The sequence below is a fragment of the Burkholderia sp. SIMBA_062 genome, from assembly GCF_046534765.1.
Taxonomy (GTDB): Bacteria; Pseudomonadota; Gammaproteobacteria; order Burkholderiales; family Burkholderiaceae; genus Burkholderia; species Burkholderia ambifaria.
The window spans coordinates 57,672-113,980 of the sequence record NZ_JAWRYD010000022.1 but is presented as its reverse complement, the minus strand read 5'-3'; the positions used below and the strand labels follow the sequence as shown (position 1 = coordinate 113,980).

General features: G+C 67.7%; 51 protein-coding genes and 1 pseudogene (1 of these 52 only partly in view). 24 read left to right on the top strand and 28 right to left on the bottom strand.

Annotated elements, in window-relative coordinates:
• Positions 1 to 97 precede the first annotated feature (97 nt).
• From SB786_RS23475 to SB786_RS23465, 3 genes are all read right to left on the bottom strand, one after another.
• Positions 98 to 1,723 (bottom strand): rhodanese-related sulfurtransferase, encoded by a 1,626-nt coding sequence (locus tag SB786_RS23475; RefSeq protein WP_410729581.1) that lies wholly within the window; start codon positions 1,721 to 1,723, stop codon positions 98 to 100.
• Positions 1,724 to 1,793: 70 nt separating this feature from the next.
• Positions 1,794 to 2,846, bottom strand: coding sequence for an RNA-guided endonuclease InsQ/TnpB family protein (locus SB786_RS23470; protein WP_410729580.1), 1,053 nt, complete (start codon positions 2,844 to 2,846; stop codon positions 1,794 to 1,796).
• Between the two features lie 148 nt (positions 2,847 to 2,994).
• Complete coding sequence (locus tag SB786_RS23465; protein ID WP_410729579.1) at positions 2,995 to 3,561, bottom strand: cysteine dioxygenase; 567 nt, start codon at positions 3,559 to 3,561, stop codon at positions 2,995 to 2,997.
• 62 nt (positions 3,562 to 3,623) lie between these two features.
• On the opposite strand from SB786_RS23465, the gene SB786_RS23460 reads away from it, so the two are divergent.
• Complete coding sequence (locus SB786_RS23460) at positions 3,624 to 4,547, top strand: LysR family transcriptional regulator (RefSeq protein WP_410729578.1); 924 nt, start codon at positions 3,624 to 3,626, stop codon at positions 4,545 to 4,547.
• Positions 4,548 to 4,608: 61 nt separating this feature from the next.
• Here the strand turns inward: SB786_RS23460 and SB786_RS23455 are convergent, their stop codons facing one another.
• The gene (locus SB786_RS23455) at positions 4,609 to 5,961 is read right to left on the bottom strand and encodes an acyl-CoA dehydrogenase family protein (protein WP_410729577.1); all 1,353 of its coding nucleotides are present in this window, start codon (positions 5,959 to 5,961) and stop codon (positions 4,609 to 4,611) included.
• A 351-nt stretch (positions 5,962 to 6,312) separates the two neighbouring features.
• Between SB786_RS23455 and SB786_RS23450 the strand changes: the two genes are divergently transcribed.
• The 8 genes from SB786_RS23450 to SB786_RS23415 all read left to right on the top strand — a co-directional run bounded on the left by SB786_RS23450 (position 6,313) and on the right by SB786_RS23415 (position 14,417).
• Complete coding sequence (locus SB786_RS23450; protein ID WP_410729576.1) at positions 6,313 to 7,398, top strand: LLM class flavin-dependent oxidoreductase; 1,086 nt, start codon at positions 6,313 to 6,315, stop codon at positions 7,396 to 7,398.
• Between the two features lie 20 nt (positions 7,399 to 7,418).
• The gene (locus SB786_RS23445) at positions 7,419 to 8,264 is read left to right on the top strand and encodes a class II aldolase/adducin family protein (protein WP_410729575.1); all 846 of its coding nucleotides are present in this window, start codon (positions 7,419 to 7,421) and stop codon (positions 8,262 to 8,264) included.
• A 36-nt stretch (positions 8,265 to 8,300) separates the two neighbouring features.
• Entirely contained in the window at positions 8,301 to 9,335 is a 1,035-nt protein-coding gene (locus tag SB786_RS23440; RefSeq protein WP_410729574.1) for an ABC transporter substrate-binding protein, read from the top strand.
• Between the two features lie 4 nt (positions 9,336 to 9,339).
• Positions 9,340 to 10,431 (top strand): ABC transporter permease, encoded by a 1,092-nt coding sequence (locus SB786_RS23435; protein ID WP_410729573.1) that lies wholly within the window; start codon positions 9,340 to 9,342, stop codon positions 10,429 to 10,431.
• On the top strand, positions 10,425 to 11,225 hold the full coding sequence (locus SB786_RS23430; RefSeq protein ID WP_410729572.1) for an ABC transporter ATP-binding protein: 801 nt from the start codon (positions 10,425 to 10,427) through the stop codon (positions 11,223 to 11,225). The genes SB786_RS23435 and SB786_RS23430 overlap by 7 nt, the downstream gene beginning before the upstream one ends.
• A 50-nt stretch (positions 11,226 to 11,275) precedes the next feature.
• A complete protein-coding gene (locus SB786_RS23425) occupies positions 11,276 to 12,457 on the top strand; it encodes a c-type cytochrome (RefSeq protein ID WP_410729571.1) in 1,182 nt (393 codons plus the stop codon).
• Between the two features lie 37 nt (positions 12,458 to 12,494).
• A complete protein-coding gene (locus SB786_RS23420) occupies positions 12,495 to 13,451 on the top strand; it encodes an ABC transporter substrate-binding protein (RefSeq protein ID WP_410729570.1) in 957 nt (318 codons plus the stop codon).
• A gap of 99 nt (positions 13,452 to 13,550) precedes the next feature.
• A complete protein-coding gene (locus tag SB786_RS23415) occupies positions 13,551 to 14,417 on the top strand; it encodes an MOSC domain-containing protein (RefSeq protein WP_410729569.1) in 867 nt (288 codons plus the stop codon).
• 74 nt (positions 14,418 to 14,491) lie between these two features.
• Here the strand turns inward: SB786_RS23415 and SB786_RS23410 are convergent, their stop codons facing one another.
• Positions 14,492 to 15,886, bottom strand: a complete 1,395-nt coding sequence (locus tag SB786_RS23410) for a sensor histidine kinase N-terminal domain-containing protein (RefSeq protein WP_410729568.1) — start codon at positions 15,884 to 15,886, stop codon at positions 14,492 to 14,494.
• Positions 15,883 to 16,557: a response regulator gene (locus SB786_RS23405; RefSeq protein ID WP_410729567.1), complete on the bottom strand. Its 675-nt coding sequence runs from the start codon at positions 16,555 to 16,557 to the stop codon at positions 15,883 to 15,885. Before SB786_RS23405 ends, SB786_RS23410 begins: the two co-directional genes overlap by 4 nt.
• A gap of 125 nt (positions 16,558 to 16,682) precedes the next feature.
• Here SB786_RS23405 and SB786_RS23400 point away from each other — a divergent pair, with 125 nt between their 5' ends.
• The 4 genes from SB786_RS23400 to SB786_RS23385 all read left to right on the top strand — a co-directional run bounded on the left by SB786_RS23400 (position 16,683) and on the right by SB786_RS23385 (position 21,980).
• Entirely contained in the window at positions 16,683 to 17,783 is a 1,101-nt protein-coding gene (locus tag SB786_RS23400) for an ABC transporter substrate-binding protein (protein WP_410729566.1), read from the top strand.
• A 108-nt stretch (positions 17,784 to 17,891) separates the two neighbouring features.
• Positions 17,892 to 19,664: an ABC transporter permease gene (locus SB786_RS23395; RefSeq protein WP_410729565.1), complete on the top strand. Its 1,773-nt coding sequence runs from the start codon at positions 17,892 to 17,894 to the stop codon at positions 19,662 to 19,664.
• Complete coding sequence (locus tag SB786_RS23390; protein WP_410729564.1) at positions 19,657 to 20,724, top strand: ABC transporter ATP-binding protein; 1,068 nt, start codon at positions 19,657 to 19,659, stop codon at positions 20,722 to 20,724. The genes SB786_RS23395 and SB786_RS23390 overlap by 8 nt, the downstream gene beginning before the upstream one ends.
• A 164-nt stretch (positions 20,725 to 20,888) precedes the next feature.
• A complete protein-coding gene (locus SB786_RS23385; protein WP_410729563.1) occupies positions 20,889 to 21,980 on the top strand; it encodes a porin in 1,092 nt (363 codons plus the stop codon).
• A 137-nt stretch (positions 21,981 to 22,117) separates the two neighbouring features.
• On the opposite strand, the gene SB786_RS23380 is transcribed toward SB786_RS23385, so the two are convergent.
• The 6 genes and pseudogenes from SB786_RS23380 to SB786_RS23355 all read right to left on the bottom strand — a co-directional run bounded on the left by SB786_RS23380 (position 22,118) and on the right by SB786_RS23355 (position 25,705).
• Positions 22,118 to 22,618 (bottom strand): hypothetical protein, encoded by a 501-nt coding sequence (locus SB786_RS23380; RefSeq protein WP_410729562.1) that lies wholly within the window; start codon positions 22,616 to 22,618, stop codon positions 22,118 to 22,120.
• Entirely contained in the window at positions 22,615 to 23,091 is a 477-nt protein-coding gene (locus SB786_RS23375; protein ID WP_410729561.1) for a DUF6402 family protein, read from the bottom strand. The genes SB786_RS23380 and SB786_RS23375 overlap by 4 nt, the downstream gene beginning before the upstream one ends.
• Complete coding sequence (locus tag SB786_RS23370; protein WP_410729560.1) at positions 23,036 to 23,602, bottom strand: DUF6402 family protein; 567 nt, start codon at positions 23,600 to 23,602, stop codon at positions 23,036 to 23,038. The genes SB786_RS23375 and SB786_RS23370 overlap by 56 nt, the downstream gene beginning before the upstream one ends.
• A 461-nt stretch (positions 23,603 to 24,063) precedes the next feature.
• Positions 24,064 to 24,243: pseudogene (locus tag SB786_RS23365) on the bottom strand (excisionase family DNA-binding protein); the annotation flags it as partial.
• 217 nt (positions 24,244 to 24,460) lie between these two features.
• Positions 24,461 to 25,423 carry a quinone oxidoreductase family protein gene (locus SB786_RS23360; RefSeq protein WP_410729559.1) on the bottom strand — a complete coding sequence of 321 codons (963 nt, stop codon included), beginning with the start codon at positions 25,421 to 25,423 and terminating at the stop codon, positions 24,461 to 24,463.
• 30 nt (positions 25,424 to 25,453) lie between these two features.
• A complete protein-coding gene (locus SB786_RS23355; protein ID WP_410729558.1) occupies positions 25,454 to 25,705 on the bottom strand; it encodes a hypothetical protein in 252 nt (83 codons plus the stop codon).
• Between the two features lie 95 nt (positions 25,706 to 25,800).
• Here SB786_RS23355 and SB786_RS23350 point away from each other — a divergent pair, with 95 nt between their 5' ends.
• Positions 25,801 to 26,589 carry an AraC family transcriptional regulator gene (locus SB786_RS23350; protein ID WP_410729557.1) on the top strand — a complete coding sequence of 263 codons (789 nt, stop codon included), beginning with the start codon at positions 25,801 to 25,803 and terminating at the stop codon, positions 26,587 to 26,589.
• Between the two features lie 163 nt (positions 26,590 to 26,752).
• Here the strand turns inward: SB786_RS23350 and hpaI are convergent, their stop codons facing one another.
• The 7 genes from hpaI to SB786_RS23315 form a co-directional block, all read right to left on the bottom strand.
• A complete protein-coding gene (gene hpaI, locus SB786_RS23345) occupies positions 26,753 to 27,556 on the bottom strand; it encodes a 4-hydroxy-2-oxoheptanedioate aldolase (protein WP_410729556.1) in 804 nt (267 codons plus the stop codon).
• Between the two features lie 12 nt (positions 27,557 to 27,568).
• Positions 27,569 to 28,372, bottom strand: coding sequence for a 2-oxo-hept-4-ene-1,7-dioate hydratase (hpaH, locus tag SB786_RS23340; protein ID WP_410729555.1), 804 nt, complete (start codon positions 28,370 to 28,372; stop codon positions 27,569 to 27,571).
• A gap of 19 nt (positions 28,373 to 28,391) precedes the next feature.
• Positions 28,392 to 28,784 (bottom strand): 5-carboxymethyl-2-hydroxymuconate Delta-isomerase, encoded by a 393-nt coding sequence (locus SB786_RS23335; protein ID WP_410729554.1) that lies wholly within the window; start codon positions 28,782 to 28,784, stop codon positions 28,392 to 28,394.
• Between the two features lie 29 nt (positions 28,785 to 28,813).
• On the bottom strand, positions 28,814 to 29,662 hold the full coding sequence (gene hpaD / locus SB786_RS23330) for a 3,4-dihydroxyphenylacetate 2,3-dioxygenase (RefSeq protein WP_410729553.1): 849 nt from the start codon (positions 29,660 to 29,662) through the stop codon (positions 28,814 to 28,816).
• Between the two features lie 114 nt (positions 29,663 to 29,776).
• Positions 29,777 to 31,240: a 5-carboxymethyl-2-hydroxymuconate semialdehyde dehydrogenase gene (gene hpaE, locus SB786_RS23325; protein WP_410729552.1), complete on the bottom strand. Its 1,464-nt coding sequence runs from the start codon at positions 31,238 to 31,240 to the stop codon at positions 29,777 to 29,779.
• Positions 31,241 to 31,262: 22 nt separating this feature from the next.
• A complete protein-coding gene (locus tag SB786_RS23320; RefSeq protein WP_410729551.1) occupies positions 31,263 to 32,027 on the bottom strand; it encodes a fumarylacetoacetate hydrolase family protein in 765 nt (254 codons plus the stop codon).
• Positions 32,024 to 32,710: a fumarylacetoacetate hydrolase family protein gene (locus tag SB786_RS23315; RefSeq protein WP_410729550.1), complete on the bottom strand. Its 687-nt coding sequence runs from the start codon at positions 32,708 to 32,710 to the stop codon at positions 32,024 to 32,026. Before SB786_RS23315 ends, SB786_RS23320 begins: the two co-directional genes overlap by 4 nt.
• A gap of 152 nt (positions 32,711 to 32,862) precedes the next feature.
• Between SB786_RS23315 and hpaR the strand changes: the two genes are divergently transcribed.
• Complete coding sequence (hpaR, locus tag SB786_RS23310; protein WP_006754041.1) at positions 32,863 to 33,303, top strand: homoprotocatechuate degradation operon regulator HpaR; 441 nt, start codon at positions 32,863 to 32,865, stop codon at positions 33,301 to 33,303.
• A 68-nt stretch (positions 33,304 to 33,371) separates the two neighbouring features.
• Here hpaR and SB786_RS23305 read toward each other — a convergent pair whose 3' ends face one another.
• Entirely contained in the window at positions 33,372 to 34,583 is a 1,212-nt protein-coding gene (locus SB786_RS23305) for an SDR family oxidoreductase (RefSeq protein WP_410729549.1), read from the bottom strand.
• A gap of 637 nt (positions 34,584 to 35,220) precedes the next feature.
• Between SB786_RS23305 and SB786_RS23300 the strand changes: the two genes are divergently transcribed.
• The gene (locus tag SB786_RS23300; protein WP_410729548.1) at positions 35,221 to 35,568 is read left to right on the top strand and encodes a DUF3564 family protein; all 348 of its coding nucleotides are present in this window, start codon (positions 35,221 to 35,223) and stop codon (positions 35,566 to 35,568) included.
• Between the two features lie 338 nt (positions 35,569 to 35,906).
• Complete coding sequence (locus SB786_RS23295) at positions 35,907 to 37,799, top strand: peptidoglycan D,D-transpeptidase FtsI family protein (protein WP_410729547.1); 1,893 nt, start codon at positions 35,907 to 35,909, stop codon at positions 37,797 to 37,799.
• A 188-nt stretch (positions 37,800 to 37,987) separates the two neighbouring features.
• Here SB786_RS23295 and SB786_RS23290 read toward each other — a convergent pair whose 3' ends face one another.
• From SB786_RS23290 to SB786_RS23275, 4 genes are all read right to left on the bottom strand, one after another.
• On the bottom strand, positions 37,988 to 39,703 hold the full coding sequence (locus SB786_RS23290; protein ID WP_410729546.1) for a cation:proton antiporter: 1,716 nt from the start codon (positions 39,701 to 39,703) through the stop codon (positions 37,988 to 37,990).
• A 209-nt stretch (positions 39,704 to 39,912) separates the two neighbouring features.
• Positions 39,913 to 41,340, bottom strand: coding sequence for a cytochrome c (locus SB786_RS23285; RefSeq protein ID WP_410729545.1), 1,428 nt, complete (start codon positions 41,338 to 41,340; stop codon positions 39,913 to 39,915).
• A complete protein-coding gene (locus SB786_RS23280) occupies positions 41,337 to 43,115 on the bottom strand; it encodes a GMC family oxidoreductase (RefSeq protein ID WP_410729544.1) in 1,779 nt (592 codons plus the stop codon). The genes SB786_RS23285 and SB786_RS23280 overlap by 4 nt, the downstream gene beginning before the upstream one ends.
• Positions 43,115 to 43,852: a gluconate 2-dehydrogenase subunit 3 family protein gene (locus tag SB786_RS23275; RefSeq protein WP_410729543.1), complete on the bottom strand. Its 738-nt coding sequence runs from the start codon at positions 43,850 to 43,852 to the stop codon at positions 43,115 to 43,117. The genes SB786_RS23280 and SB786_RS23275 overlap by 1 nt, the downstream gene beginning before the upstream one ends.
• Positions 43,853 to 44,695: 843 nt before the next feature.
• Between SB786_RS23275 and ald the strand changes: the two genes are divergently transcribed.
• Positions 44,696 to 45,811: an alanine dehydrogenase gene (gene ald, locus SB786_RS23270; protein ID WP_410729542.1), complete on the top strand. Its 1,116-nt coding sequence runs from the start codon at positions 44,696 to 44,698 to the stop codon at positions 45,809 to 45,811.
• A 13-nt stretch (positions 45,812 to 45,824) separates the two neighbouring features.
• On the opposite strand, the gene polX is transcribed toward ald, so the two are convergent.
• A complete protein-coding gene (gene polX, locus SB786_RS23265) occupies positions 45,825 to 47,603 on the bottom strand; it encodes a DNA polymerase/3'-5' exonuclease PolX (protein WP_410729541.1) in 1,779 nt (592 codons plus the stop codon).
• Positions 47,604 to 47,770: 167 nt separating this feature from the next.
• Positions 47,771 to 48,163, bottom strand: coding sequence for a TraR/DksA family transcriptional regulator (locus SB786_RS23260; protein WP_006753534.1), 393 nt, complete (start codon positions 48,161 to 48,163; stop codon positions 47,771 to 47,773).
• Between the two features lie 343 nt (positions 48,164 to 48,506).
• Here SB786_RS23260 and SB786_RS23255 point away from each other — a divergent pair, with 343 nt between their 5' ends.
• Positions 48,507 to 48,692, top strand: a complete 186-nt coding sequence (locus SB786_RS23255) for a hypothetical protein (RefSeq protein WP_175797155.1) — start codon at positions 48,507 to 48,509, stop codon at positions 48,690 to 48,692.
• 87 nt (positions 48,693 to 48,779) lie between these two features.
• Here SB786_RS23255 and SB786_RS23250 read toward each other — a convergent pair whose 3' ends face one another.
• Complete coding sequence (locus SB786_RS23250) at positions 48,780 to 50,201, bottom strand: undecaprenyl-phosphate glucose phosphotransferase (RefSeq protein WP_410729540.1); 1,422 nt, start codon at positions 50,199 to 50,201, stop codon at positions 48,780 to 48,782.
• A 2-nt stretch (positions 50,202 to 50,203) separates the two neighbouring features.
• The gene (locus SB786_RS23245) at positions 50,204 to 50,986 is read right to left on the bottom strand and encodes a Crp/Fnr family transcriptional regulator (RefSeq protein ID WP_410729539.1); all 783 of its coding nucleotides are present in this window, start codon (positions 50,984 to 50,986) and stop codon (positions 50,204 to 50,206) included.
• Positions 50,987 to 51,905: 919 nt separating this feature from the next.
• Here SB786_RS23245 and SB786_RS23240 point away from each other — a divergent pair.
• From SB786_RS23240 to SB786_RS23220, 5 genes are all read left to right on the top strand, one after another.
• The gene (locus tag SB786_RS23240; protein ID WP_410729538.1) at positions 51,906 to 52,688 is read left to right on the top strand and encodes a Crp/Fnr family transcriptional regulator; all 783 of its coding nucleotides are present in this window, start codon (positions 51,906 to 51,908) and stop codon (positions 52,686 to 52,688) included.
• Between the two features lie 168 nt (positions 52,689 to 52,856).
• On the top strand, positions 52,857 to 53,108 hold the full coding sequence (locus SB786_RS23235; RefSeq protein WP_410729537.1) for an acyl carrier protein: 252 nt from the start codon (positions 52,857 to 52,859) through the stop codon (positions 53,106 to 53,108).
• Complete coding sequence (locus SB786_RS23230; RefSeq protein ID WP_410729536.1) at positions 53,105 to 54,301, top strand: acyl-CoA dehydrogenase family protein; 1,197 nt, start codon at positions 53,105 to 53,107, stop codon at positions 54,299 to 54,301. Before SB786_RS23235 ends, SB786_RS23230 begins: the two co-directional genes overlap by 4 nt.
• Positions 54,298 to 55,269 carry an amino acid--[acyl-carrier-protein] ligase gene (locus SB786_RS23225; protein WP_410729535.1) on the top strand — a complete coding sequence of 324 codons (972 nt, stop codon included), beginning with the start codon at positions 54,298 to 54,300 and terminating at the stop codon, positions 55,267 to 55,269. The genes SB786_RS23230 and SB786_RS23225 overlap by 4 nt, the downstream gene beginning before the upstream one ends.
• Positions 55,266 to 56,309, top strand: the 5' portion of a protein-coding gene (locus SB786_RS23220; RefSeq protein WP_410729534.1) for a DUF1839 family protein. Its footprint extends 12 nt past the window's final position; 1,044 of the gene's 1,056 nt are visible here — the first part of the coding sequence; the start codon lies at positions 55,266 to 55,268; the stop codon falls past the right edge of the window. Before SB786_RS23225 ends, SB786_RS23220 begins: the two co-directional genes overlap by 4 nt.

Sequence of the window (56,309 nt, the reverse complement as noted above, 5' to 3'; positions counted from 1 at the left end):
GTTGCCGGTTGCCGGTTGCCGGTTGCCGGTTGCCGGTTGCCGGTTGCCGGTTGCCGGTTGCCGGTTGCCGGTTGCCGGTTGCCGCGCCGCGCCGCGATCAGATCACGCGGAAGTGGTGCGTGCCGTCCCGCTTCAACTGATCGACCAGCCCGTATTCCCAGTCGAGATACGCCTGCATCGCGGCGGCCGCGTTGTCGGTGCCTTCGTACGGGCGCCGGTAACGGTCGACACTCGGCGACGCGAGATGCGTGTCGCCGTGCTCGAGCGGCAGCCCCGCGTCGATCCACGCTGCCGTGCCGCCCGTCAGCACCGAGATTGCCGCGGAAGCCGGCAGCAACGCACGCGCGTCGTCCGCGGCGAACCGCGCGAGCAGGCTCGATCCGCACGTGAACACGTAGCGCTTCGCCGGCGGGATCGCGGCGAGCGCATCGCGCAACTGCGCGCGCACGACGAACCACGCGCCGGGAATATGGCGCTTCACGTAGTTCGCGCTGGTCGTCACGTCGACGATCGCGATCTCGCCCGCAGCCGCCTCCTTCAGCCAGCCCGCGAGCGTCGCGCGTGACAATTCGCTGACCTCCGGCGTCGCCGGCACGTCGCGCGGCGGCTGGCCGCGCTCCACGAACGCCGCCGTGCCGGCCGGCTCGACCACGCGCACGTCCCAGCCCATCTGCGCGAGCCACGACGCGGTCATGTCCGCGCGCACGCCGTCGTCGTCGGCCAGCACGATGCGCGCGCCGCGCACCGGTGCGTGATGGTCGGTCTCCTGCACGAGTTGGCCGCCCGGCGTGCTCAGGAAGCCCGGCAGATGGCCGGCCTCGTATTCCTCCGGCGTGCGCACGTCGAAGCGGTACAGCGTGCGGCCCGGTTCGTCGAGCGCGGCGACCTCCGCGAGCGCGATGCGCGACACGCCCGCGCGCTCGGCCACCGCGCGCGCGGCGCGGCGTGCTTCGTCGCGCTGCGCGGGATCGACGTCGTCGGGAAAGCGTCGCGACGCGCCGCGCTCGAGCGTCTGGCCGGCGAGCGTCCAGCCGATCGTGCCGTTGCGCAGCGCGGCGACCGGGTTCGGCAGCCCGGCGTTGATCAGCGACTGCGTGCCGATGATGCTGCGCGTGCGGCCCGCGCAGTTCACCACGACCCGAGTCTGCGGATTCGGCGCGAGCGCGCGCACGCGCAGCACGAGTTCCGCACCCGGCACGCTCGTCGACGTCGGGATGTTCATCGTTTGATATTCGTCGAAGCGGCGCGCGTCGACGATCACGACGTCGGCCTTCGCGTCGATCAGCGCCTGCACCTCTTGCGCGGACAGCGACGGCGTATGCCGCTCGGCCTCGACCCATTCGCCGAACGACTTGCTCGGCACGTTCACGTCGATGAACAGCTCGCCGCCGCCGGCGAGCCAGCCCGCGAGGCCGCCGTCGAGCAGGCGCACGTCGGTATAACCGAGCTGCGCGAGCGTCGCGGCCGCGCGCGGCGCGAGATCCTCGCCGCCCGCTTCGCCGAACACGACGATCGGCGTGTCGCGGCGCGGAATGCGCGTCCACGCGTCGAGTTCGAGTTTTGACAACGGAAAGTTGGCGGCCCACAGCGGATGGCCCTGCGCGTAGGGATCCTCCTCGCGCACGTCGATCAGCGCGAGCTCGTCGCGGGCCAGCAGGCGCGCGCGTACGTCCTGGTACGACGCGACGGGGAAACGGGAAGTGGAATCAGCGGATTGCGTCACGATGTCTCTGTCGGATTCTGTTGAAGTCGATGAAGAAAGCACACGGAAAACGGTTGACGTCCTCACCCGCCTAAAGGCAGGTGATTCCCACACCTGGCGATGCACGTCCGCATCGGAGAATGTTCAGCGCAGCGTTGATATCACGATCATGCTCGACACCACAGCCATCGCAGGCCCACTCTCTCATTCGCAGTCCCGCGATACCTTTCGGCCGCGTCGTGCTGTCTTTCGATCCGCACGCCGAACAGGACTGGGTAGAACCGCTTTCGTCGACTTCCTCGAACGTGGCCCCGTGCGCCATCGCCTTGTAACGGAGCTTGTTTCGGAAGGACGACCAGGATGCGTCGTAGACGCTTTTCGCCATCCTGGTTCTGGCGAGCTTCGAGGCCGACACGTTGCCGACCGCGAGGTAATCGAACCGTCGCACCAGATCGAGGGCGAGCTTGTGCTGAAAATCGGCACGGGCATTCGCGACCTTGGCGTGCAGCTTCGCGATATGCCGCTTGTGCTTTCGCGCCCGTTGAGCTTTCGCCAGTTTCTCCGCCGCGCGTCGGCCGAATCGGTCATTGGGCAGCTTCTCGCCGGTCGAAAGTGTGGCGAAGTCTTTCAGGCCGAGATCGATACCGACGCCGGAACGGATCGGGCGAGCCTGAACATCGGGCATCTCGATCACGATGTTCAGAAACCAGTTGCCACGTGCATCCTGCGCAAAGTTGGTCCCATCCTTGATCTTGCCTTCGGGAAGCGCCCGGCTGTGGAATACCCGAAACGTGTTGCCGGCGAAACGGAACGCGTCACCCTCGCGCTTCGGGTCACGGCCCTTCAATGGCACCCAACCGAGCGATTTCTTGCCGCGATAGCGCAAGTAACGTCGCCGGTGCTGACTGCGCGACTTCGCATATTGCTCGCACGTCGCGTTGATCGTGCCGGAGTGGATGCCGAGTTCCTTACTGCTGCCGGTGGTAAGCACATTCAAGTCGAATCCCGTCGGCCACTTCTTGCTCCACTTGAGCGCGTGCTTCTGCGTGTCGTTGCAGAAGTTCCAGACGTAGTTCACCGCACGGCTCTGCTTGTTAAGCACTCCGTTGAGCGACTTCACGCGGTAGCGGTAGACAAGGATCATGCCGGTGATCCTAACCCGTGGAAGAAGCTGCCTGTCAACAGCACGCCTTTCCTTCCCGCCGTCGATGGCGGGGTTTCTCGGAGCAAATTCTGATGAATCTCGCGCCCGCGAGCGGGCGTTCGCAACCGGGCGCAGGCGGCATGCGAGGTCACGCGTTCGAATAGCCGGACACGAACGGCTTCACGGTGCCGTCGTCGAGGAACACCGCGCGTTCGACCTTGCCGATGTTCGCGCCGTACACGTGGATGCTGATCGATACCTGATCCGCGAACGCGTTGGTCACGCGATGGACGTCGCCGATGCGCGGCGACACGGCCTCGACCTCGCCCGGCTGCAGCCGCACCGCATCGCCCGCCGGCACCGGCTTGCCGGTTGAGTCGAACCGGTACGGCTGCGAAAACTCGCCGCCGCGCAGCATCCCGATCAGCCCCCACACCGTGTGGTTGTGGATCGGCGTCGTCTGGCCGGGGCCCCATACGAAGCTGACGACGGAAAACCGCTCGTCGGGATCGAGATGCAGCAGGTACTGGCGGTAGCGCTCGGGATCGGGCTGCGCGAACGCATCGGGCAGCCAGTCGTCGTGCGCGACGAGCGCGGCGAGCAACGCGCCGCCCTCGTCGAGAATGCGCGCCTCGTTCGCGCCCGACGCAAGCAGCGCATCCAGACCATCGACGAACGGACGCAGCGGCGTCTGTTGCAACGAAAGCGTACTCATCGGCCAGCTCCTCGAATATGATGGATCGTCATGATGCACCTGAAAGACCATGCAGAACAAACATGAAAATTAGCGATATCGACGCTTTTGCAGCGGTCGTCCGTTGCCAGACGCTCAGCCAGGCCGCGACCGAGCTCGGAATGACCCAGCCCGCGATCACGCGGCGCGTCCAGAACCTCGAGGAAGCGCTCGGCGTGACGCTGCTCGATCGCAACACGAAGCCGCCGCGGCCGACCGACATCGGCCGGCAGGTGTTCGAGCAGTGTCGCGCGATCCTGCGCGAAGTCGACGCACTGCGTGAACTGACGGCCGGCCAGCGGCCGCCCGCCGGTGAATTCCGCGTCGGCCTCACGCAGGGGCTCGGCGAGCTGATGCTGCCCGGCCTGATCGCGCGGCTGGCTGGGCCATGGCCGGCGCTCACCACGCAGGTCACGACCGCCTGGGGCGGCACGCTCGTCGAACGCATCGCGCGCCGCGAGCTCGATGCGGCGCTGGTGTTTCTGGCCCGCGAGATGGTGCTGCCGCCGCAGGTCGAGGGCGAACGGCTGTTGGCGACGCGGCTCGTCGCGGTCGGCCGCAAGGGCGACTGGCCGCGCCGCGGCTACCGGCTTGCCGACTGCCATGCGCGCGGCTGGGTGCTCAATCCCGACGGCTGCGGGTTTCGCGCGGGCCTGCGCCGGGCGCTCGACGCGCAGGGGCTGCCGATGCCGGTCACGCTCGACATTTACGGCCGCGACCTGCAGTTGCAGAGCGTCGCGAACGGCTTCGGCATCGGGTTGATGCCGCTGCCGCTGCTCGACGGCAGCCCGCTGCGCGACGCGCTCGACATCGTGCCGCTCACCGATTTCAAGCCGCAGATCGATCTGTGGCTGCTGCACCGGCAGGACGCCGCGCGCTTCGCGGCGCCGCTCGCGGCCGTGGCCGCGCATGCGCGCACGGCGTTCGCGCTGCCCGCGGATCCCGCCGCGCACGACGAAGCCGCTTGACCAGAACCGACGACGCCTGCACGGCGTCGTCCCGTTTGCGCCGACCGCCACGCCCCCGCGCTCACGCATCGTGTCGAGCGGATGCCGGCGCGTGGCGTGACGTGCCGCCCGCTTCCGGGTTCGGCGTCTCGCTTCGCGCCGCCGCCTCGAGCGCCGTCCGTCCGGCGGCGACCGCGATCGCGTCGTCCTGTGGCGTATGCACGCGGCTGCACAGCACGTCGCGATAGTGGCGCTCGAGCGGATTGCTGCGGCTCAGCCCGTGATTGCCCGACAGCTTCAACGCGTGCTCGACGGTGCGGATCGCCTGTTCCGTCACGGTTCGCTTGACGAGGCCGCTCGTCGTCACCGGCGGCGCATCGCCGGCATCGGTGCGTGCGATGTGCGCGTCGAGCAGCACGCGGTTCGTGTGCAGCCACCCTTCGATCTCGCCGACGGCCTCCTGCACGCGCGGCAACGTCGCGAGCGGCGCACCGAGCCCGCTCGGCGCGCGCGTCGTCGCGAATTCGAGCAGCCAGTCGCGCGACGCACGCGCCACCGCATCGTAGAGACTGCCGAGCAGCGCGACCATCCAGGCCTGCTGATCGACCTGCGCGTCGACGTCCGCATGACTCGCGGCCGACACGGCCCACGCATCGGGCGCGCGCACGTCCACCGCATGATCGGCGGACAGTCGCACGTCGTCGAGCACGACCTCGTGGCTGCCCGATGCGCGCAGGCCCAGGTGATTCCAGCTTTCGATCACGCGGATGCGCCCATCGCCTTCAGCGTGGCGCTCGCGCGGCACGAGGAACACGCCGACACGCGGCTCGGGCTCGTCGGTGCGGGCCCATACGGCCAGCCAGCGCAGCGCCGGAATGCCGGTGCAGTACAGCTTGTGGCCGGACAGCCGCCAGCCGTCGCCGTCGCGACGCGCAACCGTTTCGGGCAGGCCGCCGCGCGACGGCGAACCGAGCGCCGGCTCGACACGCAGCGCATTGATCAGCGCGCCTTCGTCGACCGCACTGTCGAACACCGCACGGCGCAGGCGCGCGGGCCAGCGGTTGTCCGCGCGGCCGAGCGCGCGATGCTGCAGATACGTCATCGTCAGCACCAGCGCGGTCGCGGGATCGGCGCGCGCGACCGCGGCCACGATGCGGCTCGCCTGCGCGAGCGTCGCGCCCGCGCCGCCATGCTCGCGCGGCACGACCTGCGCGATCAGCCCGGCGCGATGCAGCCGCGCGAAGTTCTCGTGCGGGAAACGGCCGTCGACATCGTTGCGCGCGGCGTCGGCCGCGAGTTCGGGCGCGAGACGCTCGAGCAGCGCGGCGACGCGCGCATCGTCGGCGGGCAGGTGGCGCAGCGAAGACTGTGGCGACTGTGGCGACTGTGGCGCTGGGGGCGCTGGCGGCGAGGAAGCGGCAAGGCTGGCGGACATCGGTACGAATTCCCTCGGTGACTGGGTAGCGGGTAGCCAAGTAACGTATCGGCGGTGACGGCGGAGACCGATCGGCACACGGCGCGGCGGCTCGCGAAGCCGGCGCGGCGATCGGCGCCGATCGGGGCGGCGACCGAAGCCCCGCGCGACAGGCGGCCGGCGCCCGTTCGATTCGATCGCGAGCCCACAGCGTATGCGCAGCGCACACGCGTCCAAACCATGCAAATCTGATATTCAAATCCGGATTGATTATTTCCATTCCGCATGATCCCGGCGGTAATCTGCGCTCCATTCCCCGCCGTGGCCGGCCGTCGCTGGCCGCGCGGGGCCGCCCTTGCATCGGAGACCCAGATGAGCGTCGAATTCATCGGCATGATCCAGAGCCAGAAGCAGTCGGAAATCCATCCGCCTGCCGGCCCCGTCGTCGACCCCGACTACGTGCGCGACTTCGCGCGTGCACACGAAACGGCCGGCTTCGACCGGATCCTCGTCCCGCATCACTCGACCGGCCCGTCGGCGACACTGACGATCGCGTTCGCCGCCGCGGCGACCGAGCGCATCCATTTCATGCTCGCGCATCGTCCGGGCTTCACCGCGCCGACGCTCGCCGCACGGCAGATCGCGACGCTCGACCAGTTCAGCCGCGGCCGGCTCGCCGTGCACTTCATCTCCGGGGGCTCCGACAGCGAGCAGCAGCGCGACGGCGATTTTCTCGATCACGACGCGCGCTATGCGCGCACCGACGAATATCTCGGCATCCTGCGACGCATCTGGACCGAAACGCAGCCGTTCGATCACGACGGCGCGCACTACCGCTTCACGCAGGGCTTTTCCGAAGTGAAGCCGTTCCAGCGGCCGCACGTGCCGATCTACTTCGGCGGCGCATCGGAGGCGGCGCTGGAAGTCGCCGGCAAGCACGCGGACGTCTATGCGCTGTGGGGCGAATCGCTCGACCAGGTGCGCGACCTGACGACCCGCGTGCGCGCCGAAGCCGCGAAGCACGGCCGGCAGGTGCGCTTCTCCGTGTCGTTCCGGCCGATCCTGGCGGCGACCGAAGACGACGCGTGGGCGCGCGCGCACCGGATTCTCGACGAAACGCGCCGGCTGCGCGAAGCGGCCGGCCTCGGCACCGGCGGCCCGCAACAGAGCGAAGGCGCGCGACGCCTGCTCGCCGCGGCCGAACGCGGCTCGCGGGTCGACAAGCGGCTGTGGACCGAGATCGCGAAGCTCACCGGCGCGCGCTCGAATTCGACCGCGCTGGTCGGCACGCCCGAACAGGTCGCCGACGCGCTGCTCGACTACTACGACCTCGGCGTGACGACGTTCCTGATCCGCGGCTTCGACCCGCTCGAGGACGCGATCGACTACGGCCGCGAACTGATTCCGCGCGTACGCAGCGCCGTCGCGGCGCGCGACGCGGCGCGCCGCGCAGCCTGACGCAAACGGAGCCGCCCGCCATGTCCGCCGTCCTGTCTTCTTCGTCGCCCGTGCGCACCGCGTCGGGTCTCGTCCTCGCCGACACACCGCGCCAGCATTTCTGGTTCGATCCGCCCGCCCCGCACGTCGACGTCGCCGCCGAGCGCCGCCACCGGCTGGAGCGGCTCGCGGCCGCGTTCCGCCTGTTCGCGCGCTTCGGCTTCGCGTCGGGCCTCGCCGGCCACATCACCGCGCGCGATCCGGAACTGCCCGACCACTTCTGGGTGAATCCGCTCGGCGTGCATTTCTCGCAGATCAAGGTGTCGGACCTGCTGCTCGTCAACGCGCGCGGCGAAACCTCGATCGGCAACCGGCCGCTGAACAAGGCCGCGTTCGCGATCCATGCGGCGATTCACGACGCGCATCCGCACCTCGTCGCGGCCGCGCATACGCATTCGACCTACGGCAAGGCGTGGTCGACGCTCGGCCGCGCGCTCGACCCGCTGACGCAGGACGCGTGCGTGTTCTACGAGGATCACGCGCTGTTCGACGACTTCACGGGCATGGTTGTCGACACGAGCGAAGGCGCGCGGATCGCGGCCGCGCTCGTGAAACCCGACGGCGGCACGCACAAGGGCGTGATCCTGAAGAACCACGGAATCCTGACGGCCGGCCCGACGGTCGAGGCCGCCGCGTGGTGGTACATCGCGCTCGACAACGCCGCGCACACGCAGTTGCTGGCCGAAGCGGCCGGCACGCCGCAACCGATCGATCACGCGACCGCGCGGCACACGCACGGCCAGATCGGCGGCCCCGACGGCGCATTGCATGCGTTCGACAGCCTGTTCGCGCGCGTCGTCGCCGACGAACCCGACCTGCTCGACTGAGCGCCTGCCGCACGACCGGAACCCAAAAACCACACCATGACCAATACCACCGCACCCGCGCCGACCGGCGCCCATGACGACAAGCGCCGCCGGCTGCTGCGCGCGGCCGGCGCCGCCGCGCTCGCCGCACCGGCGATCACGCTCGGCCGCAAGGCCTGGTCCGCGCCGCCGCTGAAGAAGCTCACGTTCGCGTGGAACCAGAACGCGTTCTGCCTGACGCCGATCGTCGTCGCGCAGGAGCACGGCCTCTTCGAGAAGAACGGGCTGAAGGTCGAGCTGATCAACTACAGCGGGTCGACCGACCAGCTGCTCGAATCGATCGCGACCGGCAAGGCCGACGCGGCGGTCGGGATGATCCACCGCTGGCTGAAGCCGCTCGAAGCCGGCTTCGACGTGAAGATCATCGGCAGCTCGCACGGCGGCTGCGTGCGGCTGCTCGGCTCGAAGACGGCCGGCGTCACGACGCTGCAGGCGCTGAAGGGCAAGACGGTCGGCGTCAGCGATCTCGCCGCGCCCGGCAAGCACTTCTTCTCGATCCTGCTCGCGAAGAACGGCATCGATCCCGAGCGCGACATCACGTGGCGGCAGTATCCGGCCGACCTGCTCGGCGTCGCGGTCGACAAGGGCGAGATCCAGGCGATCGCCGACGGCGATCCGAATCTCTACCTGCTCGAGAAACGCAGCAACGGCGCGTATGCGGAACTCGCGACGAACCTGTCCGGCGAATACGCGCGCAAGGTGTGCTGCGTGATCGGCGCGCGCGGCGATCTCGTACGCAACGACCGGCCGACGGCCGCCGCGCTCGCGCGCTCGATCGTGCAGGCCACCGAGTACACGCACGACAACCCGAACGAAGCCGCGAAGGCGTTCGCGAAGTATTCGCCGAAGATCAACCCCGACGACCTGCGCAAGCTGTACGCGACGCTGACCTACACGCACCACCCGACCAACGTCGACCTGCAGCAGGAAATCGCGTTCTATGCGGACGATTTCCGCCGGATCAACGTGCTGAAGAAGAGCACCGACCCGCAGCGCTTCGCGCAGCAGGTCTATGCGAACGTGCTGGGGTGATGCGATGTCGACGATCGAACACGCATCCGCCGCCCGCACCGCGTCGGCCCCTGCCTCCGCCACGGCTGCCGCCACGTCCCGTGCCGCGTGCATCGCCTGCGACGCGACGCTCGCGGCCGAAGCCCGTCGTGCGCGCATCTGGCCCGCCGGCGTCGTCGCGGCGCTCGCATGGGCCGTGCTCGGCGCGATCACGCACCTGTGGCCGAACCGCGTCGTCGGCTTCACCGACTGGGCGTACACCGAGTCGTTCGGCACCGCCGCATGGACGATCGCCGCGCTGCTGCTGATCTCGGCGACGCTCGGCCATCGCGTGCCGGCCACGCGCGCACGGCTCGCCCGCGTGCGCCCGGCCGGGCCGTGGCTCGTCGCGCTGCCGCTCGTGCTCGCCGTGTGGGAAATCGTCACCGCGAAGACCGGCTGGCTGCCCACGCCGTTCTTCGCGCCGCCGCAGGCGCTGATCGAGGTCTACGTCGACGACTGGCCGCGCCTCGCCGGCAGCGCCGGCAATACGCTGAAACTGCTCGCGCTCGGGTTCGCCTACGGCGTCGCGGTCGGGTTCGCGGTGGGCGTGTCGATCGGCTGGTCGCGCCGCATCGGCTACTGGGTGCATCCGGTGCTGCGCGTGCTCGGCCCGGTGCCGGCCACCGCGTTGCTGCCGCTCACGTTCTACTTCTTTCCGACGAGCTATTCGGCCGCCGCGTTCCTGATCGCGCTGTCGACCGGCTTCCCGGTCGCGGTGCTGACGTGGTCGGGCGTCGCGAGCGTGAACCGGCAGTACTACGACGTCGCGCGCACGCTCGGCGCGAACGCGCGCTTCCTGGTGCTGCGCGTCGCGATTCCGGCCGCGCTGCCGCACGTGTTCGTCGGCATCTTCATGGGGCTGAGCGCGTCGTTCACGGTGCTCGTCGTCGCCGAGATGATGGGCGTCAAGTCGGGACTCGGCTGGTATCTGAGCTGGGCGCAGGGCTGGGCATCGTACGTGAACATGTATGCGGCGCTGATCGTGATGGCGCTGTTGTTTTCCGGGCTGATCGCGCTGCTGTTCGCGGTGCGCGACCGTGTGCTCGCGTGGCAGAAAGGAACCGTCAAATGGTAAGCGCCGCCGTTCTCGAACCGTCTGTTGTCACCGCGCCGCGCGGCGCGCGCATCGACATTCGCCGCGTGAGCCATGCGTTCGACGGCCCCGCCGGCCCGCTGCCGGTGCTCGACGACGTCACGCTGTCGGTCGCGGTCGGCGAATTCGTCGCGCTGCTCGGCCCGAGCGGCTGCGGGAAATCGACGCTGCTGCGGCTCGTCGCGGGCCTCGACGCCGCGGGGCGAGGCACGATCGCGCAGGACGGCGTGCCGATCGAACGGCCCGATCCGTCGCGCATCGTCGTGTTCCAGGATCCGACGCTCTATCCGTGGCGCCGGGTGCGCGCGAACGTCGCGCTCGGTCTCGAAGCGCGCGGCGTGGCGCGCACCGCGCAGCATCGCGTCGACGATGCGCTCGCGCGCGTCGGGCTGCAGGAATTCTCGAACGTGTTTCCGCATCAGCTGTCGGGCGGGATGGCGCAGCGGGTCGCGCTCGCCCGCGCGCTCGTCAACGATCCGCGCCTCCTGATCCTCGACGAGCCGCTCGGCAAGCTCGATTCGCTGACGCGCTTGACGATGCAGGCCGAGCTGACCGCGCTGTGGCAACGCGACGGGTTCTCGGCGCTGCTCGTCACGCACGATGTCGAGGAAGCGCTGTTTCTCGCGCAGCGCGTGATCGTGTTCGGGCCGCGTCCCGCACGCATCGTCGCGGAACTGCGCGTCGACCTGCCCTATCCGCGCCATCGCGGCGACCCGCGTCTCGCCGAGCTGCGCCATGAGGCGCTGCGGCATCTCGGCCTCGATGCGAGCTGGTAGATGCGCGGTGCCGTTCGCAGGATTGCCGGTGCGCGGCAAAGGCCGCGCCGATGAGCGCACCGCCGTTCGCCGACTGGGCGCTGCTGTTCCTGCAACTGCTGTATCGCGCGCAGGCCGCGTTCGCGTGCGTGCTGCATGCGGCCGGCCTGACCGGCGATGCCGACGGACAGGCCGCATGGCCCTGGGCGCACCGGATCGCGCTCGAAACGCTGCGCATCGACGCGGCGCTCACGCGCCAGCTCGCGTTCGCGGGTGCGACGAGCGCGCTCGCCGCAGCGCTGGGCTGCGGCGCGATCGCGTCGCGCAAATGGCGGGCGGCATCGGCATTCGCCGCGCTGGCCGTTGCATGGTCCGCACCGTGGCCGCCGGTGTCGCTGTGGCTCGCGCCAGCGGTGCCGACCAGTTTCCAGCGCAATCCCGCACCGTTTTCCGTCGCGAACGTGATGCGCGGCGAGCACCTGTATGCGCAGCATTGCGCGGCCTGCCACGGCGCGGACGGCCGCGGCGAAGGGCCGCTCGCGGCGACGCTCGCGCACTGGCCGCCGACCTTCGCGGGCACGCTGCTCGCGCGCCGGCTCGACGGCGAACTGTACTGGCGCGTGCGGCACGGTACGCACGACGCACGCGGCGCGGCGTCGATGCCGGGCTTTGCCGCGACGCTCGACCCGGCCGACACGTGGGCCGTGCTCGATTACCTGAAAGCGCTGTCGGCCGGCAGCGGCGCACAGGCGGAAGGTGCGTGGCCCGTACCCGTCCCGCTGCCGGCGCTCGACGTTCGCTGCGGCAGCGCCGCGCCGCAACCGCTCGCGCGCTGGCGCGAAGGCCAGCGCGTGCGCATCGTCGCGCTCGCGCCGGCCGGCACGCCGCCGCGGGAAGACCCGCGCTGGCAGACGCTGCTCGTCACCGCCGGCGACGCGCCCGCACCGCCGGCCACCGGCATGCGCGCGAACTGTGTCGCATCGACGCCCGATGCCTGGCAGGCGTTCGCGACGATCGCGGGCGTGCCGCCCGATGCGTTCGGCGGCACGCAACTGCTCGCCGACCGGCGCGGCTGGCTGCGCGCGCGGGCATTGCCGGGCAGCACGGGCTGGTCGGCATCCGACCTGCTGTGCCGCTCGGATGCCCCCGCACGCGCGCCGGCAACCGCCGCGAACGTCGATCCGCTGACCGCGCTCCTGTTGCGCGTCGATGCCGAACCCGTGCGCGACGTGCAAGCAGGGCTCCCGCACTGAATCCCCGAACCGTTTCCCCGCTCGACAGAACTTCACGATGAACCCCACCCGACGTCACTTCCTCGCACAAGCAGGCACCCTCGCCACTACCCTCACCGTCGCGCCGGCCGCGCTCCATGCGCAATCGGGCGCGCGGCCGCTGCTGCGGGCCGGCGATCAGAAAGGCGGGCTGCGCGCGCTGCTCGAAGCGGCCGGCGAACTGAACGGCCTCGCGTACGACATCTCGTGGACCGAATTCCCGGCCGCCGCGCCGCTGGCCGAAGCACTGAACGCGGGGGCCGTCGACTGCGGGCCGATCGGCGACGCGCCGGTGATCTTCGCGCTCGCGTCGGGCGCCCGCATCAAGGTGATCGCCGCGAACCGCTCCGACCCGTACGGCACCGCCGTGCTGGTGCGGCCCGACGCCACGCTGAAAGACGCCGCCGACCTGAAAGGCAAGCGCATCGGCACCACGCGCGGCTCGATCGGCCATTTCGTCACGCTGAAGGCGCTCGACGCGGCCGGCTTGCCGCCGGACGCCGTATCGTTCCGCTTCCTGCCGCCGGCCGACACGATGCTTGCGCTCGCAACCGGATCGATCGATGCGTGGGCGACCTGGGAGCCCTATACGGCGCTCGCCGAAACGAGCGGCCGCGCGCGCGTGCTCGTCGACGGCCGTGGCCTGTGGTCGGGCCTCAGCTACGTCGCGGCGACCGACGCGGCGATCGCGTCGAAGCGCGACGTGCTGCGCGACTTCCTGCAACGTGTCGTGCGCGCGCAGGTCTGGTCGTACCGGCACGTCGACGCGTATTCCGCGGCGCTCGCGCGCATCATCGGCATCCCGCCGGCGGCCGCGAAGCTGCAGTTCGAGCGCCGCAACACGCACTGGCAGCCGATCGACGCGACCGTGATCGCCGCGCAGCAGCGCACGGCCGACTTCTACCTGAAGGCCGGGCTGCTGCGCCAGCCGCTCGACGTGCGCACGACCTTCGATCTGGGCTTTGCGCTCGCGTAATGCGCAGCCGGCTGCGCGGCGGGGCGCAACCGCCCAAACGGCTTTCGCATGATCTGGCACAATCGCGATTCGATCATCCCGCCTTCGTCAGCCAGCGTCATGCCAGCCATCTCCGAACTCTTCGTCTACCCGATCAAATCCTGCGCCGGCATCGCGCTGCCGCGCGCGCAACTGCTCGAAACGGGCCTCGCGTACGATCGCCACTGGCTGATCACCACCCCCGACGGGATGATGATCACGCAGCGCACGCACCCGCGCCTCGCGCTGATCCGCACCGCCCTCGACAGCGATGCGCTCGTGCTGAACGCGCCGGGCATGCCGGAGATCCGCACGCCGCTCGACGGCGACGCGACGCCCGCCACGCCGAAGATGGCCGCGACCGTCTGGCGCGACACCGTCGACGCGATCGACACGGGCGCCGCAACGGCTGCATGGCTCACCCAATTCCTCGGCGTGCCGTTGAAGCTCGCGCGCTTCGGCGCGGATGCGCGCCGCGGCTGCAACCGCAAATGGACCGGCGACATCGATACGCACACGCAGTTCGCGGACGGCTATCCGCTGCTCGTGATCGGCCAGTCGTCGCTCGACGACCTGAACGCGAAGCTCGTCGCGAAAGGTGTGCCGGCGATCCCGATGAACCGCTTCCGCCCGAACATCGTCGTGTCGGATCTCGACGCGTATGAAGAGGATTTCCTCGAGCATCTCGACGCCGACGGCGAGACGCCCGTACGGCTGCGGCTCGTGAAGCTGTGCACGCGCTGCCCGATGCCGACGATCGACCAGGTGACCGGTGCGCCGAACCCGGACTGGCCGCACGAGCCGACCGACACGATGCAGACCTATCGCGCGAACCCGAACTACGACGACGCGCTGACGTTCGGCATCAATGCGATCGTCGTCGAAGGCGCGGGTGCGTGGCTCGAGGTCGGGCAATCGGTCGAAGCGGAGATCGGGTTCGGCGACTGAGCGTTGCGGCGGCGGCGCGCCGTTTGCGTCACCGCCATCCGCCGCGGTTGCGCCGGTCCATCGCGGCAACCGCTCTACCGCGGCGCCGGAACCGTCGGCAGCCGCACCGTGACCACCAACCCGCCGCCGTGCGCATCGGCCAGCGTCACGCTGCCCTGATGCACGCGCGCGATCTCCCGCACGATCGACAACCCGAGCCCCGTGCCCTCGACCGTCTGCGTCTTGCTGCCGCGATGGAAGCGTTCGAACACCGCGTCGCGCTCGCTGCCCGGAATGCCCGGCCCGTTGTCGATCACGTCGAGCCGCGCATGCTCGCCGTCGCGCGACACGCGCACCGTGATCACCGCGCGATCGCCCGAATAGCGGATCGCGTTGTCGATCAGGTTGCCGATCATTTCGCCAAGCAGCTCCGGTTGACCGAGCACGTCGACATCGGCCTCGTGCTCGAAACCGAGGTCGATGTCGCGCGAGCGCGCGACGGGCGACCAGTCGAGCGTCACGCTGCGCGCGAGCCGGTGCAGCGCGACCGGCTGGTGCGCGACCGCCTGGCCGCTATCCGAATCGAGCCGCGACAGCGACAGCAGTTGCTGGACGATCTTCGCGGCCTGCCGCACCGCGCCGTTCACGCGCCGCAGATGCACGTTCACGCGCGGCTGCTCGGCCGGTCGCAACGCCAGCTCGACGCCGGCCTGCACGGCCGCGAGCGGCGTCTTCAGCTGATGGGCCGCATCCGCGAAGAAGCGCCGGCGCGCGACCTGCATCCGCTGCGTGCGGCCGATGTACTGGTTGATCGACTCGACGAGCGGCGCGAGTTCGCTCGGCATGCCGCCGGTGTCGAGTGGCGTCGGATCGCCGTCGCTGCGCGCGGCGACCGTCGCCGACAGCCGGTTCAACGGCCGCAGCCCGCGCCCGACGCCGAGCCACACGATGCCGAGCGCGAGCACGACGAGCAGCCCTTCCTGCAGCAGCGAGCCCACCAGGATCTCGCGCGCGAGCGCCTGGCGCGCCTCGATCGTCTCGCCGACCATCACCCATACGATGCGCGTCTGCGCGGTCGGCACGTCGTGCACCGGCACGCGCAGCGCGGCCATGCGCAACTGGTCGCCGCGATACACGACGTCGTAGTAGCGCGTGACGAACAGCGCACCGTCGCCCTGCGGCAGCGGCAGGTCCGGATAGCCGGTGATCGTGCGGCCGTTGTCCTCGCGGATCAGGTAGTAGATCTTGCCGCCGTCGCCCGATTCGAACATCTCGAGCGCCAGATACGGCAGGTCGACCTCGATCTCGCCTTCGTTGAGGCGCACGCCTTCGCGGATCAACTTGAGCGACGACGACAGCGTGCGGTCGAACGCGACGTGCGCGGCGCTCATCGCGCGCTGGTACGTGAGCCACGAGTCGAGCGCGAGCAGCCCCAGCAGCGGCAGCAGCAGCCACAGCGCGACCTGCGTGCGCAGGTTCGGGCGGGTCATTCCACTGCCTTCGCTTCGAGCAAATAACCCAGCCCGCGCAGCGTGACGATCGCGACGCCGGTGTTCTCCAGCTTCTTGCGCAGCCGGTACACGTAGATCTCGATCGCATCCGCGTTGACCGACTCGTCGAGCCCGAAGATCTTCTCCGACAGCGTCTCCTTGTTGATCGCGCGGCCGTTGCGCAGGATCAGCACCTCCAGCACCGAGCGCTCGCGCGGCGTAAGCGACAGCGCTTCGCCGGCGAGGTGAAAGCCGCGGTCGATACTGTCATACGAAAGCGGCCCGCATTCGACCCGCGAATGCTCGTGGCCGAGGCTGCGCCGGATCAGCGCGCGGGCGCGCGCCTCCAGTTCGGTCAGCTCGAACGGTTTCGCCAGATAATCGTCGGCCCCGAGATCGAGCCCCTTCACGCGGTCCTCGACCGAGCCGTGCGCGGTGAGGATCAGCACCGGCACCGGATTGCGGCGCGCGCGCAGCCGCCGCAGCACCTCGAGCCCGTCGAGCTTCGGCAGCCCGAGATCGAGGATCACCAGCGCGTAGTCCTGCGTGCGCAGCACGTGATCCGCCGCCTCCCCGTCCGCCATGTGATCGACCGCGAAACGCGCGGCGCTCAGCGCGTCGTTCAGCGACTGGGCCAGGTTTGGGTTGTCTTCGACGAGCAGCACACGCATGGGGACCTCGGGAAATCCATGACACAAAGGACGCTATTGTGAACCCAAATGAAAGCGGGCTGAAAGTGCACCGCAATTAACATCCGCGTCACTCGAACAACACACACGCACAACTGGAGGAAGACATGCCGTTTGCACCGAAACAGCTCGCCGCCGCGCTGGCGATCGTCCTGGGCACCGCCGCCGGCGCTGCCGTCGCGCAGGTTCCGGCCGGATATCCGGGTAACTACCAAGGTGTCGTCGACGCCGCGAAGAAGGAAGGAAAACTGATCGTCTACTCGACGACCGACACGGGCCTCGTGCGCCCGCTGATCAAGGACTTCGAAAGCCTGTATGGCGTGAAGGTCGAGTACAACGACATGAACAGCACCGAGCTGTACAACCGCTACATCAGCGAGAACGCGGCCAGCAGCACCAGCGCGGACGTGCTGTGGAGCTCCGCGATGGACCTGCAGGTCAAGCTGGTCAACGACGGTCTGATGGCGTCGTACGATTCGCCCGAAAGCCCGAACGTGCCGCAATGGGCGCAATACCAGAAGCAGGCATACGGCACGACGTTCGAGCCGCTCGCGATCGTCTACAACAAGCGCCTGATCCCCGAGAACGAGGTGCCGAAGACGCGCGCCGACCTGATCAAGCTGCTCACCACGCAAGCCGACAAGTTCAAGGGCAAGGTCACGACCTACGACATCGAGAAGTCGGGGGTTGGCTTCAACTACCTGACGCAGGACGCGCACGTGAACGAGAACGTCACGTGGGAACTCGTGAAGGCGATCGGCGCGACCGGCCCGAAGCTGCAGTCGAGCACCGGCGCGATGATGGAGCGGATTTCGTCGGGCGAGAACCTGATCGGCTACAACATCATCGGCTCGTATGCATACGCGAAGGCGAAGAAGGACAAGTCGATCGGCTACGTGTTTCCGAAGGACTACACACAGGTCGTGAGCCGCCTGGCCACGATCTCGAAGAAGGCGAAGAACCCGAACGCCGCGAAGCTGTGGGTCGACTACCTGCTGTCCAAGCGCGGCCAGACGCTGATCGCGAACCAGGCGAACCTCTACGCGATCCGCACGGACGTGACCGGAGAAACGTCGGCCGCGAGCCTCACGAAGGAACTCGGCGATTCGCTGAAGCCGATCCAGATCGGCACCGGCCTGCTCGTCTACCTCGACCAGTCGAAGCGGCTCGCGTTCCTGAAGCAATGGCAGCAGGCGATCAAGCGCTGATCCGCTGAGCCGCTGACCTCGGGCCGCCCGCCGCACCGCGCGCGGGCGGCCCCTTCCCCTTACCGACTTCCTAGAGGCGGCCATCCGGATGGCCGCAGGGGCGAACTCATGCTTTCAACCAGCACACGCGGAACGGCGCCGGCCGTTCCCCCCTCCACCGGCCAGGACGGCGCGATTCCCGCGCTGCGGGCCAACGGCCTGCAGCCGCTCGCCGGCATGCTGCGCTGGATCGTCGTCGCGGTGCTGACCGTCGCGGTCGCGCTGCCGCTCGGCTTCATCCTGTTCCAGAGCCTGCTGTCCGCGCCGTTCTTCGACGCGAACAAGACGCTCGGCATCGAAGGCTTCCGCTTCATCTTCACCGACCCGGACTTCTGGTCGGCCGTGAAGAACTCGTTCATCATCGCCGGCGGCATGCTGTTCATCTCGATCCCGCTCGGCGGCATCCTCGCGTTCCTGATGGTCCGCACCGACCTGCCCGGCCGCCGCTGGCTCGAACCGCTGCTGCTCACGCCCGTGTTCGTTTCGCCGATGGTGCTCGCGTTCGGCTACGTGGTCGCCGCCGGCCCGGTCGGTTTCTACTCGGTGTGGTTCAAGGAACTGTTCGGGGTGCAGAACGTTCCCTGGAATATCTATTCGATCTTCGCGATCACGGTGATCGTCGGCCTCACACACGTGCCGCACGTGTACCTGTACTCGTCGGCCGCGCTGCGCAACCTCGGCTCGGACGTCGAGGAAGCGGCGCGCGTGACCGGCGCCCGCCCGTTCCGCGTCGCGCTCGACGTGAGCCTGCCGATGACGATGCCCGCACTGCTGTTCGCCGGCGTGCTCGTGTTCTTCCTCGGCTTCGAGGTGTTCGGGCTGCCGCTCGTGCTCGGCGATCCGGAAGGCCACCTCGTGCTCGCGACCTACCTGTACAAGCTGACCAACAAGCTCGGCGTGCCGTCGTATCACCTGATGGCCGCGGTCGCGGTGTGCATCGTCGCGATCACGTTCCCGCTCGTGCTGCTGCAGCGCCGCCTGCTGAAGACGGCGAACCGCTTCGTCACCGTGAAGGGCAAGGCCGGCCGCGCGACGGTGCTGCCGCTCGGCGTGTGGCGCTGGATCGCGCTCGCGATCGTCGCGCTGTGGCTGATGCTGACCGTGATCGTGCCGATCTCCGGCATCGTGCTGCGCGCGTTCGTGACCAACTGGGGCGAAGGCGTCGCGCTCGCCGAAGTGCTGACGCTGGCGAACTTCATCGAGCTGTTCGAACAGGACAACCTCGTGCGCGCCATCGTCAACACGCTCGGCATCGGCGTGATCGGCGGCGCGCTCGCGATCGGCTTCTACTCGCTCGTCGCCTTCGCCGGCCATCGCCGCAACGACTGGGCGACCAAACTGCTCGACTACCTCGTGCTGTTGCCGCGCGCGGTGCCGGGCCTGCTCGCCGGTCTCGCGTTCCTGTGGATCTTCCTGTTCGTCCCGGGCCTGCGCGAGCTGAAGAACTCGATGTGGAGCATCTGGATCGCGTACACGGTCGTGTGGCTCGCGTACGGGATGCGGCTCATCCAGAGCGCGCTGCTGCAGGTCGGCCCGGAGCTCGAGGAGGCCGGCCGCAGCGTCGGCGCGACGCGCAGCCGCGTGTCGCTCGACGTGACGCTGCCGCTCGTGCGCTTCGGCCTGCTCGCCGCGTGGCTCCTGATCTTCATGATCTTCGAGCGCGAATACTCGACCGCCGTCTATCTGCTGTCGCCCGGCACCGAAGTGATCGGCGCGCTGCTCGTGTCGCTGTGGGCGACCGGCGCCGTCGACCAGGTCGCCGCGCTCTCTGTCATCAACATCGCGATGGTCGGCGCCGGTCTCGGCGTGGCCCTGCGCTTCGGAGTGAAACTTCATGGATAAGCTCATCGTCGACGATCTGCATCTCAGCTACGGCGCCAACCCGATCCTCAAGGGCGTGTCGTTCGAACTGAAGGCCGGCGAAGTCGTGTGCCTGCTCGGCGCGTCGGGCAGCGGCAAGACCACGCTGCTGCGTGCGGTGGCCGGCCTCGAACAGCCGTCCGACGGGCGCATCCAGCTCGACGAGCGCGTGTTCTTCGACGGCGCGCGGCACGTCGACCTGCCCGTCGAACAGCGTTCGCTCGGCCTCGTGTTCCAGTCGTACGCGCTGTGGCCGCACCGCACCGTCGCCGACAACGTCGGCTATGGGCTCAAGCTGCGCCGCGTGGCGCCGGCCGAACAGAAACGCCGCGTGCAGGCCGCGCTCGACCAACTCGGCCTCGGCCATCTCGCCGAACGCTTTCCGCACCAGTTGTCGGGCGGCCAGCAGCAGCGTGTCGCTATTGCGCGCGCGCTCGTCTACAACCCGCCGGTGATCCTGCTCGACGAGCCGCTGTCGAACCTCGACGCGAAGCTGCGCGAGGAAGCGCGTGCATGGCTGCGCGAGCTGATCGTGTCGCTCGGGCTGTCGGCGCTCTGCGTGACGCACGACCAGACCGAAGCGATGGCGATGTCCGACCGCATCCTGCTGCTGCGCAACGGGCGCATCGAGCAGGAAGGCACGCCGGCCGAGCTGTACGGCGCGCCGCGCTCGCTGTACACGGCCGAATTCATGGGCAGCAACAACCGCATTGACGCGCGCGTCGCGGCCGTCGACGGCGAACGCGTGACGCTTGCCGGCGACGGCTGGGAGTTGCAGGCGCTTGCCCGCGACACGTTCGCGCCGGGCCAGGACGCGCAGGCCGTGATCCGCCTCGAACGCGTGCAGGTCGCCGATGGCCCGGGCGCGAACCGGCTGCAGGCCGACCTCGTCACGTCGATGTATCTCGGCGACCGCTGGGAATATCTGTTCCATTGCGGCGAGATGCGCCTGCGCGCGTTCGGCCACGTGCCGCGCGCGGCCGGCACGCACTGGATCGAATTCCCGGCCAACGACTGCTGGGCGTTCGCGAAAGCCGGCTGACCCGGGCGCGACGGCCCGCGCGCCGCCGCGCCAGCATTCCAGCGCGCATCCCGTTTCGACCCAGGATCGGCGGACGCTTCGCGGCGTCCGCCGTGGCGTGCCGCGCGCTGCGTACCCCTGCGTACTGTTTCACCCCACCCACAACAAACAAGGAGACACCGTCAATGAAGTCACGCGCAGAACATTCCCTTCGCACTGCTATCATTACCGGCTCGGCCGCCGTCGCCGGCCTCACGGCAGGCGCCGCGCACGCGCAGTCATCGGTCACGATATACGGGATCATGGATGCCGGCATCGAATACGCGAACCATGCGGCGCCGGACGGCGGCAATTCGTTCAAGCTGAAATCCGGCAACAAGAACACGTCGCGCTGGGGCTTGCGCGGCACCGAGGATCTCGGCGGCGGGCTGAAGGCCGTGTTCCGCCTGGAAAGCGGAATCGATCTCGCGAACGGTGCGTCCGACGACGGCCCCGACTCGATCTTCGCGCGCCGCGCGACGGTCGGCCTGAAAGGCAAGTGGGGCGAAGTCTCGCTCGGCCGCAACTTCACCGTCACCTACGACTACATGCTGCCGTTCGACCCGATGGGCTACGCGCAGAACTACTCGTGGGCGACGTCGTCGATGGCGACCGGCGGCCGCAAGGACGGCCTGTTCACGCGTTCGTCGAACGCCGTGCGCTACGACGGCGAATTCGGCGGCTTCAAGTTCGGCGCGCTGTACGGCTTCGGCAATGTGCCGGGCAGCGTGAAGACCAGCTCGAAGTACGACTTCGCGCTGGGCTACGAGGCCGGCCCGTTCGCGGCCGTGGTCACGTTCGACCGGCAGAACGGCGCGGCCGACAGCGTCACGCCGGCCGATACCGTCAACTACATCCAGGGCATCCACGCGGGCCTGAGCTACGACTTCGGCAACCTGAAGACGATGGCCGGCTATCGCAACTATCGACGCACGTATCACACGAGCGCCGCGAACCAGTTGAGCGACATGTATTGGCTCGGCGGGTCGTACCAGTTCACGCCGACGTTCTCGCTGGTCGCGGCCGTCTATCACCAGAACATCAAGGGCGGCAGCGATGCCGATCCGACGCTGGTGTCGGTGCGCGCGCAGTACGCGTTGTCGAAGCGCACGGTGCTGTATGCGGCCGGCGCGTTCGCGATCGCGCAGCATGGGCAGAAGGTCGGCGTGTCGCGCGATTTCGCCGGGTATGGCACCACGCAGGTTGGCGTGACGGCGGGGATTCAGCAGCGGTTTTGATTCGGGACCACTTGATGGCGCGGGCGGCGACGGGCGTCGCCGCCTGCCACCGCATGATGCGGCCATCGGCCGTCCCGCGCCATCGTGCGCTAGCGACGGGTGCGATACGGAGCCGCACATGCACGGAGCACTGTCCGCTACGGCAACATAGCCCTCAATCGATCTAACCGAGTCGGCGGTAGCTCAATTTCTCCATCGCGCTCAACGGCAGTATCGAATATCAAGGATTCCTTAGCCCATATCAATCGGACAGCATCCGGATACTCGTAAGTCCGCTCGGCAAGCAATCGCATGTCGGATGTCCGGTAGAGTCGCAAAAGGATTCGACCGTCTGCCAGATAGGCGTATCGCGCCGTGTAGTGGCCCCCATCGTTCTTCGAGAGCTCGGTATTGAACCGCGCAGCATGTGCGCGTATACGTGCATCCTTGTAGTAAGAAGCGGCGCAGCCCAGCAAAATGATGATTGTCAAACCGGAAACTAGCGCCTTCATTCCCGATTTCATTCGTGCGGCGCGCCCCTCTTGGTGCGCAAGGCTGTATAGGATAACTGTCAACATGCATGCAACGATTCCGAACAGCGCGATTGCTGCAAGCGCAACGATGCCCGCCCCTTGCATGGCGGTCGCCAAACCGTTCATTCGAAGTACACCGTTATTGGTTTGTCCAGCATAATCGGCTTGTAGTCGGAAAATATGATGAAGTCTCCACCTCGATGGTGTCTGGCTTGCCAGTCTCGGAACGAGCGATTCCGGACCGGATAGTAAACCTTACCTGGTTCATAGAGGTTTGCGACCGTACTGCCGGACACGACCGGAAAATCAAACCACGGCTGATCTGCAAGATTCGCTGCAGTGTAACTTGGCACGATAACCACACCGTTTTTGCTCCAGTGGCCCAGGTACTGGGATCGTGAATCCGCGGTCCCGTCAAAGGAATACGCATCCCTGACGTATACAACGATGTGGGTAACGGTCGCCTCCTTACGCTCGGCGTCGAAGATAACGCGAGCTACCGCCGCATACAGATTGAATGCCCCCAACGCACCGGTCAGGTCGTCAGGAACACCGGCATCCGGGATGCCGTCGCACGGCCTGCAAAGCCTTCTGCTCAAAGGAACTTTCTACAGCCGCTCGCTGAAACTGGAATCCCTTGTGTAGCTTGCGGATATCGTAGCCGCTGACCGTCCAAGGCGATATATCCCCGCGCCTGAGATAGCGACCAAGAATGTCCTTGAGGGTTTCATATGCGCGCGGGCTGTATATGTCGACATTCACGAGATTATCGTATTGCCTCTTGGCACGCGCATGCTTGAGAACCCAATCCAGTTTTATGGTGGTTCGATCGATCATCGACTCCGGGTAGAGTTCCCCGTTCTGATTGATCTCGTTCCGCTGATCTTTTGATGTAGCCGAGTAGTTGAGCTTTCCTGCAAACCACCTCTCCATCAGTTTCGCCGAAACGGGCATATGCTCTTTGCGCATGGCATCGGGAATTTGCTGAATATCGAAAGGCGGCACCACCCTTTCCTTCTCGATCGGCTTCGGTTGTTTGGGCGGGACAGGCGTATCCAGCCACTTCTTGATGCGAGAAAGCGCAGCCGCAACCCTTTCGATGTCGTCCACCATCTTGTCGAGCGAATCGCGCTTGTCGACCCGCTCGATGGGCGATAGATTGCTCCGGTGACGACTCGCTCACCGGCGGAGCCATTGCTAGTGACAGGCCGAGCTCACACGCCGGAATGCCCCCATCGTCCCCGTCGCATAGCTTCCATTTCCAAACCAGCTTGTTGATCCTGAAGTACGGAATCCTGTCGTTATCGCGCACCGTGCTATCCCTCGCGTTGTGGAATCCCCGAACTTACAGATCCACTCACCGCCTCACAATGTACGGCATGTGCCATTCATCAAAAATCGCGGATTCGACGGAGTCGCGAACGCGAAGCGTTCCGCATCACCTGACATGGATTCCATATGTATTAGTTCGTTTCTGGCGGAAAACGCATGTCCTGGAACAAGCTCCAGGCAGTCTCGCGGTGTAGGACAAGGCATCCAAGTATCGTTGCCAATTGTGAACGGTGGCCGCGTCATTCGTAGCCCATCCCAAACGCTTTCGCTTGCCGACCCAACTCTTCCATCGCATTGGCGCTCGCCTGATCGCGTTCGGTCTTGTAACGCATCAGATCGGAAAAGCGCACACGTCGATGCTTGCCGGTCTTGTGATACGGCAGCGCCTTCGATTCGAGCAGCTTGATCAGGTGCGGGCGGCACCTCACGCTCCGCCGGCAAGAGCGTACGGACATCGAGGTATGGGGCCTCGCGCACTCTCAAGCGGGTTCTCAAATGCGCCATCTTATTTGCAATAACGAAATTCGATAGGCCCCTTATAAGGCTAGCCAACCTCGATATCACTCAATACGCTCCGTCAACCGTCTTCTGGTCCTTCCCCTGGGAGAGCGGCGACCGCTGCACGCTGGTCGCCGTTCAGTCGGCGCCCATCACGAACACCGGGCGAACCCGGCTATCCGTATCGCTCCAGTGCTCACCGACCGCCGACAGCGGCACCGCCCGCGTGTCGATCGTCAGCCGTGCCGGCCCGGCCGCGGCGAACACGCCGCGCACGGCGGCGAGCAGCCCGGCCGGCGACACGCTGCCTAGGCCGCTGCCCATCAGTTCGACCGCGGTCGCCCGCAGCACGGCGCCGGGCACCAGCAAGTCCGCGCCGCCGATCGATCCGATCTGCACGAAACGCAGCCGCCGGCCGCCGGGTGTCGCTTTCGCGGCCGCGCCCAGCAGCGTCTGCGCGCTGGCGCCCCACAGATAGTCGAGCACCACGTCCACCCCGGCGCGGAAATGCGGTTCCAGCGCCCGCGCCAGATCGGCATCGTCCTGCTGCAGCGACACGACGGCGTCCGCCCCGGCACTCAGCAATGCCTCTAGCGCAACCGCGTTGCGGCCCGTCGCAATCACTTTCGCCGCACCGAGATGCTTCGCGATTCGCACTGCGAGCCGCCCCGACGTTCCCGTCGCACCGTTGACGAGCACCGTCTCGCCCGCGACGAAGCGCGCGCGTTCGATCAGCGCCGCCCACGACGACATCCCGGGAATCGCGATCGCCGCGGCCGTGATGTCATCAAGCCCGTCCGGCAACGGCACGCATTGGGCGTCGGGCACGATCGTGCGTTCGGCCATCGCGCCGAACGGCACGGGGGCGCCGAAGAAGTAGACGCGCCGACCGTCGTCGAGACGCCCCACGCCGTCGACACCGACGACGAACGGATAGCGCCGCTCCGACGAATAGTGCGTGCCGGCCGCACGCCCCTGCGCAAGCCGGCTCAGTGCGGACGCCGTCACGTCGATCAGGCAGTGGCCCGGCATCGCGTGCGGCGCGTCGAATTCCATATGAACGGGACGCTCGCCGGCGCCCGTCACGACTGCTGCTTTCATGGTGGTTCCTTCAATCTGGACGGTGGATTTTTACCGGGCATCGAGCCACGCACGCAACGCGGGATCGCGCACTTCCAGCACGTCGAACAGGCCGAGCGCGCGCAGCGCGGGCAATGCGTCGATCGTGTCGGCTTCCGCGCGCGAGCGCTCGGCGGGCGCCGCGTGCGGATCGGTCAGCACCCGCGCGTTGGCCAGGAACGCGCCGACGGTGCCCTTGCGGATCGTCGTTCCGCCGGCCTCGATTCGGTCGGCGTGGTCGGGGAGAAGGTGTTCGGCTCGCATCGTGCAATCCTCCAGTGGTGGTCGATGGAGGCAGTGTAGGCGTGCAACACGGGCCGATCTCCGGTATAAAAGCCATTCGATACCGAAATCCCGCCATGTCCGATCCATTGCTGCCTGCCCACCTCGTCACGTCCGACGACGGCCCGTTCGTCGTTGCCGCCGCACTGACGCAGCGCGACCCGCGCGTGACCCCGTCGCACACGCATGCGCGCGGCCAGCTGGTCGGCGCGCAGAGCGGGCTGGTGACGATCGGCCTCGACGATCAGGAGTGGGTCGTGCCCGCGATCCACGCAATCTGGATTCCGCCGCATTGCCGGCATTCGCTGCACTCGTTCGGGCCCATTTCCGGCTGGTCGGCGTTCGTCGCCGAAGCGCGCTGCGCGGCGCTGCCGAATACCCCGCGCGCGATTCGCACGACGCCGCTGTTGCGCGAGGCCGTGCAGCGTGCGGCGAGTTGGGACGACTCGGAACTCAATGACGCGCAAACACGGATCGCCGACGTGATCCTCGATGAAATCGCGTCATCCGAGGTCGAAGCGCTGGGACTGGTACGACCGCAGGATCCACGGCTCATGAGGATCACAGATGCGCTTGCGGCCGATCTCGCGGACAACCGGCGGCTGGAGGAATGGGCCGACTGGGCCGGCATCGGCGCGCGCACGATGAGCCGGCGCTTCGTCGCCGAGACGGGGCTGACGTTCGCGCAATGGCGTCAGCAGGCAAGGCTGCTGCGGGCGCTGGAGAAAATTGCCGACGGCGTGCCGGTCACGACGATCGCGCTCGATCTCGGCTACGACAACGTCAGCGCGTTCATCGACATGTTCCGGCGGGCGATGGGGACGACGCCGGGAAGGTATATGGAAGCGGGACGGCGAGCGGGTTAACGGACGCCATGCTTGAATGAAGCGGGCCATGTGCGACATGGCTGGCAAGCAGGGATCCGTGATGCGACGACCTGCCGTTCTCGTGCGAGGCGGCGCGCCCCGCGCTCATTGCAAGTAACGCGCGGCGTCGAGCATCGCGTCGGTCAAGCTCGGCGCTGCTTCGTCAATACGTCCCGTCGCCCGCCTTCACGGCCTCGCCCTTCTCCTTGAACCGCGCCGCCAGCGCCTGCGCACTTCTCGCCAGCAGCGTCGTATCCACACCGACCGCGACGAACAGCGCCCCCGCTTCCAGATACCGTCGCGCCGCCGCCTCATCCGCGCTCAGAATGCCCGGCGCGTTGCCGGCCGCCTTGATCGCGCGGATCGCGCCGTCGATCGCGGCCTGCACGTCCGGGTGCCCCGGATTGCCGAGATGCCCGAGATCGGCCGCCAGGTCGGCCGGCCCGATGAACACGCCGTCCACGCCTTCGACCCGCGCGATCGCATCGATCGCGTCGAGCCCCGCGCGCGTCTCGACCTGCACGAGCACGGCCATCTCGTCGTTCGCGCGGTGCAGGTAATCACCGACGCGATTCCACCGCGACGCGCGCGCGAGCGCACTGCCCACGCCGCGAATGCCATGCGGCGGATAACGCGTCGCGGCCACCGCCGCGCGCGCTTCGTCCGGGCTCTGCACCATCGGCACGAGCAGCGTCTGCGCACCGAGATCGAGCACCTGCTTGACGATCACCGGATCGTTCCACGGCACGCGCACGACCGGATGCGACGGATACGGCGCGATCGCCTGCAACTGCGCGAGGATCGTCGGCACCGTATTCGGCGCATGTTCGCCGTCGATCAGCAGCCAGTCGAAACCGGCGCCCGCGACGACTTCGGCGCTGTACGGATTCGCGAGGCCGAGCCACAGCCCGAGCTGCGCGTCGCCGCGCGCGAGCGCGGCCTTGAATACATTGGACGGAATCTGCATCGCTCGCTCACCTCACTCGAAGTAGCACTGGATCGTTCCGAGCGGGCCGTAGTCGACGCTGAACGTGTCGCCCTGGCGCGCCGCGCATGGCCGCGTGAACGAGCCGCCGAGCACGATCTGCCCCGGTTCCAGCGCGACGTCGAATCGCGACAGCCGATTGGCGAGCCACGCGACGCCATTGGCCGGATGGTTCAGCACGCCGGCCGCGACGCCCGTTTCCTCGACCACGCCGTTGCGTGACATGATCGCCGCGACCCAGCGCAGGTCGACGTCCTGCGGCCGCACGGGCCGCCCGCCGATCACGACGCCCGCGTTCGCCGCGTTGTCGGCGATCGTGTCGAACACCTTGCGCGGCCGCTTCGTATCGGGATCGATCGACTGGCTGCGCGCATCGATGATCTCGAGCGCCGGCACCACGTAGTCGACCGCGTCATACACGTCGAAGATCGTGCAATTCGGGCCCGTGAGCCGCTTGCCAAGCACGAATGCAAGCTCGACCTCGACGCGCGGCACGATGAAGCGCGCGGTCGGGATCGTGCCGCCGTCGTCGAAGAACATGTCGTCGAGCAGCGCGCCGTAATCGGGCTCGTCGATCTGCGACGTGTTCTGCATCGCCTTCGACGTGAGGCCGATCTTGTGCCCCTTGAGCGTGCGGCCTTCCGCGAGCTTCAGGGCCACCCACGCGCGCTGGATCGCATACGCGTCGTCGATCGTGATGTCGGGATGGTCGAGCGAGATCTGGCGGATCTGCGTGCGCTCGCGCTCGGCGTCGTGCAGACGGTGCGCGAGCTGGTCGATGATGGCGGGTTCGAGCATGGTCGGATCCGGAATGGGTTCAGCCGACCCGCTTGTAGCGGGCGTGAATGTTGTTGTGCTTGTACGAGCCGCTTTCGCTGAACTCGGTCAGCTCCATCGACAGCGCCAGATAGCGCTTCGCGTACAGCTCCGCGAAATGCGTGTTGATCGCGTCGAACAGCGCGTCGCCCGCGGCCTTTTTAGTCTCGTCGCTGCGGCCCGAGCCGATCTTCAGCGTCACGTGGACGAACGCGTCGTCCCCGCTGCCGTCGGCGACGCAGTAGTCCTGCAGCTCGATCGCGCGCGAGCGGATGCCGCCCGTCGGGAACACGCCGCCCTGCGCGATCAGCGTTGCGTTGATCGTGCGCAGCAGCGTGGGGATGCGCGCGTCGTCCCGGATGTTCGCGGTGTATTCGACGACGATGTGTGGCATGGCAACGCTCCGGTCAGGTGATGCGGCGCTCAGGCGAGCGGGAAGATCGCGTTGATCTGCCCGGTGCCCGAGCTCGCGAAATAGTCGGTGACGATCTCGACGGGCTTGTCGTAGCGGTCCCAGCCGAGCAGGCCGAGCAGCATCGCCGTGTCGTGCATGCCGCCTTCGCCGTGGCAATGCACGTTGTACTCGGGCAGCATCGCGCAGAAGGTCTTGAAATCGCCCTGCTTCCACAGCTCGACCACCCGCAGGTCGACCTGCCGGAAGAATTCGCGGCTGATCTGGTGGATCGATTCCTCGGGGCTGCCGTTGTCGTTGAAGCGATGCGACAACGAGCCGCTCGCGAGGAACGCGACGTTCGAATCGCTCTTCTCGATCGCTTCGAGCAGCGCCTCGCCGAAGCGGCGGCTCTCGTCGAGCTGATGCCACATGCACCAGCCGGCGATCGACACGACCTTGAAGTGCTGGTCGCCGTTCATGTAGCGCATCGGCACGAGCGTGCCGTATTCGAGCTCGAGGCTGTCGATCTCGTGCGCGCGCGTCGCGATCCCGCGCGCGCTGGCCGTCTCGGCAATCAGGCGGCCGAGCGCCGGATTACCCGGATACGCGTACTGCATGTCGCGGATGAAATGCGGCAGCTCGTTGCTGGTATAGGTGCCGCCGAACCTCGCATTGCAGTTCACGTGGTAGCCGGCGTTGACGAGCCAGTGCACGTCCGACACGACGATCGTGTCGACGCCGAGCGCACGGCAGCGCTCGCCGATCAGCCGATGACCGCGGATCGCCGCGTCGCGGCAGCCGTGATGTTTGCCGGGCAGTTCCGACAGATACATCGACGGCACGTGCGTGATCTTCGCGGCGAGGGACAGTTTGCCCATCGTTCAAGTCTCCTGTCGGCCGGAGTTAGCGCTTTAGCGGTTACTCCGGCCCCATGCTTGGCCGGCGTGCCGGCCAAGGAATCGTTCCTTCTTGCGGCGCAACCCACCGCGCCGTTACACGCCCCAGCGGGGAATGTGATGCGAACCCATCGAGATGCACACGTTCTTGATTTCCGCGAACACCTCGAAGCTGTACTCGCCGCCCTCGCGTCCGGTGCCCGACTCCTTCACGCCGCCGAACGGCTGGCGCAGGTCGCGCACGTTCTGGCTGTTCACGAACACCATGCCGGCCTCGATGCCGCGCGCGAGACGATGCACCTTGCCGACGTCCTGGGTCCAGATGTACGACGCGAGCCCGTAGGCGGTATCGTTCGCCAGCCGCAGCCCTTCTTCCTCGTCGTCGAACGGGATCAGGCATGCGACCGGCCCGAAGATCTCTTCCTGCGCGATGCGCATCCGGTTGTCGACGTCCGCGAACACGGTCGGCCGCACGAAGTTGCCGTTGCGCAGATGGCCCGCGAGGCCCGCCGGCTTGTCCGCGCCGCCCGCGACCACGCGCGCGCCCTCCTGCTCGCCGATCCGGATGTAGCCGGTCACCTTCTCCCAGTGCTGGCGCGTGATCATCGCGCCGAGCTGCGTAGCCGGATCGGACGGGTCGCCCACCACCAGGTGGTTCGCGCGACGCGCGAATTCCTGCACGAAACGATCGTAGATCGTTCGCTGTACGAAGATCCGCGAGCCCGCCGTACAACGCTCGCCGTTGATCGAGAAGATCGTGAACAGCGACGCGTCGAGCGCGCGATCGAAATCGGCATCGTCGAAGATCAGCACCGGCGACTTGCCGCCGAGCTCCATCGAATACTTCTTCAGGCCCGCGCGTTCCATGATCCGCTTGCCCGTGACCGTGCCGCCCGTGAATGACACCGCACGCACGTCCGGATGGCGCACCAGCGCATCGCCGGCGGTCGCGCCGTAACCTTGCACGACGTTCAGCACACCCGGCGGAATGCCGGCTTCGAGCGCGAGCCGGCCGAGCTGGTCGGCCGTCAACGGCGACAGCTCCGACATCTTCAGCACGGCCGTGTTGCCGAGCGCGAGACACGGCGCCGTCTTCCAGGTCGCGGTCATGAACGGCACGTTCCAGGGCGACACCAGCGCGCACACGCCCACCGGCTGGTACAGCGTGTAGTTCAGCATCTGGTCGTCGACCGGATAGGTACGGCCGTTCATCTGCACACACACTTCCGCGAAAAAGTTGAAGTTCTCGGACGCGCGCGGAATCAGCTGCTTGCTCGTCTGCGCGATCGGCAAACCGGTGTCCTGCGTCTCGAGCGCGGCGAGCATCGGCACGTTCTTCTCGATCAGCTCACCGAGCTTGCGCATCAGCTTCGCGCGCTCCTTCGCGGGCGTGTTCGCCCACTTGGGGAACGCTGCCTTCGCCGCGCGCACGGCCGCATCGACTTCCGCCTCGCCGGCCGACGCGACGTCGGTGATCACGTCGCCCGTCGCGGGGTTCAGCGTCGTGAAGGTCTCGCGGCTCTCGACTTCGCGGCCGTCGATCCAGTGCTTGATGGTCATGTGCTCTCCTTGGGCGACGGGCTCAGCCGGCGCGATAGTAGTCTGCTTCGCCGACGATCGTGTTCACGAGCCGGCCGATCCCTTCGATTTCCGTCACGACCTCGTCGCCCGGCTGCGTGTCCGCGAGCCCTTCCGGCGTGCCGGTCAGGATCAGGTCGCCCGGCGAGAGCGTCATGAAGCCGCTGATGTGCTCGATCAGCGCGGGCACGTCGAAGATCATGTCGCGCGTGCTGCCGCGCTGCGTCTCCTGGCCGTTGACCGTCGTGCGCAGCATCAGATTGCCCGCATCGCCGATCTCGTCGCGGCTGACGAACCACGGCCCGAGCGGCGTGCAGGTGTCGCGATTCTTCACGCGCAGGTTCGGGCGGTAGTAGTTCTCGAGATAGTCGCGGATCGCGTAGTCGTTCGCGACCGTGTAGCCGGCGACGTGGTCGATCGCCTGCGCACGGCTCACGTTGCGCGCCGGACGGCCGATCACGACGGCCAGCTCGCACTCGTAGTGCATGTGCGTCGCATCCGTCGGGCGCACGGTGCGCGACCGGTGGCCGATGAACGTGTTCGGCCCCTTCAGGAAGATCAGCGGCTCGCTCGGCGCCTTGAACGCGAGTTCCTTCGCGTGGTCCGCGTAGTTCAGACCGAGCGCGAACGTCGTGCGCGGCGCGACGGGCGGCAGCCACGTCACCTCGCCTTCGGCGAGCACGCGCCCCGTGTCGAGCCGGATCGCGCCGTCGCCGGCCGGCGCGGCCGCATGCAGGGCGCCGTTGTAGATCACGCGTGCCGTCTTCATCGTGCGCCCTCCGCAATCAGCGTATGCCGCAACGTGCCGATGCCGGCGGCCGTAATCTCGATCGTGCTGCCCGCGCGGGCGCGCGGTGCGCCGCCCGCGACGCCGAGCAGCAGCACGTCGCCTGCGTCGAACGACATGAAGGCCGTCACGTCGGCGATCAGTTCGCGCACCGGGCGAATCAGCGTGGCCGTCGACGCGGACACCGCCGTGTCGCCGTCGATCCGCACGGTCAGGCCGATCGCGTCGACGTCGCCGAGCGCCGCCGCCACGATCGCCGGACCCAGCGGGCAAAAGCCGTCGCGGCACTTGAAGCGCACGGCGGGACGGTAGTAATCGGGATGCGGCACCGACACGTCGCTCGCGAGCGTGAAGCCGTGCACGTAGTCGAGCGCCTGCGCGGCCGGCACGCGCGTCGCGCGTCGCGAGAACACGACGGCCACCGACGCGCCGATCTCCAGCGCATCGACGCCGGCCGGCACCACGACGGCCGCGCCGTCCGCCGCATGCGTGTTGGCCGGCTTGATATACAGGATCGGCGCCTGGGGCGGGCGGCCGTAAGGCGGCGCGTGCACGGCGTCGCCGAGCGCGTCGAATGCCGCACGCTCGTTGAGCAGCGCGCCGTAGACAGTACCGATGGCGACCGGCAGCGGCGGCGCCGCGGCGGTCCTGCAAGACAGCTCCATGCGTCATTCCCCTGCCGCGCGTCGCGGCGCATCGTCAATACTTAACATCTTAAGTAAACAATCGTGCGCTGACAACCTCGATTACCCTGATTCACGAAATTCGTCACCATCGGCTGTTAAGATTGATGCGTCCCCGTCCATTCCCCACCCCGATGAACCGTACGCTCGACCATCGCAACCTGGCCATGCTGCTGCTCGAGGCCCGCGAAACGCTGATGGGCCTGTTCCGCCCCATTCTCAAGGAATTCGCGCTGACCGAACAGCAATGGCGGATCATCCGCGTGCTCGACGGCGAGCCGGCGCATGCGCTCGAAGCGGGACAGATCGCGCGCCGCTGCTGCATCCTGAGCCCGAGTCTGACGGGCGTGCTGGAACGGATGGAACGCGACGGCCTGATTACGCGCACGCGCGCGCAGGAGGATCAGCGCCGGCTGCTGGTGAGCCTGACGCCGCAAAGCAGGAAACTCGTGACCGAAATCGGTCCGCGCATCGACGAGCAGTACCGTCAGCTCGAAGCGCGTTTCGGCCAGGACGGCCTCGACGACGTCTACCGTGCGCTCGATCGGCTGATCGAGCTCGGCAACGCGTCGTAGCACCTGCCGTCACCGGGCCGCGGCGCAGCGGCGAACCTGAACCGGCAGGCCCCGGATCACGCGGGCGGTCAGTGCAGCGCGCCGCGCATCAGCTCGGTCACCGCGACGCCGCGCGACGTGCGCATGCATTCCTCGACGTAATCGATGAACGGCAGCGGCTCGAAATCGATTTCGTCGCGCACGCGGCGGTTGTCGAATACGCGGTCGACCGTCGCGAATTCCGCGCAACGCTGCAACGCCCGGCCGATCACGCGCTCGAGCGCCGGATCGGACCGCCCGAGCACGTCACGCACCACGAGCGGCAGTTCGGCCGGCGCGCAAGCGGCGTAGCGCGGCGCGCCCGTCATGCCGGCCGCTTCGTCCATCGCGCGCACGATCTGCGCGACCTGCGGCGCCTGGTCGCCGGCCGACACGTGGTACACGTCGTGCATCAGCGTCGATTTCACGGCCAGCAGCATCGTCGCACGCGCGACGTCGTCGACCGCCACGATGTCGATGCGCGTCATCGGCCGCGCGGTGAAGCGGCGCGCCGCGTGCGCGACGCGGAACATCCAGAACGAATTCGGCGCGGGACGCGTGCCGAGCACCGTGTGACCGACGACGTGCGACGGACGCACGACGACGAGCGGCAGCCCGAGTTCGCGCAGGCGCTGTTCCGTTTGCGCCTTCGCGTGCAGGTAGTCCGCCGCCAGCACCGCGCCGGGCAGCCCGTCGCCGCCCTGCACCGCGCCGCTCGCCGCCACACCTGTCGCATCCTCGTGCACGATCCCGCCGCGACCCGCGTGCGCATACGCGGTGCCGACATACACGAAACGCTGCAGCCGCGGCGTGTGCGCGAAGCGAGCGGCGAAGCCCAGCGAGTCGGCGATGTCCGCCTGCAGGTGCGCGCCGTCGGCCGGCGACGCATGGCCCGCGCAGTGGATCACGTGCGTCGCGCCGGCGAGACGCGGCGCGTCGGCGCCCTGCCAGACATCGCCGAGCGCGCCGACGACCACGTTCGCGTCGCCCAGACGCGACGCCCAGTACGGCGCGAGCCCCGCGCGCAGCGCCGCTTCGCGCAGACGCGCGACCGCATGGCCGCGATTCTCGGCGCGCACGACGCACACGATCCGCTCGAGCAACCCTGCGTTGACGAGCGCCGTGAGCACGGTGCTGCCGATGAAGCCGGTGGCGCCGGTGAGCACCAGGTGGCCGACGTTGGCCGCCGCGACCGGTGCGCTGGCCGGCGACACGAGGCTCGTGCGCCAGTTGAGCGACAACGCGGTTTTCCAGATCAGCACGATAGTCTCCTTCGAAGAATCGGCCGGACAGCGCGGCTGCCCCGGATGGCGAGGTCGCGCGCGGCACTCGGCCGGGCCGGGGCCGACGCTCGCCCCGGCAGTCCCGATCGCGCTGCGGCCCGCGATCGCGTCGATCGCGTGTCGGCAGCGCGCCATGGACGGGCGTCCTCGGCGCAGGATCGGGAAACTCGCAGTGTGGGGTGCGATCCGCCGCAAGTCTGTCCCGAAAGTTTCGTGAAAGTGTGAGGATTTGTACGCGAATGTCGGAGTGTGTCGTGCCGGCTGGCTGCCAGATCGTTCCAACGTCCGGTCGGTCGGCATTCGCGGCGCGTGCGCGGCGAGTTGGCCGGGTGCCCTTCGGGCCATCGCTTCGGCGCGCGCCCTCGACCCGGACTTCCCCCGAGTCATCGCATGTCCGCGGTACGCCATCATGCGGTCACGGCGCGTGCATCGCGCTGCCGCCTCCGTTTGCACGCGGCGTCGGATCGCGATGAATCGTCAGACGTCGTTCCATCTGGAAACGCCAATAAAATTAACCGGGATTTATTGAGGATTATCACTTGCGTTTCACTGCAGTCTATCTAGACTGTTCAAACCCAAACGGTCAAATGTGTCTTTTTCTTCAGGAGACGATCCAATGCGCCTCACTATTCGCATTAATGGCAGCGAATCGGCAACCCGACACGCGTTCGCAGTGTTGTGGGTCGATACCGACGAGGGGCTGTGGTCGCGCGAGGCACACCAGGGCATCGATCTTCCGACCTGGGGCAAGGTTCGGGATGTAGAGGGCGCCATGGCCCTCTGCCCGGCCGACGGCGGGAAAGCGGTGTGCCAGTTGAAGGGCCTGTCCTCCAGTGCGACGCAGCGCGAGCACGGGCCCGCGGTGCTCGCCGGCGAGCACCCCCAAGGCGCGTGGCGCCTGCAGGCGGTCGATCGCTCGAAGGTGGATTCGGAAAACCACGAATTTACTTCCGTCGCGCGCTAGATATTTCTGGCGGCATTCCTCTGCGGTTTTCGGGTTTATTCCGGTTTCCGCGATATTCATTTCGATATTCAGAAATAAAGTCGCCTCGCTTCGAGGCGCTTTTTATTTTCCGGTCTCGAAATTAATCGGGGACGGGTTAATCGAGCGCGCGCTCGATTTTCGTCGAGCGCCGCGCCGCCCTTCCGGCCTCCCTCCCGCTTTTCCCCGCCGTCCCCGCTCCCGCCGCGCCTCTTTTACGGGGCCGAAACACACTTTCCCCACACAATGTTTACCCATTTATTACAATCGCATTATTCAGACTGACTTGCCGCCGCCCGGCGGCCCGACCCGGCCCTTGCATGAGCGTGAAAAAGAAGACCCACCCCGCCGATCCGTACGCCGCCGCGACCAAGCATCCGATGCTCGCGTCGCGCCTGCCGATGTGGCGCTCGAAACTGGTCGTGATCATGGTGTCCCTCGGATTCGCCGCGCTGATCGGACGCGCGTTCTGGGTGCAGGTCGCGAACCAGGATTTCTATGTCGGGCAAGGCCAGAAGCGCTACCAGCGCACGATCGAGCTCGACGCGATGCGCGGCCGCATCGTCGATCGCAACGGCGCGATGCTCGCGGTCAGCCTGTCGACCTATGAAATCTGGGCGAACCCGAAACAGGTCGCCGACATCGACTATCCGCAGCTCGCGAAGCTGCTCGACATGCCGCTCGCGGAAATAAAACGCCGCCTGCGCAACGACCGTACGTTCGTGCTGCTGAAGCGGCAGGTCGACGCCGATACCGCGGGCCGGCTCGACAAGCTCGCGATCGACGGCATCACGCAGATCGCCGATTCGAAGCGCTTCTATCCGGAAGGCGAATCGGCCGCGCACGTGGTCGGCTTCACCAACGTCGAGGACAAGGGCCAGGAAGGCGTCGAACTCGCGGCGAATGCGCGGCTGTCGGGTACCTCCGGGCAGCGCGAGGTGATCCGCGACCGGCTCGGGCGCATCGTGTCCGACACGCGTCCGCTCGTCCCCGCGCAGCACGGCGCGACGATCGAACTGACGATCGACCGGCGCATCCAGCAGCTCGCGTTCAGCCAGCTCAAGGCCGCGGTGCTCGAGAACAACGCGGTGGCCGGCAGCGTCGTCGTGCTCGACGCGCAGAACGGCGAAATCCTTGCACTCTCGAACTACCCGACCTTCGATCCGAACGATCGCTTCCGGCTGACTGGCCAGCAGTTGCGCAACCGCGCGGTGATCGACACGTTCGAGCCCGGTTCGACGATCAAGCCGCTCGTCGTCGCGCTGTCGATCGACGAGCGCAAGGTTACGCCGAACACGATCATCAACACGTCGCCCGGCACCTACAAGATCGGCCCGGCCGTGATCCACGACACGTCGAACCACGGCTCGCTGACCGTGTCGCAGGCGCTGCAGAAGTCGAGCAACGTCGCGCTCGCCAAGCTGGCGCTGAACCTGCCCGCCGAAACGATCTGGAACAAGTACCAGGAATACGGGATCGGCCGCGCGCCGGAGCTGACGTTCCCGGGCGTCGCGTCGGGCCGCCTGCGCGGCTACAAGCGCTGGCGGCCGATCGAGCAGGCGACGATGGCGTACGGCTACGGGCTGTCGATGTCGCTGCTGCAGATCGCGCAGACGTACACCGCCTATGCGGGCGACGGCACGCTGCACCCGGTGTCGCTGCTGAAGAACGGCACCGACCCGCTGACGATGGATGCCCGTCGCGGCCACCGCGTGACGTCGCCGCAAACCGCGGCGGCGATCCGCTCGATGCTCGAGTCGGCGGTCGGTGAAGGCGGCACGGGGCGCCGCGCGCGCGTCGACGGCTACCGGATCGGCGGCAAGACGGGCACGGCGCGCAAGCAGGTCGGCGCGACCTATGCGAAGGGCAAGTACCGCGCACTGTTCGCGGGGATGGCGCCGATGAGCAACCCGCGCCTGATCGTCGCGGTGATGATCGACGAGCCGCGCGGCAAGGGCTACTACGGCGGCACGGTGGCCGGCCCAGTGTTCTCGTCGATCACGAGCGGCGCGCTGCAGTTGCTCGGCGTGCCGCCCGATGCGCCGGTCGAGCCGACGCCGAGTGCGCCGGCCAAGGGCGCGGCCCCGCAGAAGCCGGTCGCGGCGCCGAAGGCCGCGACGCCACCGAAGACGGCAGCCGCGCAGAAGGCGGCGACGCCGGTGAAGACGGCCGCGCAATCCGGCGCGACCGCACAGGCGAAGGCGGCAGGCTGAAACCTGCTGGGTGATAGCGGGCGCGGCGGCGGGCGAATGCGTCCGCTAGTCGCCGCGTCGAATGCCGCTCATGCGCGCTGTCGCTGTGCCGACAGCCGGCGCAGTCCCGACAGCCCGCGCGATCCCGCTGCCCGCGCGAACGCGGCCGGGCGTGTGACAGGGCCGTCGAATACGCGCATGCGCAACCGTCAATGCGCAGCCGCCACCGGCTTAACCATCCGGCCGAGCACGTGCTCGGTCATCCCGCGCGCGAGTTCGCTCTCGCCCATGAACACGGTGCCGACGCCCTCGCTCGACAGCAAGTCGGCCTCGTCGCCGCTGTTCGTGCACAGCACGACCTCCAGCGTCGGATTCAGCGTGCGCGAGATCTCGACGATCTGCCGCACGTCGAATACGTCCGGCAGCGTGACGACGAGCATCCCCGCACGCGCGATATGCGCCTGCACGAGCACGACCGGCTCGATCGCGTCGCCGGACACGGCCGCGACGCCGTCCGCGCGCAGCTTCTCGACGAGTTCGCGGTTCTGCTCGACGACGACATAGGCGATCCCGCGCTCGTCCAGCGCATGCGCGATGCGCGCGCCGACCTTGCCGTAGCCGACGATCACGACCTGACCGGTCAGGTGCGTCTGCGGCGTCGACATCGGCAGCGCGGCGAGCGGATCGTCGCGTGCCTCGAGCTTGCGCGCGAACGCCGAATGCTTGCGAATCCAGGCGAGCGCCGGATCGATCATCGCGAACAGCAGCGTGTTCATCGCGATCGAGATCAGCGCGACCGCGAGAATCAGGCTCTGCCCCTCGGCCGACAGCAACCCGAGGGCCCGGCCGAGACCGGCGAGGATGAACGAGAACTCGCCGATCTGCGCGAGGCCCGCGCCGACCGTCAGCGCGGTGTTCAGCGGATAGCGGAACGCAATCACGAGCGCGACCGCCGCGAGCGTCTTGCCGATCAGCACGATCGCCGCGACCTCGATCACGTGCAGCGGCTGGGTGAGCAGCACCGTCGGGTCGAACAGCATCCCGACCGAAATGAAGAACAGCACCGAGAACGCGTCGCGCAGCGGCAGCGTCTCGTCGGCCGCGCGCCGGCTGAACTCCGACTCGCGCATCATCATCCCGGCGAAAAACGCGCCAAGCGCGAACGACACGTCGAACAGCTTCGCCGCGCCGAACGCAATGCCGACCGCTGCCGCGATCATGCACAGCGTGAACAGCTCGCGCGAACCGGTGCGCGCGACGAGCCACAGGATGCGCGGGAACACGCGCTTGCCGACCACGAGCATCAGCACGATGAACGCGGCGACCTTCAGCATCGTGACGCCGAGCGTGCCCCACACGCTGCCGCCGGCCGCGTGCGCGTCGCCGGGCGGCGTGCCGCCGAGCAACCCCGCGACGGGCGGCAGCAGCACGAGCACGAGCACCATCACGAGATCCTCGACGACGAGCCAGCCGACCGCGATGCGTCCGTTGACCGTCTCGACGAGCCCGCGCCCTTCGAGCGCGCGCAACAGCACGACGGTGCTCGCGACCGACAGCGCGAGCCCGAACACGAGCGCCGCGCCGAGGCTCCAGCCCCACGTGAGCGCAAGCCCGCCGCCGAGCAGCGTCGCGACGGTAATCTGGACGACTGCCCCGGGCAGCGCGATCTTGCGCACCGCGAGCAGATCGCCGAGCGAGAAATGGAGGCCCACGCCGAACATCAGCAGCATCACGCCGACTTCGGCAAGCTGCTGCGCGAGCGACAGGTCGCCGACGAAACCGGGCGTGCCGGGGCCGATTACGATACCGGCGAGCAGATAGCCGACGAGCGGCGGCATTTTCAGCAGCGACGCGAGGTAACCGAAGATCATCGCGAGACCGAAACCGGCCGCGAGCAACGCAATCAGGCTGACGTCATGAGGCATCCCCCCTCCCAGGATCTTGTAACTAATTAGTAAGGTTCAAGAGCCAAAGGATAAGGGATGAGGCGCAAGAATGGCGCGCCACCGCGAAATTTTCACGCGGCGGCGCGCCATTGCGGGGTACAGCCCCGGTCGGAAGCAACGCGTCGCCGTGCCGGCCGGCGCCGCGAGAGGGATCACCCGGGCGCGGCCGGCTGCCCCGCCCGCCCGCGTCAGCGGGATGCCTGCGGGAACCGGGCGCCCGGCGGCGGCTCCGGTCGCGTCGACCGCACGCTCTTGCGCACCTTCGCGACCTGCGCGGCCGTGATCGCCGCGCCCGTATTGCCCCAGCTCGTGCGCACGAAATTCGACACGTCCGCGACTTCCTGGTCCGACAGGCGCCAGCCGAACGACGGCATCGTGAAGGTCGACGGCGCGGTGTGCGTCCCCGCGAGTGCGCTGCCTTGCAGCACGACGTGGATCAGCGACGTCGGATCCTCGCCCTGCACGACCGGGTTGCCGGCGAGCGCCGGGAACACGCGCGTGTAGCCGTGGCCGTCGCTGCGGTGGCAGGCCATGCAGTTGTCGCGATAGACGGCCGCGCCCGGCTTGCTCGCGTCGCCGCTCTGCAGCGCCTTCGCGGCGGCAGCGTCGTACACGTGCGGCTGCTCGCCCTGCACGCGCGGCGGCAGCGTCTTCAGGTAGCGGGCGATCGCGGTCAGGTCGTCGTCGGTCATGTGCTGCATGCTGTGGCCGACCACGTCCGTCATCCCGCCGAACGCGGCCGTGCGCAGCGTGCGGCCGGTCTTCAGGAACTGCACGATCTCGGTTTCGGTCCACGCGCCGAGCCCGGTGCGCGGCTCGCCGCGCAGGCTCGTCGGCACCCAGCCGTCGATCGCCGCGCCGCCGGCCAGGAAGTCGAGCCCGCCCGCATCGGTCAGCGCGCGCTCCTGCATCGTCACCGCGCGCGGCGTGTGGCACGCGCCGCAATGGCCGAGCCCCTCCACCAGATACGCGCCGCGCGCGATCACCGGATTGGAATACGGTGTCGCATCGAACGGCTTTGGCGTCGGCGCGAACAGCTTGCGCCAGAACGTCAGCGGCCAGCGCATCGACAATGGCCACACGATGTCGACCGCGCGGTTCTCGCGCTCAACCGGCGCCACGCCGTGCATGAAGTACGCGTAGAGCGCCTTCACGTCGTCGTCGCTCAGACGCGCGTAGGACGGGAACGGCATCGCCGGATACATCGTGTCGCCGTTCTTGCGGACGCCCTCGCGCACCGCGCGGGTGAAGTCGTCGAGCGACCAGCCGCCGAGGCCCGTCTTCGGGTCCGGCGTGATGTTGGTCGAATAGATCGCGCCGATCGGCGTGTCGAACTTCAGGCCGCCCGCGAACGGCTTGCCGCCGCTTGCGGTGTGGCACGCGATACAGTCGCCGGCGCGGGCCAGGTATTCGCCGCGCTTGACGAGGGCCGCGTCGGCCGACTGTGCGGCCGGCGCGGTTGCCGGGCCCGAAGCCGGCGCCGCCGGTTGCGCGAAGGCCGACCCGCCGGCAAGACCGAGCGCCGCCCAGGTCGCGCCGATCGCCAGTGCCCGCCGCAGCGGGGAAATACGGTGCGCGGCGTTGTGGCGGTTGTGGTGGTTCACTGTCCTCTTCATGCGGTCACCAGCGGGGCGGGATTTTTCAGGTATTGCTCGCGGATCGCGCGTGCCGACCAATAGGCCAGCGCGGCGATGATCCCGGTCGGGTTGTAGCCGATGCCCTGCGGCAGCGCCGACGCGCCCATCACGAACACGTTGTGCACGTCCCAGCACTGCAGGTAGCGGTTCAGCACGCTCGTCTTCGGATCGGTGCCCATGATCGCGCCACCGACCAGGTGAGTCGTCTGGTACGCGCGCGAATCGAAATGCTTGCCGAACTCGCGCGTCGACACCCCGATCGCCTTCGGCCCCATCGCCTCCGCGATCTTCTTCATCTGCCCGGTCACGTACTTCGCCATCTTGATGTCGTTGTCCTTCCAGTCGAAGGTCATCCGCAAGAGCGGCTGGCCGTACGAATCGCGATAGGTCGGATCGAGGTCGAGGTACACGTCGCGGTACGACATGTTCGTGCCGTGCGCGTCCATCGAGATCGTGTGCGCGTAGTTGTCCTTGACCGCCTTCTTCCACGCCGAGCCCCACTGCGGCGTGCCGGGCGGCGTCGCGATGCCGCTGATCGGCTTCACGCCGGCCTGGTTCACCCACAGCGGCGAGCCGCCGACGAAGCCGAGCGGGCCGTGGTCGAAGTTGTCCGCGTTGAAGTCGTCCACCGCGACGCCGTTGCCGCCCGCGCCGATGAACGGGTTCGTGTAGGTGTCCTTGTCGAAGAACGCCTTGATCGTCGACAGGTTCTGATACGCGAAATTGCGGCCGACCACGCCTTCGCCCGAGATCGGGTCGTACGGCTTGCCGATGCCCGACAGCAGCAGCAGGTGCACGTTGTGATACTGGAACGCGGCGACGATCACGAGATCGGCCGGCTGATGCACTTCACGGCCGGCCGGGTCGACGTAGGTGACGCCCGTGGCGCGCTTCTTCGTGTCGTCCAGATCCACGCGCAGCACGTGGCACTTCGAGCGCAACTCGAAGTTCGGCGCCTGCTTCAGCGCGGGCAGGATGTTCAGGTTCGGCGACGCCTTCGAGTACATGTAGCACGCGTAGCCGCTGCAATAACCGCAGAAATTGCACGGCCCCATCTGCACGCCGTACGGGTTCGTGTACGGCCCCGACGTGTTCGCCGACGGCAGCCGGTACGGATGCAGCCCGAGCGATTTCGCCGCGTCGGAGAAGCGCTGCGCCGAATAGGTGTTGAGCTGCGCGGGCAGCGGGAAGTTGTCGCTGCGGTTCGCCTCGAACACGTTGCCGTCGCCGACCACCTTGCCGCCGACCTTGTACGCCTGGCCCGACGTGCCGAACACCTTCTCCGCGAAGTCGAAATACGGCTCGAGCTCGTCGTAGCTCACGCCCGTGTCCTGGATCGTCATGCCTTCCGGGATGAACTTCTTGCCGTAGCGCTCTTCGTAGTGGCTGCGCAGGCGCAGCTCCTCCGGCGTGATCCGGAAGTGCACGCCCGACCAGTGCAGCCCCGCGCCGCCGACGCCCTCGCCCGGCAGGAACGCGGCGAGCTGCCGGTACGGCAGTGCGGTGTCCTGCACGCCGTGGCGGATCGAGACGGTCGTCTTCGACAGATCGAGGAACAGCTTCTTGCGAACGTTGTAGGTCAGCTCGTCGATCGTGTTCGGATACGCGCCGTCCGGATAGGTGTCGCGATACTCGCCGCGCTCGAGCGCGACGACGTTCAGGCCCGCTTCGGTCAGTTCCTTCGCGAGAATCGCGCCGGTCCAGCCGAAGCCGACAATCACCGCATCGACGTGCGGCTTCTTTTCCGCGGCCATCAGCTGCGCTCCCCGTTGATCGAAACCGGGCCGTACGGATACGGCTTGCCGTTCTGGTTGACGAAATCCATGAAGTCGGCGCGCGCGCCCGGAAAACCGATCATCTTCCACGCGGCCATGTCGTGATTGCCGCCATGCACCGGATCGCAGAAGTAGCCTTCGCGCGTGTTCTGCAGCAACTGGCCGAAGAACACGGTGGACGGCACGTCGTCGATCTGCGCGGCGCCCTTCTCCAGTGCGCCGAGCACGGTGTCGCGGGTCGGTGCGTCGAGGTCGGCGAACGTGTTGCCGTGAGCCTTTTCGCAATAGCGGTTGACCGCGGCGATGCCGAGCCGGTAGATGTCGCGCGGCACGAGCTTGAGCTGATAGCCGAGCTCGGGCACGCCCTGCTGGAACGGCCCCTGCATGTACCACGTCGCGCCGTGCGCGTACGGGGTTTCCATCTGGCGGTCGATGAATTCGGGCACGCCGGTTTCGAGGGCGCCGGGGCCCTCGGCGTCGGCCGGGATCAGCCGGTCGACGGCGGCCTGGACGAACGCCCACTCCTTCGCATCGAAGAAAGTCGGCTTGTGCGGCGCGCGTTCGGCGCCGGCCGACGCGGCGGACGCATTGCCGGCCGTGGTCGCGGACGACGACGAGCGCAGGTCGCAACCGGCGACCGACGCGATCGGCACGAGCGCGACCGACGTGCGCAGGAAACGGCGACGCGAATTGGGTTTGTCGGGTGGCGTGGACATGGTCGGATGTTGATCGTTGGGGAGCGTGGTTCGGGGACGCGCATTCCGCATGCGCCATGCCCGACCGGTAGCCATGCCGAACGCGGCCGGCGATCCTGTTTTTGCTGTATTGCGAAACACTGTCGATGCGGGCGCCGGCCGCGCATTGCTCGGTGGCGCCGTCATGCAGCCGCAGGCGCGCCGGTTCGGGCGCGCCGCGCGGGTCGGCCTCTAGGCGGGCCTTATCGTCGGACAAATGCCGGGCTTCTCACGTCATTTACCTGCCATCGCCATGACCTTGGTTCAACTTAGACGCCGCGCCGGCCGGCGGCAAGCGCAACGTGCACGACCCTCATTTCGGGGTTGGCGACGGGTGCCGCGAATTATAAATGGAACCGGTTCCAGTTCCAAAGTGTTAGATGCAATTCATTGCATCGAAAATCGCAACAATTGAAAAATGCGGAAGTTGGTATACGCAAGCGCCGCGAGCTGCGCATCAATTGAAGAAGCCGACGCAGCGGGAAATCGCCGACCGCGCGCACGGCGAAGATCAATGCGCGCGCAACGATCGCGAACGCGCAGCTCCGCTGCACGGCAGGCAAGACGAAACTCATACCGCATGCCGCGCGCATTGCGACGCCCCGGCGCAATCCACCACGCCGCGTGCTGCAGTGCAGTGCGTGCACCGCCGCAGCGGGCCGCCGCTTGACTTCCCCCCGGGCACCACTACCCTTTTATTCCAATACGGCAATCGGACCGTGCATGCGCACCCCTCGCACACGGGCCGTTCGCCGGCACGCACGGTCGGACGATCGCAGCGCGCTCGGGCACGACAACAATGACGAATACCCATGGAGACGACTCATGCTGATCGGTGTGCCGAAAGAGATCAAGAACCATGAATACCGCGTCGGCCTCACGCCGGCCGGCGCACGCGAACTCACGCGGCACGGGCATCGCGTGCTCGTGCAGCGCGGCGCGGGCACCGCGATCGGCCTGCTCGACGACGACTACACGGCCGCCGGTGCGGCGCTGTGCGACGACGCGCGCGAGCTGTTCGCGCGCGCCGACATGATCATCAAGGTCAAGGAACCGCAGGCCGTCGAGTGCGCGATGCTGCGGCGCGGGCAGATCCTTTATACGTACCTGCATCTCGCGCCCGATCCCGAGCAGGCCGCCGCGCTCGTGAAGTCCGGCGCGGTCTGCATCGCGTACGAAACCGTGACGGGCCCCGGCGGCGGGCTACCGCTGCTCGCGCCGATGAGCGAGGTCGCGGGACGTATGTCGATCCAGGTCGCGGCGACGCACCTCGAAAGCCCGCGCGGCGGCCGCGGCGTGCTGATGGCCGGCGTGCCCGGCGTGCCGGCCGCGCATGTCGTGGTGCTCGGCGCGGGCGTGGTGGGCACCGGTGCGCTGCAGATGGCGGTCGGGCTCGGCGCACGCGTCACCGTGCTCGACACCAACGTGGGCCGGCTGCGTCAGCTCGACCTGATCTTCGCGAACCGGATCGCGACCGTCTGCTCGAACGCGCACACGATCGACGAAGCCGTGCGCGACGCCGACGTCGTGATCGGCGCGGTGCTCGTGCCGGGCGCGTCGGCGCCGCGGCTCGTCACGCGCGACATGATCGCGACGATGCGCACCGGCGCCGTCGTCGTCGACGTCGCGATCGACCAGGGCGGCTGCTTCGAGACCTCGCACGCGACGACGCATGCGCAACCGACCTTCGTCGTCGACGGCGTCGTGCACTACTGCGTCGCGAACATGCCAGGCGCGGTCGCGCGCACGTCGACGTTCGCGCTCAACAATGCGACGCTCGGCCATGCGCTCGCGCTCGCCGACAAAGGCTGGAAACGCGCGATGACCGACGACCCGCATCTGCGCGCGGGCCTGAACGTGTGCGACGGCCACGTCACGTACGAGGCCGTCGCGCTCGCGCTCGGCCTGCCGTACGTTGCGGCGCAAGACGTGCTGGCCTGAGCCTCACGCGCCGTCACGCGCCCTTCGGGCGGTCGCGCTTCGACGCGCCGCTCGCGCTGCCCGCACCGCCCATCGTGCGCGCCAGTAGCGGCCGCAGTTGCGCGAGCGTGCGCGTGTTGAGCACGTCGTGCCGGGTGAGCCAGCCGCGTCGCGCGTGGCCGATACCGTATCCGAGGTGGTCGAGATCGTCCGCGCAGCGGGCGTCCGAGCCGATCGCAACCGCGACGCCGGCCTTCGCGGCCTCGCGGCACCACAGGTCCGGCAGATCGAGCCGCCGCGGGTCGCCGTCGAGTTCGACGAAGCAGCGGCGCGCGGCGGCCGCGGCGAGCACGCGCGGCACGTCGAGTTCGCATGCGTCGCGTTCGCCGAGCAGCCGGCCCGTCGGATGCGCGAGGATCGTGAAATACGGATGATCGATCGCACGCAGGATCCGCTCGGTCTGCCTGTCGTCCGGCAGGTCGAAGCCGTCGCGCACCGCGCCGACGACGAGGTCGAGCCGGCCGAGCACGTCGTCGGGCACATCGAGGCTGCCGTCCTCGCGAATGCCGGCCTCGACGCCCTTCAACAGCACGAAGTCGTCGAACGACGCGTTGAGTTGGTCGATCTCGTCGATCTGGCGCACGAGCCAGTCGCAATCGGTACGGCCGCCGCCGGCATCCGGCATGCGATCGGTGACGGCCAGATACGCGAGCCCGCGCGCGCGGGCCGCGTCCGCCATCACACGCAGGCTGTCGCGCCCGGCCGACGCGTCGGTATGCGCGTGCAGATCGCCATGAACGTGCTTGCGCTCGACCAGCGCCGGCAGCATGCCGGCGCGCGACGCGTCGATCTCGCCGCGGCCCTCGCGCAATTCGGGCGGCACCCAGTGAAGGCCGATCGCCTCGTAGACGGAGGCCTCCGTCGCGCCCGCGATCCGTTCGTCGCCGCGGAACACGCCGTATTCGTTGATCTTGAGGCCGCCGGCCTGCGCGATCCGGCGCAACGCGATGTTGTGCGCCTTCGATCCGGTGAAATAGACGAGCGCCGCGCCGAACGCGTCGGCGTCGACGACGCGCAGGTCGACCTGCAGCCCGTTGCCGAGCATGACGCTCGAACGCGTCTTGCCGTGCGCGAGCACGCGCGCGACGTCGCCGCAGCCGACGAACGCGTCGGCGACCGCGGCCGGATCGCGTGCGCTCACGAGGATGTCGAGATCGCCGACCGTCTCGCGGCAGCGCCGAAAACTGCCGGCCGCCACCGCTTCGCCGACGCCGGCCACCTGGCGCAACCGCTCGAGCATCGGCCGCAGCGAATGCGCGGCATCGGGCAGCAGGAAGCGCTGCGGCTCGCGCTGCAGGCGCTCGTCGATCGCGTCGAGCAGATGCGCCTCGGTCTTCGCGCCGAAGCCCGGCAGCGCGCGCACGTGCCCGCTCTTCGCTTCGGCGCGCAACTGTTCGAGCGAGTCGACGTGCAATGCGTCATGCAGCGCCTTCACGCGTTTCGCGCCGAGCCCCGGCACGTCGAGCAGTTCGACGATCGCGCCGGGCAACGCATGGCGCAGCGTTTGCTGCAGTTCGCAGGTGCCGGTCGCGGCGATCTCGCGCAGCTTCGCCGCGAGATCGGCGCCGATCGATGGAATCTGGCCGAGATCGCCGCCGTTCGCGATCATCGCCGGAATGTCGCGCCCGTAGTCGGCGATCGTACGGGCCGCGTTGCGATAGGCGCGCACCCGGAACGGATTCGCGCCCTGGATCTCGAGCATGTCGGCGATTTCGGCGAATACGGCCGCGCACTCGGCATTGTGGATCGGCATGATCGGCGTGGCTCCCTTCCACGTGGATGGCGCCGTGCGCGGGTGCGCCGGCGCTTGCCCGCCCGGTGCCGCATGTCGACGGCAGCGGGCGCCTGTTGGTCATCCTGCGCCGGTTGCCGGTGTCGCGCCGCGCGGGGCGCGCTGCCGGCGCGGCCGCGGCGCCGACGTCAGAGCGATGCGCGTGGCGTCGTCGCGTAGCGACGCTCGTACACCGACTGGCAATGCGTGCAGCGCTCGGCGCTCGGCCGCGCGAGCAAACGCTCGTAGCCGACCGGCGCATCGCAATCGATGCACTCGCCGTAGCTGCCGTCGCGCATGCGCTGCTGTGCGCGCCCGATCGCGCGCAACTCGGCCAGCTTCATGCCGATCAATGCATGATCCATGTCGACGAACAGATCGGCATTCGCCTCGTCGCCCTCGTCCGGCGCCGCGCCGGCGAGTTCGGCATAGGATTCCGACGCGCGCTGGTCCTCGGTCGTCCGGATATCCGCCCGCAACGTCTGCTCGCTGTCGGTCAGCCGCCGCTGCAGCGTCTGTCGTTGTTCTCGGTCGAGCGCCATCGCCGTCTCTCCTTTTTCGGGTTCCCGCGCAATGAGGGATGCGGCGCGCGGTTGTCGCGCCGGTGCCCGGCAGGCAGGCATGCGTCGCCCGCCGGGCCCGGATACGCGCCCGGGCGCACGACGCGCCGGACGCATTCGACGCAGCATAAACCCAATGCACACGCATGTGTTGACCGGCGTCAGCGCCGGCACCCCGCGCATGAAAACCGGGGACGGACCTGAACACCCGCTCGAGCGCACTCGTCCGACGCAGCGGCCGTTGAGGTCGATCAATCCCCTGTACAAAGTTGCGTCATAGATTGAAAACATGCGCGGCCAATCCGCGGCTTTCCGGGAGAACGTCATGGTGTTCGGCGTCGTCATCTGGGTGGCCCTTGCGGCCCTGTTCCCGACGATGGTCGTGCCGACGATTCAGCACGCCATCCAGCCGTCCAGCGCGCAAGCCGCGCCCGACGCTCAACCCGCCGCTTCGCCTGCCGTCTCGCCTGCTGCATTGCCGGCGGGCGGACAGCCGCCTGCGGACAGTTGAGCGCGGCGCGGGTTTCGGGTTCGCGGTTGCGGTGCGCGTCGCGTCGAGGCCTCATCGCTCAACCTCAATATTTCGAAATCCTCTTCATCAGAATGCATTGCGTCCGACGAAGCCGCGCACGACCGTCATCAGGATGATCTTCATGTCGAACCAGAAGCTCCAGTTCTGCATGTAGAACAGGTCGAGCTTCACGCGTGCGGCCATCGCCTCGACCTTGCGCGTCTCGCCGCGATAGCCGTTCACCTGCGCCCATCCCGTGATCCCCGGCCGCACGCGATAGCGATACATGTAGCAGTCGATCAGTTGCCGGTAGAAGTCGTCGTGTTCGATCGCATGCGGACGCGGGCCGACCACCGACATCTGGCCGGACAGCACGTTGAAGAACTGCGGCAGCTCGTCGAGCGACGTGCGCCGCAGGAACGCGCCGACCGGCGTGATGCGCGCGTCGTTGCGCGAGGCCTGCCGCACGACGCCCGGCTGCGCGCGATGCGTGCGCATCGTCCTGAACTTGAGGATATGGAACTCCCGCCCGTCGGCGCCCTTGCGGCGCTGCCTGAACAATACGGGCCCGGGCGACGACAGCTTCACCGCGATCGCCAGCACCGCGAGCAGCGGCAGCAGCGGAATCAGCACGGCGACCGCGAACAGCCGGTCGAACGCAAACTTCGCCCACAGTTCCGGCGCGGAACGCGGCGTGGTCGCGAGGTTGATTGCCGGCATGCCGAGCACATCGGTCGCGGAACGCTCGACGACCGCCATCTGCCGCACGTCCGGCAACAACCGCAGCTCGACGAACTCGTCACGCAGTTCGCGCACGATGCGCCGGATGCGCGACTCGTGCGACATCGGCAGCGTGAGCCACACTTCATCGATCTCGCCGGCGCGGATCATGCGCCGCAGCGCGACCCAGTCGTCGATCACCGGCACACCGCCGATCCCGTCCGCCGCGGTCGCGGCCGGCGCATCGTCGTCGAACACGCAGGCCGCCGCGAACAGTCCGGCCGGCTGGAGCTGCATACGCTCGATCGCCACGCGTCCGTAAGCGGTCGCACCGACGATCGCGACGCGCCGCTGCCGCGCGCGCGGATCGCCGCGTTTCATCGCCAGCGCGCATAGCGCCAGCCTGCCGAGCAGCAGCGCCGCGTCGCCGGACAGCACCGTCCGCGCGATCCAGCGCGTCGTGACCGTCCCGCCACGGTTCATGATCCACATCGTGCCGACCACCGTCAGCGCGCCCGCGCACACGACGGCGACCACCGTGCGCGTCAGCACGAGCCCGCCTCCACACGACGACGCCGCACCGCGCGACACGCGCACGGTGCGCGGCAACAGCGCGACGGTCAGCACGCACAGCAATGCAATCGCGCCGCGCTGCGCATCCGACAGATCACGCCACGCGAGCCCCATCGCGGCCTGCGCGGCGAGGGTTCCCGCCAGCACGAGCGCGACGTCGGCCGCGGCGACCGCGGCACGCCGCACCGCATTCGTTCCACCCGCCAGCGCATGCATCGTCACGCACCGTGCGCGGGGAATCCGCCGTGCATGTCCTGCATGCGCTGTCGCACCGGCATCGCTCGCGCGCCGGCTCGCGAGCCGAGCAGCCGGCGATAGTCCGCACGAATCAGCTCGTAGCACTCGCATGCCTGGCGCTCGAGACCGTCGCGATCGAGCACGGTGATGCGGCCGCGACGCTGCCGGATCAGCCCGGCCTCCTGCAGATTGCCGGCCGCTTCCGTCACGCCCTCACGACGCACGCCGAGCATGTTCGCGATCGTCTGCTGCGTGACGGCCAGTTCGTCGCCGTCGATCCGGTCGTGCGCGAGCAGCAGCCAGCGACTCAATTGCTCGCTGACCGAATGGTGCCGGTTGCACAGCGCGCTGCGCGAAACCTGCGCCATCATCGCCTGACAGTAGTTCAGCAGCAGGCGGTAAGTGTCCGGCGAACGTTCGAATTCCGAGCGCATGATGCAGGTCGGGACGCGATAGGCCATCCCGCCGATGCGGACTTCGACGCGGTTCGACACCGCGGTGCCGCCGACCAGTGTCGACAGGCCAACTGCGCCTTCACGGCCCACCATCGCGACCTCGACCATCGCCCCGTCCTCCATCAGGTGCTGCACGGACATCATGGCGGTGGTCGGGAAATGCAGGTGGCGCATCGGTTCCCCGACCCGGTCGAGCATGCCGGCCTTGATCCTGACCAGCTCGAGATGCGGTGCAATGGCACGGATGCTGTCCTCGGGGAGGGCACCGAGAATGGCATTCGCCGAGTAGCTCGAGTGAAGATGAAGCATGTCTGTATCCCTTTTATTGTCCGCGCCGCATGCAGCCGCGTCAGCGGAACTCGTTATCGCGATGCGCGTCCGGACGGCGACGCGGGTTGCGGCCACAACCCTCGACCGAATCGACCTTCGGCTTCACGCCGCCGGATCGAATCGGTAGTCCCGTTTCGACACGCCTGCCCGAATAAGCGATTTACGTGCCAATACCCGCTCCATCCTTAATATATAAAAGACACGCGATTCAGAACGCCCGAATAGCCGCCGGAAAACCGCAAAAAGCGTCTCATTTCCGGACACCCCCCGCCGCCGTAGCGACAGCATGCGATTCGACTGATCAATGATCACGTCGCGCGCAGCGGCGCCAGCGGCGGCGCGCGACGCTTATCGTTCAAATACTTACGGCCCGTTTTCAATTGTTTCCGTGATGTCTCGCAGGGCGCCGGACCAGCGTACCGGGCCTCAAATGACCGTTTGAAACTGTCTCAAATTTGAATCGATCCACTCATTCGCGACTTTGTAGGCCAACGCACATATCCACACTAAACAGATGATTTTATTGAACAAAATGAGATTCTAATATCGATTGTCAAATACTGTTCAATACATTCAGAATAATTTCCCAGTACGATCCGCATCGCCCTCCGATTGATTCACGATCAGCACGGAATTCGCCACTTATCCGCCAATTCACTTCAAGACGATTAACTCACGCAAACATGAACTTCAAATCCACATAACACTTGGATTTTCATCGAATCGTCAAACTTTGTGAAATGACGTAATACGAAATTTATCGAATTCAATTGCGTGCTAGCCTTTTCGCACTGTCGGCATTCGAATTCCGACGAACACAAATCCGCACGCGCGTGCTGAATCCCTCGTGGGTGGCGCCACGCGATGCGCGATCGCCCCCCCCCTACGAGGATGCGCCGTGACTCACCAGGCCAATGACGCCGTCGCCCACGCGAGCGGCATGATCGAGCTTTCCCACAGCTTCGACGCCAACCGGTTCCTCGCTGCCGTCGACCGCGACGAACGCGCCACGCTGATTGCCAACCTTCAGCTCGTGCACCTGAAATCGGGCCAGGTGCTGTGCGAACCCGGCGAAATGCTCACCGCGGTCTACCTGCCCGTCACGACGGCGATTTCACTGCAGTACGTGTCGACCGGCGGCATGACGCTGGAAGTTGCGCAGATCGGCAGCGAGAGCGTCGTATGCGACGACGTGATCGGCGGCAGCGGCCGGATGCCGTGCCGCGCCGTCGCATGTCGCGACGGCTTCGTCTATCGGCTCGACCGGCGCATCTTCGTCGCCGCGTTCGACGGGTCGCCGGTGATTCGCCATCTCGTGTTCGTCTGCGTGCGGCTGCTGATGGCCCAGGTCGCGCAGATCACGTTCTGCAGCCGCCATCACGTCCTCAAACATCAGTTATGCAGATGGTTCCTGCTCGCGTACGACCGGTCGCGCAGCATCGAGATCCAAGTCACCCACAGCATGCTTGCGCAGATGCTCGGCGTGCGCCGCGAGACGGTCACGGACGCAGCCGGGGAGATCCAGAGGCTCGGCCTGATCCGCCAGTACCGGAGCTCGATCGTGCTCGCCGATCTGGCCGGCCTCGAGAAACTGTCGTGCGGCTGCCGCGCGATCGTGCGCGACGAGATGAAGCGCATCCTGTCGGCCGACTCGGGCGTGAGCGCCGCGGCGCGCGCGTGACGCGCACGGCGGGTCCACGTTCGCGGGCGCTTCGGGTCAGCCGATTGTAGGGTGGCGAACAGAACGCCGTGCGTGCGAATGGTCTACTGATGCCGGGCTGCCGGGGGGATGTCAGCGCGCTATGCGCGTCCGCCCGAGCGGACGACACCACGCACGCCGGAGCAGCACGTGAAAAAAGACCTCAGAACCCTCCTCAAGCACGTCGCCCATCTCGAAGCCGCGATCGATTCGATCGGTGACGGGGACGACCTCTACGAAGCGGGCCTCTCCTCGCTCGACACGATCCAGCTGATGCTCGCGATCGAAAAGCAGTTCAACATCGAGATTCCCGACGAGATGCTCAACCGCAACCTGTTCCGCAGCATCGACGCGCTCGCGGACACGATCGCGACCCTGCAACGCGCCGAGCATTCCGCATGAGCGCGCTGCTTCCCGAGCTCGCGGCCGACGACGAAGCCCGCCGGCTCGACGAGGCCGCGCATGCGGTCGCGCAAATCGCCGCCCAGCACGCGGATACCGTCGATCGCGACGCGCGCTGCCCCGTCGAGGCGATCGAGGCCATGCGCGCGCGCCGCCTGTTGAGCGCGATGGTCCCGGCCCAACTCGGCGGCATGGGCGCGTCGCTGGCCGACATCGCGTCGGCATGCTCGATCCTCGGCCACGCCTGCGCATCGTCGGCGATGGTGTTCGCGATGCACCAGATCCAGGTCGCGTGCATCGTCAACCACGCGGCCGACCAGGGCTGGCACAAGCTGTTCCTGCAGCAGCTCGTGCGCCATCAGTGGCTGCTCGCGTCGGCCACGTCGGAGGACGGCGTCGGCGGCAACCTGCGCGCGAGCCAGTGCGCACTCGAGACCAACGGCGGCGAATTCCGGCTGCACAAATCCGCGCCCACGATCTCGTACGGCGACTACGCGGACGGCATCCTCGCGACCGCGCGGCGCGATGCCGACGCGCCGGCGTCCGAGCAGGTGCTCGTCACGCTGCTGCGCGACGGCTATACGCTCACGCGCCGCGGCGAATGGGACACGCTCGGCATGCGCGGCACGTGCAGCAACGGCTTCGTGCTCGACGCGCAGGGGGCGACCGTGCAATGCCTGCCCGTGCCGTTCGCGCAGATCGCCGAACAGACGATGGTGCCGGTTTCGCACATTCTGTGGGCGGCGGTGTGGGTAGGCGTGGCCGGCGACGCGTTCCACCGAGCGCACCAGTTCTTCCGCGCGCAGGCGCGCCAGACCGACGGCGCGCCGTCGCCCGCGTCGCGGCGCATCGCCGAATCGCTGGCGCTGATGCAGGCGATGCAGGCGCGCGTCGACAACGTGCTGCGCCTCCATTCAAACGCGTCCACCCGCTCGTGGTCGGCCGGCATGGCCTGGGCCGCCGAGATCAACACCCTGAAGACCTATGTGTCGTCGACGGCGCTCGAGGTCGCACAGCAGGCGATGATGATCTGCGGAATGGCCGGCTACAAGCACGGCACGCCGTTCAGCATCGGCCGCCACCTTCGCGACTTGCACGCGGCGCCGCTGATGATCAACAACGACCGCATTGCCGCCAATACTTCGAGCCTGCTGCTCGCACTGCGTCCCGCGACGCTGGAGAAACATTCGTGAACGATCGCCTCTCCGTACCCTCCGCCTCCATCGCGTCCGACGCGCCGCTCGATCGCGCAGGCGTCAATCCGCTGCGCGACGGGTTGATCGAAGCGGGCCTGCTCGTGTCGACCGGGATCCAGGGCCTGTTCGGCCGCAGCGAGCGGTTCGAGCGCGTCGTGGAGGCGCTGGACGCGTTCGTCACGCGCCTGGGCGCCGACCAGCAGGCCGAAGTGCTGCGCTTCCCGCCGGCGATGAGCCGCACCGAATTCGAGCGCAGCGAATACATGAAGAGCTTCCCGCAACTCGCGGGCAGCGTGCATGCGTTCCACGGCGACGAACAGCGGCACCAGCGCGTGCTGCAGTGCCTCGATCGCGGCGAGGACTGGACCGAAAGCCAGAAGCCGACCTACGTCGTGATGACGCCGGCCGCCTGCTACCCGGTCTATCCGGTCGTCGCGCGCGCGGGTGCGCTGCCCGGCGGCGGCCGCATCGTCGACGTGTTCTCGTACTGCTTCCGCCACGAGCCGTCGCTCGACCCGACCCGCATGCAGCTGTTCCGGATGCGCGAATACGTGCGGATCGGCACGCCCGAGCAGATCGTCGCGTTCCGCGAGACGTGGATGGAGCGCGGCACGCGGATGATCGAGGCGCTGCGCCTGCCGAACGCGATCGATCTCGCGAACGATCCGTTCTTCGGACGCGGCGGCAAGATCGTCGCGAACAGCCAGCGCGGGCAGAACCTGAAGTTCGAGCTGCTGATCCCGATCGAACACGACGGACGCCAGACCGCGTGCCTGAGCTTCAACTACCACATGGATCACTTCGGATTGCTGTGGGACATCCGCACCGCGACGGGCGACGTCGCGCACACGGGCTGCGTCGGCTTCGGCCTCGAGCGGCTGACGCTCGCGCTGTTCCGTCATCACGGCTTCGATCTCGACGCATGGCCGCAGGAAGTTCGCGACGTGCTGTGGGGCACGCGATGAAATTCGTGTCCCGCGACGGCGAGGACGCGTCGTTCGAAGACGTGCGCCATCGCGCACGCCACTACCGGCCGCATCCGCTGCACAGCCAGGAGATGGTCTGGAAACAGACCAACTGCTATGTCGACATGTGGCTCGAGGTGCTCCGGTGGTGGGGCCTGAATCCGTACGCGGCGCTGCCGTTTACGATCGCGCTCGATTTCGAGGGCGACCAGTTCACGTTCTTCAAGTTTCCGCACGACGAACTGGAGCGGCTCTACGGAATCGTCGTGCAGGAGCACTCGATCTACGAGCCGCTCGATCAGCACATCGAGACGCAGGTCGCGCGCGGCCACCTGATGATCGTCGAGGTCGACGCGTGGTTCCTGCCCGACACGCGCGGCAGCAGCTACCGCGCGCAGCATACGAAAACGACGATCGGCATCGACGCGATCGATCGCACGCACCGCCAGATCGGCTACTTTCACAACAGCGGCTATTACGTGGCCGAGGATTTCGACTACAACGGCCTCGTCGGCGGCAGCTCGCCGATGCCGCTGCCGCCTTACGTCGAATGCGCGAAGCGGCGCTTCCCGCCCCTCGACGAGCGCGTGCTGTGCGAAGTCTCGCTCGCGTCGCTGCAGCGGCACTTGCGCCGCCTGCCGGTGGTCAATCCGGTCACGGCGTTCAGGCGCCAGTTGCAGATCGATACGAAGTTGCTCGCCGATTCACCGCTCGAACGCTTCCACGCGTACTCGTTCAATTCGGTGCGGCAACTCGGGGCGAACTTCGAACTGTTCGGCCATTACACGCGCTGGCTGCAGGCAAGCGGCTGCGTCGGGCCATTCGCGGAGATTCGCGTCGCCTGCGACCGCATCGCATCCGAGGCGATGGTGCTGGAATTCCGGCTCGCGCGAGCCTGCGCGCGCGGCAAGGAAGAACGCGGCGATGCGACGCTTGAAGCAATCGAAGCGGCTTACGCCGACCTGATCGACTGTGCGCGGCGGATCGCCCCGCCGCTGCGACATGCGCTGCCCGTTCGCGTCGACGCGGCTCCCTTGCCG

Coding starts and splice junctions, on each gene's coding strand:
- SB786_RS23335 (WP_410729554.1), bottom strand. CDS start 28,784: ATGCCACACATCGTCGTCGAATACACCGCGAACATCCGGGACGACGCG.
- SB786_RS23360 (WP_410729559.1), bottom strand. CDS start 25,423: ATGAAAGCAGCAGTCGTGACGGGCGCCGGCGAGCGTCCCGTTCATATG.
- SB786_RS23260 (WP_006753534.1), bottom strand. CDS start 48,163: ATGGCGCTCGACCGAGAACAACGACAGACGCTGCAGCGGCGGCTGACC.
- SB786_RS23470 (WP_410729580.1), bottom strand. CDS start 2,846: ATGATCCTTGTCTACCGCTACCGCGTGAAGTCGCTCAACGGAGTGCTT.
- hpaR (WP_006754041.1), top strand. CDS start 32,863: ATGAACCGTACGCTCGACCATCGCAACCTGGCCATGCTGCTGCTCGAG.
- SB786_RS23275 (WP_410729543.1), bottom strand. CDS start 43,852: ATGTCCACGCCACCCGACAAACCCAATTCGCGTCGCCGTTTCCTGCGC.
- SB786_RS23425 (WP_410729571.1), top strand. CDS start 11,276: ATGAGCGCACCGCCGTTCGCCGACTGGGCGCTGCTGTTCCTGCAACTG.
- SB786_RS23320 (WP_410729551.1), bottom strand. CDS start 32,027: ATGAAGACGGCACGCGTGATCTACAACGGCGCCCTGCATGCGGCCGCG.
- hpaE (WP_410729552.1), bottom strand. CDS start 31,240: ATGACCATCAAGCACTGGATCGACGGCCGCGAAGTCGAGAGCCGCGAG.
- SB786_RS23230 (WP_410729536.1), top strand. CDS start 53,105: ATGAGCGCGCTGCTTCCCGAGCTCGCGGCCGACGACGAAGCCCGCCGG.
- SB786_RS23350 (WP_410729557.1), top strand. CDS start 25,801: ATGTCCGATCCATTGCTGCCTGCCCACCTCGTCACGTCCGACGACGGC.
- SB786_RS23440 (WP_410729574.1), top strand. CDS start 8,301: ATGACCAATACCACCGCACCCGCGCCGACCGGCGCCCATGACGACAAG.
- SB786_RS23250 (WP_410729540.1), bottom strand. CDS start 50,201: ATGCATGCGCTGGCGGGTGGAACGAATGCGGTGCGGCGTGCCGCGGTC.
- SB786_RS23430 (WP_410729572.1), top strand. CDS start 10,425: ATGGTAAGCGCCGCCGTTCTCGAACCGTCTGTTGTCACCGCGCCGCGC.
- SB786_RS23420 (WP_410729570.1), top strand. CDS start 12,495: ATGAACCCCACCCGACGTCACTTCCTCGCACAAGCAGGCACCCTCGCC.
- SB786_RS23245 (WP_410729539.1), bottom strand. CDS start 50,986: ATGCTTCATCTTCACTCGAGCTACTCGGCGAATGCCATTCTCGGTGCC.
- SB786_RS23445 (WP_410729575.1), top strand. CDS start 7,419: ATGTCCGCCGTCCTGTCTTCTTCGTCGCCCGTGCGCACCGCGTCGGGT.
- hpaH (WP_410729555.1), bottom strand. CDS start 28,372: ATGCTCGAACCCGCCATCATCGACCAGCTCGCGCACCGTCTGCACGAC.
- SB786_RS23290 (WP_410729546.1), bottom strand. CDS start 39,703: ATGCCTCATGACGTCAGCCTGATTGCGTTGCTCGCGGCCGGTTTCGGT.
- SB786_RS23410 (WP_410729568.1), bottom strand. CDS start 15,886: ATGACCCGCCCGAACCTGCGCACGCAGGTCGCGCTGTGGCTGCTGCTG.
- SB786_RS23385 (WP_410729563.1), top strand. CDS start 20,889: ATGAAGTCACGCGCAGAACATTCCCTTCGCACTGCTATCATTACCGGC.
- SB786_RS23405 (WP_410729567.1), bottom strand. CDS start 16,557: ATGCGTGTGCTGCTCGTCGAAGACAACCCAAACCTGGCCCAGTCGCTG.
- ald (WP_410729542.1), top strand. CDS start 44,696: ATGCTGATCGGTGTGCCGAAAGAGATCAAGAACCATGAATACCGCGTC.
- SB786_RS23455 (WP_410729577.1), bottom strand. CDS start 5,961: ATGTCCGCCAGCCTTGCCGCTTCCTCGCCGCCAGCGCCCCCAGCGCCA.
- SB786_RS23300 (WP_410729548.1), top strand. CDS start 35,221: ATGCGCCTCACTATTCGCATTAATGGCAGCGAATCGGCAACCCGACAC.
- SB786_RS23355 (WP_410729558.1), bottom strand. CDS start 25,705: ATGCGAGCCGAACACCTTCTCCCCGACCACGCCGACCGAATCGAGGCC.
- SB786_RS23295 (WP_410729547.1), top strand. CDS start 35,907: ATGAGCGTGAAAAAGAAGACCCACCCCGCCGATCCGTACGCCGCCGCG.
- SB786_RS23460 (WP_410729578.1), top strand. CDS start 3,624: ATGAAAATTAGCGATATCGACGCTTTTGCAGCGGTCGTCCGTTGCCAG.
- polX (WP_410729541.1), bottom strand. CDS start 47,603: ATGCCGATCCACAATGCCGAGTGCGCGGCCGTATTCGCCGAAATCGCC.
- SB786_RS23450 (WP_410729576.1), top strand. CDS start 6,313: ATGAGCGTCGAATTCATCGGCATGATCCAGAGCCAGAAGCAGTCGGAA.
- SB786_RS23390 (WP_410729564.1), top strand. CDS start 19,657: ATGGATAAGCTCATCGTCGACGATCTGCATCTCAGCTACGGCGCCAAC.
- SB786_RS23395 (WP_410729565.1), top strand. CDS start 17,892: ATGCTTTCAACCAGCACACGCGGAACGGCGCCGGCCGTTCCCCCCTCC.
- SB786_RS23380 (WP_410729562.1), bottom strand. CDS start 22,618: ATGAACGGTTTGGCGACCGCCATGCAAGGGGCGGGCATCGTTGCGCTT.
- hpaD (WP_410729553.1), bottom strand. CDS start 29,662: ATGGGCAAACTGTCCCTCGCCGCGAAGATCACGCACGTGCCGTCGATG.
- SB786_RS23285 (WP_410729545.1), bottom strand. CDS start 41,340: ATGAAGAGGACAGTGAACCACCACAACCGCCACAACGCCGCGCACCGT.
- SB786_RS23315 (WP_410729550.1), bottom strand. CDS start 32,710: ATGGAGCTGTCTTGCAGGACCGCCGCGGCGCCGCCGCTGCCGGTCGCC.
- SB786_RS23255 (WP_175797155.1), top strand. CDS start 48,507: ATGGTGTTCGGCGTCGTCATCTGGGTGGCCCTTGCGGCCCTGTTCCCG.
- hpaI (WP_410729556.1), bottom strand. CDS start 27,556: ATGCAGATTCCGTCCAATGTATTCAAGGCCGCGCTCGCGCGCGGCGAC.
- SB786_RS23435 (WP_410729573.1), top strand. CDS start 9,340: ATGTCGACGATCGAACACGCATCCGCCGCCCGCACCGCGTCGGCCCCT.
- SB786_RS23280 (WP_410729544.1), bottom strand. CDS start 43,115: ATGGCCGCGGAAAAGAAGCCGCACGTCGATGCGGTGATTGTCGGCTTC.
- SB786_RS23415 (WP_410729569.1), top strand. CDS start 13,551: ATGCCAGCCATCTCCGAACTCTTCGTCTACCCGATCAAATCCTGCGCC.
- SB786_RS23400 (WP_410729566.1), top strand. CDS start 16,683: ATGCCGTTTGCACCGAAACAGCTCGCCGCCGCGCTGGCGATCGTCCTG.
- SB786_RS23465 (WP_410729579.1), bottom strand. CDS start 3,561: ATGAGTACGCTTTCGTTGCAACAGACGCCGCTGCGTCCGTTCGTCGAT.